The organism is Tenacibaculum gallaicum (assembly GCF_003387615.1).
Lineage (GTDB): Bacteria > Bacteroidota > Bacteroidia > Flavobacteriales > Flavobacteriaceae > Polaribacter > Polaribacter gallaicus.
Genome location: NZ_QUNS01000008.1, coordinates 58,094 through 115,764 on the forward strand (window position 1 = coordinate 58,094; position 57,671 = coordinate 115,764).

At 32.9% G+C, this 57,671-nt stretch carries 38 protein-coding genes and 1 tRNA gene (2 of these 39 running past the window's edge); 21 read left to right on the top strand and 18 right to left on the bottom strand.

The genetic code is table 11. The annotated features are described in order from the left end of the window. The 5 genes in view from C7448_RS13180 to C7448_RS13200 are tightly spaced (at most 45 nt apart) and all read left to right on the top strand, a layout consistent with a single transcriptional unit that may run on beyond the window. Positions 1-1,206: the 3' portion of a contractile injection system tape measure protein gene (locus tag C7448_RS13180; RefSeq protein ID WP_115901855.1), read on the top strand. The gene continues 660 nt to the left of window position 1, outside the view; 1,206 of the gene's 1,866 nt are visible here — the last part of the coding sequence; its start codon lies beyond the left edge, outside the window; it ends in the stop codon at positions 1,204-1,206. A 28-nt stretch (positions 1,207-1,234) separates the two neighbouring features. Beyond that, positions 1,235-2,329, top strand: a complete 1,095-nt coding sequence (locus tag C7448_RS13185; RefSeq protein WP_115901856.1) for an eCIS core domain-containing protein — start codon at positions 1,235-1,237, stop codon at positions 2,327-2,329. Positions 2,330-2,346: 17 nt separating this feature from the next. Then, entirely contained in the window at positions 2,347-6,678 is a 4,332-nt protein-coding gene (locus C7448_RS13190) for an eCIS core domain-containing protein (protein WP_115901857.1), read from the top strand. Between the two features lie 45 nt (positions 6,679-6,723). After that, positions 6,724-8,067 carry an ATP-binding protein gene (locus tag C7448_RS13195; RefSeq protein ID WP_115901858.1) on the top strand — a complete coding sequence of 448 codons (1,344 nt, stop codon included), beginning with the start codon at positions 6,724-6,726 and terminating at the stop codon, positions 8,065-8,067. A gap of 10 nt (positions 8,068-8,077) precedes the next feature. Further along, positions 8,078-8,899 (top strand): hypothetical protein, encoded by an 822-nt coding sequence (locus tag C7448_RS13200; protein WP_115901859.1) that lies wholly within the window; start codon positions 8,078-8,080, stop codon positions 8,897-8,899. A gap of 6 nt (positions 8,900-8,905) precedes the next feature. Here C7448_RS13200 and C7448_RS13205 read toward each other — a convergent pair whose 3' ends face one another. Further along, a complete protein-coding gene (locus C7448_RS13205) occupies positions 8,906-9,262 on the bottom strand; it encodes a hypothetical protein (protein WP_115901860.1) in 357 nt (118 codons plus the stop codon). Positions 9,263-9,266: 4 nt separating this feature from the next. After that, positions 9,267-13,640, bottom strand: a complete 4,374-nt coding sequence (gene dnaE / locus C7448_RS13210; RefSeq protein WP_115901861.1) for a DNA polymerase III subunit alpha — start codon at positions 13,638-13,640, stop codon at positions 9,267-9,269. Positions 13,641-13,876: 236 nt separating this feature from the next. On the opposite strand from dnaE, the gene C7448_RS13215 reads away from it, so the two are divergent. From C7448_RS13215 to rimM, 3 genes are all read left to right on the top strand, one after another. After that, positions 13,877-14,068: a cold-shock protein gene (locus C7448_RS13215; protein ID WP_028891302.1), complete on the top strand. Its 192-nt coding sequence runs from the start codon at positions 13,877-13,879 to the stop codon at positions 14,066-14,068. A gap of 171 nt (positions 14,069-14,239) precedes the next feature. After that, a complete protein-coding gene (locus C7448_RS13220; RefSeq protein ID WP_115901862.1) occupies positions 14,240-14,743 on the top strand; it encodes a 30S ribosomal protein S16 in 504 nt (167 codons plus the stop codon). A gap of 17 nt (positions 14,744-14,760) precedes the next feature. Continuing rightward, positions 14,761-15,288, top strand: a complete 528-nt coding sequence (rimM, locus tag C7448_RS13225; protein ID WP_115901927.1) for a ribosome maturation factor RimM — start codon at positions 14,761-14,763, stop codon at positions 15,286-15,288. Here rimM and C7448_RS13230 read toward each other — a convergent pair. After that, entirely contained in the window at positions 15,285-15,788 is a 504-nt protein-coding gene (locus C7448_RS13230) for a GNAT family N-acetyltransferase (RefSeq protein WP_115901863.1), read from the bottom strand. The genes rimM and C7448_RS13230 overlap by 4 nt on opposite strands. Positions 15,789-15,839: 51 nt before the next feature. Here C7448_RS13230 and C7448_RS13235 point away from each other — a divergent pair, with 51 nt between their 5' ends. Then, positions 15,840-16,430, top strand: coding sequence for a PhnA domain-containing protein (locus tag C7448_RS13235; RefSeq protein WP_115901864.1), 591 nt, complete (start codon positions 15,840-15,842; stop codon positions 16,428-16,430). A gap of 71 nt (positions 16,431-16,501) precedes the next feature. On the opposite strand, the gene C7448_RS13240 is transcribed toward C7448_RS13235, so the two are convergent. Both C7448_RS13240 and C7448_RS13245 read right to left on the bottom strand, forming a co-directional pair. Continuing rightward, positions 16,502-17,557, bottom strand: a complete 1,056-nt coding sequence (locus C7448_RS13240) for a nucleoid-associated protein (RefSeq protein ID WP_115901865.1) — start codon at positions 17,555-17,557, stop codon at positions 16,502-16,504. Between the two features lie 33 nt (positions 17,558-17,590). After that, positions 17,591-18,190, bottom strand: coding sequence for a ribonuclease HII (locus C7448_RS13245; RefSeq protein ID WP_115901866.1), 600 nt, complete (start codon positions 18,188-18,190; stop codon positions 17,591-17,593). 70 nt (positions 18,191-18,260) lie between these two features. Here C7448_RS13245 and C7448_RS13250 point away from each other — a divergent pair, with 70 nt between their 5' ends. After that, a complete protein-coding gene (locus tag C7448_RS13250) occupies positions 18,261-20,210 on the top strand; it encodes a putative porin (RefSeq protein ID WP_115901867.1) in 1,950 nt (649 codons plus the stop codon). 1 nt (position 20,211) lies between these two features. Next, positions 20,212-20,448 (top strand): hypothetical protein, encoded by a 237-nt coding sequence (locus C7448_RS13255; protein WP_115901868.1) that lies wholly within the window; start codon positions 20,212-20,214, stop codon positions 20,446-20,448. Here C7448_RS13255 and C7448_RS13260 read toward each other — a convergent pair. From C7448_RS13260 to C7448_RS13275, 4 genes are all read right to left on the bottom strand, one after another. Beyond that, the gene (locus C7448_RS13260) at positions 20,425-20,883 is read right to left on the bottom strand and encodes a GNAT family N-acetyltransferase (RefSeq protein ID WP_115901869.1); all 459 of its coding nucleotides are present in this window, start codon (positions 20,881-20,883) and stop codon (positions 20,425-20,427) included. The two genes, C7448_RS13255 and C7448_RS13260, sit on opposite strands and share 24 nt — an antisense overlap. Before the next feature lie 37 nt (positions 20,884-20,920). After that, complete coding sequence (gene nhaC, locus C7448_RS13265) at positions 20,921-22,408, bottom strand: Na+/H+ antiporter NhaC (RefSeq protein WP_115901870.1); 1,488 nt, start codon at positions 22,406-22,408, stop codon at positions 20,921-20,923. A 71-nt stretch (positions 22,409-22,479) separates the two neighbouring features. After that, the gene (locus tag C7448_RS13270) at positions 22,480-23,118 is read right to left on the bottom strand and encodes a MarC family protein (protein ID WP_115901871.1); all 639 of its coding nucleotides are present in this window, start codon (positions 23,116-23,118) and stop codon (positions 22,480-22,482) included. Positions 23,119-23,127: 9 nt separating this feature from the next. Then, the gene (locus C7448_RS13275) at positions 23,128-24,327 is read right to left on the bottom strand and encodes an aminotransferase class I/II-fold pyridoxal phosphate-dependent enzyme (protein WP_115901872.1); all 1,200 of its coding nucleotides are present in this window, start codon (positions 24,325-24,327) and stop codon (positions 23,128-23,130) included. Between the two features lie 163 nt (positions 24,328-24,490). On the opposite strand from C7448_RS13275, the gene C7448_RS13280 reads away from it, so the two are divergent. Further along, positions 24,491-24,949 carry an Lrp/AsnC family transcriptional regulator gene (locus C7448_RS13280; protein ID WP_115901873.1) on the top strand — a complete coding sequence of 153 codons (459 nt, stop codon included), beginning with the start codon at positions 24,491-24,493 and terminating at the stop codon, positions 24,947-24,949. On the opposite strand, the gene C7448_RS13285 is transcribed toward C7448_RS13280, so the two are convergent. The 5 genes from C7448_RS13285 to C7448_RS13305 form a co-directional block, all read right to left on the bottom strand. Continuing rightward, positions 24,944-26,044, bottom strand: a complete 1,101-nt coding sequence (locus tag C7448_RS13285; protein WP_115901874.1) for a DUF4407 domain-containing protein — start codon at positions 26,042-26,044, stop codon at positions 24,944-24,946. The genes C7448_RS13280 and C7448_RS13285 overlap by 6 nt on opposite strands. Before the next feature lie 83 nt (positions 26,045-26,127). Continuing rightward, the gene (locus C7448_RS13290) at positions 26,128-27,330 is read right to left on the bottom strand and encodes a hypothetical protein (protein WP_147300538.1); all 1,203 of its coding nucleotides are present in this window, start codon (positions 27,328-27,330) and stop codon (positions 26,128-26,130) included. A gap of 243 nt (positions 27,331-27,573) precedes the next feature. Then, positions 27,574-28,086 carry a hypothetical protein gene (locus C7448_RS13295; protein WP_147300539.1) on the bottom strand — a complete coding sequence of 171 codons (513 nt, stop codon included), beginning with the start codon at positions 28,084-28,086 and terminating at the stop codon, positions 27,574-27,576. Next, the gene (locus C7448_RS13300) at positions 28,086-28,454 is read right to left on the bottom strand and encodes a BlaI/MecI/CopY family transcriptional regulator (RefSeq protein ID WP_115901877.1); all 369 of its coding nucleotides are present in this window, start codon (positions 28,452-28,454) and stop codon (positions 28,086-28,088) included. The genes C7448_RS13295 and C7448_RS13300 overlap by 1 nt, the downstream gene beginning before the upstream one ends. Positions 28,455-28,562: 108 nt before the next feature. Then, the gene (locus C7448_RS13305) at positions 28,563-29,951 is read right to left on the bottom strand and encodes a dipeptidase (RefSeq protein WP_115901878.1); all 1,389 of its coding nucleotides are present in this window, start codon (positions 29,949-29,951) and stop codon (positions 28,563-28,565) included. A 101-nt stretch (positions 29,952-30,052) separates the two neighbouring features. On the opposite strand from C7448_RS13305, the gene C7448_RS13310 reads away from it, so the two are divergent. After that, positions 30,053-30,134, top strand: a tRNA-Leu gene (locus C7448_RS13310). Positions 30,135-30,244: 110 nt separating this feature from the next. Here C7448_RS13310 and C7448_RS13315 read toward each other — a convergent pair. Further along, positions 30,245-31,606, bottom strand: a complete 1,362-nt coding sequence (locus C7448_RS13315; RefSeq protein WP_115901879.1) for a TlpA family protein disulfide reductase — start codon at positions 31,604-31,606, stop codon at positions 30,245-30,247. Between the two features lie 128 nt (positions 31,607-31,734). Between C7448_RS13315 and cls the strand changes: the two genes are divergently transcribed. Next, positions 31,735-33,177 (top strand): cardiolipin synthase, encoded by a 1,443-nt coding sequence (cls, locus tag C7448_RS13320; protein ID WP_245939482.1) that lies wholly within the window; start codon positions 31,735-31,737, stop codon positions 33,175-33,177. 91 nt (positions 33,178-33,268) lie between these two features. Here cls and C7448_RS13325 read toward each other — a convergent pair whose 3' ends face one another. From C7448_RS13325 to C7448_RS13335, 3 genes are read right to left on the bottom strand one after another with little or no spacing between them, the layout of a single operon-like run. Beyond that, positions 33,269-35,221, bottom strand: coding sequence for an OmpA family protein (locus C7448_RS13325; RefSeq protein WP_115901880.1), 1,953 nt, complete (start codon positions 35,219-35,221; stop codon positions 33,269-33,271). A 12-nt stretch (positions 35,222-35,233) separates the two neighbouring features. Further along, positions 35,234-36,169, bottom strand: a complete 936-nt coding sequence (locus C7448_RS13330) for a PorP/SprF family type IX secretion system membrane protein (protein WP_115901881.1) — start codon at positions 36,167-36,169, stop codon at positions 35,234-35,236. Between the two features lie 15 nt (positions 36,170-36,184). Then, complete coding sequence (locus C7448_RS13335) at positions 36,185-43,522, bottom strand: DUF7507 domain-containing protein (RefSeq protein WP_170137043.1); 7,338 nt, start codon at positions 43,520-43,522, stop codon at positions 36,185-36,187. Between the two features lie 792 nt (positions 43,523-44,314). Here C7448_RS13335 and C7448_RS13340 point away from each other — a divergent pair. The 7 genes from C7448_RS13340 to C7448_RS13370 all read left to right on the top strand — a co-directional run. Continuing rightward, positions 44,315-44,809, top strand: a complete 495-nt coding sequence (locus C7448_RS13340; RefSeq protein ID WP_115901884.1) for a GbsR/MarR family transcriptional regulator — start codon at positions 44,315-44,317, stop codon at positions 44,807-44,809. Positions 44,810-44,825: 16 nt separating this feature from the next. After that, positions 44,826-45,950, top strand: a complete 1,125-nt coding sequence (locus tag C7448_RS13345; RefSeq protein WP_115901886.1) for an efflux RND transporter periplasmic adaptor subunit — start codon at positions 44,826-44,828, stop codon at positions 45,948-45,950. A gap of 11 nt (positions 45,951-45,961) precedes the next feature. Continuing rightward, complete coding sequence (locus C7448_RS13350; RefSeq protein WP_115901887.1) at positions 45,962-49,099, top strand: efflux RND transporter permease subunit; 3,138 nt, start codon at positions 45,962-45,964, stop codon at positions 49,097-49,099. A 2-nt stretch (positions 49,100-49,101) separates the two neighbouring features. Continuing rightward, complete coding sequence (locus C7448_RS13355; protein ID WP_115901888.1) at positions 49,102-50,502, top strand: efflux transporter outer membrane subunit; 1,401 nt, start codon at positions 49,102-49,104, stop codon at positions 50,500-50,502. A 10-nt stretch (positions 50,503-50,512) separates the two neighbouring features. Further along, complete coding sequence (locus C7448_RS13360) at positions 50,513-51,082, top strand: TetR/AcrR family transcriptional regulator (protein WP_115901890.1); 570 nt, start codon at positions 50,513-50,515, stop codon at positions 51,080-51,082. A gap of 127 nt (positions 51,083-51,209) precedes the next feature. After that, positions 51,210-52,772 (top strand): AraC family transcriptional regulator, encoded by a 1,563-nt coding sequence (locus C7448_RS13365; RefSeq protein ID WP_211321920.1) that lies wholly within the window; start codon positions 51,210-51,212, stop codon positions 52,770-52,772. 220 nt (positions 52,773-52,992) lie between these two features. Further along, on the top strand, positions 52,993-57,671 hold the 5' portion of the coding sequence (locus C7448_RS13370) for a BspA family leucine-rich repeat surface protein (RefSeq protein ID WP_115901894.1). 2,476 nt of this gene lie beyond the right edge of the window; only the first 4,679 of its 7,155 coding nucleotides appear in the window; its start codon is at positions 52,993-52,995; its stop codon lies beyond the right edge, outside the window.

Here is a 57,671-nt window from a genome sequence, read left to right on the forward strand (position 1 = left end):
AAAGCTATAATAAACAACGACTTTTCAAGAATAGTAGATGTAATTCAAGAAGAAATAATAATATTAAAAAGAACAACATTTCTAAAGAATTATACAGAAGAGTTAATATTTTTTTTAGAAGAATTGGTTTTGGAAAGCACAATATTTAAAAATCAAATTAATGTAGAAAAACTAAAAGAACTTGGAATTAAAATTGATAAAAAACAAGAAAAGGCAAAAGAAGAAAATATAGATATTATTGATGATTTTGGTAAAAATCATAAAAAGGATGAGGGTACAAATACAATTCGATCAAATAAAAAAAGGGTTAAAAAGACAAATAAAATAGACCTTGAAGTTAACAATACCCATGGTCAAAATATAATTAATAAACAGAATATTGAAAAGAATAAAGTTGTTGATGAAAAATTAACGTTTAAAAATAAAGAAATAGACAGTCTTAATTTACCCATTTCTTTTGAAGAAAGTGATAATCAAAACAAAAAAGAGGATTTAAAGAAACAGTTATCACCAAAAGAAAAAAAGAAAGAAGTAAAAGAAGAACTTAGCACAAAAATACAACAGAAAAGTAAGAACATCTATAAAGGTAAAGATGTAACCTTAAAAAATGAAAAAGCACTCAAAGATCAAAAAAGGGCTGAATATAAAAGACGACATAACGAGGCATTAAAGAATACATTTTTAAGTAAAAAAGAAATCGTAAGTGAATTTAAAACTCATATTGTAAAAAATGCAGGATTAATTTTATTACACCCTTTTTTAAAACAGTTCTTTAATTCATGTGGCTTTCTTGATAAAGAAAACAAGATTATAAAACCAACCGAAGCAGTTCATTTGTTACATTATGTAGCTACTAAAAAAGAACAGCAATTTGAAAACAGTTTAGTTTTCGAAAAGTTTTTGTGTAATATACCTATACAAAGTTCTATTGAGAGGAATATAGTATTGGGTGATGAACTAAAAGAGAAGTCGGAAGAATTACTAAAGGCAGTACTTCAAAATTGGGCAGTATTAAAAAACTCTTCAAACGACCTGCTACGTAATGAATACTTACAAAGAGAGGGAAAGTTAGACTTAACTAAAGATAATCCTACACTAACTGTAGAAAGAAAAACACAAGATATTTTAGTAGATACTAAACTTCCTTGGAATATAGGTATGAGTAAACTCCCGTGGATGAAAGAACTAATTATTACAAATTGGTAACATAAATAGAACCAAAACCTTAGAAGTCATGTTTAAAAGAGATAAAAAACCAGAAGGAAATCATTCTTTAGATAGAGATAAGCAAAACACACCATTTATTCAACCAAAACTAGCATTTGGTAATCAAGGAGATCAATATGAAGTGGAAGCAGATAAAATGGCTGATAAAGTTGTAGGAAATAATAGTGAACCTAATTCAATACAAAAAAAAGAGAAGGAAGAAGAAATACAACAAAAACCATTGGCTTCAGAAGTAACACCTCTCATACAAAAAATGGAAACTTCAGAGGAAGAACAACCTGTACAAAGTAAAGAAGAAGAGGAGTCAATTCAGAAGATGGAAGAGGAAGAAACAGTACAAGCTAAATGTGATGATTGTGAAAAAGAAGAAAAAGTACAAAAACAAGAAGAGGAGGAAGCGGTGCAGTCAAAATCAGAAAATAATGCTTCAACATCTAACCAACCTTCTTTTGAGAGTAAATTAAAAGGAGGAAACGGAGGCCAAAAAATGGATGGGCAAACCAGAAGTGAAATGGAATCAGGTTTTGGAGCTGATTTTAGTCATGTAAGTATTCATAACGATTCAGAAGCCGCTCAAATGAGTCAAGAAATAGGGGCACAAGCATTTACGCATGGAAACGATATTTATTTTAATGAAGGAAAATACAATCCAAATTCCAAAGAAGGAAAGCATCTGCTAGCACATGAATTAACACATACTATTCAACAAAAAGGAATGGTACAGAAGAAAGTTCAAAAGCAATCTGGAAGTAGTAGATGTGCTGCTTCTGATGTTCGAAATTATCGCTTAAGAAGTGGAATTGACTATGATTTTATGGTGCCAGAAGGATGTAGATCAGCAATAACTTTTGAAGCAAAATGGGAGTTTCATGATAGGGTTAGTTGTTGTACAGGGGAAACACCATATGAAGTATCAATAAATGGAGGAAGACGACAAAGAATGCCTGCTGGAGATACACATTGCGGAGATGCAGAACCATTTCCATATGAATCCAGAACTTTAAACACAGGTTCTGGTTTACAACGAGTTTCTATTAGAGTAAATCCATTGGATTGCCCAGGAATAAGACTTTATGTGAAAATAACTACAGTTATAAGATAATTATATAAAGAAACTTTATGTTTTCACCAAAAAACCAACATACCACAAAACCAACTTCTTCAAAACCAACTGGAGAAGGAAACTTTATTCAACCTAAATTAAATGTTGGGAAGCCTGGTGATAAATATGAGGTAGAGGCAGATAGAGCTGCGGATAAAATAGTAGCGAAAGGAAAAGAAACCCCAAGCACTTTTTTTGCACCCACAGTTCAAAAGAAAAATGAAGAAGAGATTCAAAAACAAGAATCAAATGAACAAGAAATTCAGCAAAAACCTTTGGTTGATTCTATAAGTCCAGTAGTTCAATTAGCCTCAGAAAATAATCTTCAAAAGGAAGAAGAAGTACAACATAAGGAAGAGGAGGAAGTTCAAAAATCGGAAGATGAAAATATTCAACAAGTAACAGAAGATAATCTACAAGCTAAAGAAGATAACACTACATCATTTAGTAATGAATTAATTCAACAAAAACCGGAAGAAGAAATCCAAGAAAAAGAAGATGAGGAGGTTCAAGAAAAAGAGGAAGAAGAAGTTCAGCAATTACAAATGGCTGGAGGAGACGATAATTCCTCGCTAGAAGGTGATTTGAGTAGCTCAAAGGGAGGGGGAAGTTCACTACCTTCAAATACTCAAAATGAAATGGAGTCAGGTTTTGGAGCTGATTTTAGCGGTGTACGAATTCATAATGATAGTAATGCCGTACAAATGAACCAAGAACTAGGTTCACAAGCATTTACCAATGGAAATGATATCTATTTTAACGAAGGAAAATACAATCCTTCATCAGAATCAGGAAAACATTTGTTAGCGCATGAGTTAACACATACCTTACAACAAGGAGCTTCGCCAGCAGTTAACAATGTTCAAAAATCGGAAGGAGAAACCGATACGGTAACTTTAGTTGCCCCCACACAAGCCATAGATATTACTAATGGATTACAGCTATCTGATGATTGGTTAGCTTATATTGAACAAGAATCAAGGACACGTAATTTTGATGTAAATGTTAAGATTGGTACACAATTCGAAGGAACTATTAAAATTCGAAAACTTGGAAGACCTGCAGAAGGACAACCTCAAAAGTTTGAGTTTTCAAGTAGTAGAAGAAATAATCATTTAGATGTCCGTGGAATGTCGTTTTTAAATCCGCTCAGAGATGCTGGCGTATTCCCTATACTTGTGTTAAGCAGATTTGGAGAAGAACAAAGTACCACAGGTTTTTTAAGTGTTAGAGCGGGAGAAGAAGTAGTTCCAAATGTTTTAGGAATTATTCAAAAAATTAATGAAAACCTTGAAGCAATGAGCTTCTTAGGGTTAAGCCCTATAGAAGTTGCAGAGGGATTAGAGAACAGGTTTGAAAACGGAGGATTAAACTTTAGAGCGAATAATTTATCAGCCAATATTGATGGATATATAGAAGCAACTGGTAGTTTAGGAATTACAGACTCTAATTTAAGCTTTGAACTCAATTCCACCGTAGATATTGCTGGTTTAGCATCTGGGGAATTTAATGTAGCAAGAGGCGCCGACGGAAAATTAAGTGGACAAGCAAGTATTGGTGCAGATATAGCAAATGTAAGCGCATCTTTAAATGTTGAGTATGATGATGGAGCAGTAACCATTCAAGGTACAGGTAGGATGAATTCAGATAAATTTTCTGGGGAAATTACGCTACTGGTTACCGATGCTACACGTTCTCGTCAAATGATGCATGCAGCTTTAGGAGTAGAATCTATGGATCAGGAAGCGGAAGCACCTGCTGATCAAGAGCAGGCTGCTGTACCAAAAACGAAAGACAATCAAGTGTTAGCAGGTTGGGGAGAAGTACAAGCAACTATAACACCTTGGTTGGAAGGAACTGCTAAAGTAGGAATCGATAGCGAAGGACATGTTACTATTGTAGGAGAAATTATGGTTCCAGATGAGATTGAGCTGATGGAACAACGTGGTAAGAAAGTAGATATTTTCCAAGTTGAAATACGAGCAGGATATGGAATTCCATTAGTGGGTCAAGTATTTTTATTTGCCAGTATAGGCATGTTTGCCAATGCAGGCTTTGGACCTTTAGTACTAAAAGATGTTGGTTTTACAGGAACCTATTCTACTGATCCATCCGTATTACAAGAATTTAATATCACAGGAACCTTAGGTATTAATGCTTTTGCAGTACTTGGATTAGAGGCTGAAGCAGGTGTGGGAGTTACCTTGATAGGTCACGATGTAAAAGCGGGAGTAAATGTTACTGCAGCAGCAGGATTAAGAGCGTATGCAGAAGCCATACCAACTTTTGAATATAAAGAAGAAGCTTCTCCAGAAGGAGGAAAAGTAGGAGAATCAAGATTAAAAGGACATTTTGAAGCAGCAGCCCAATTGTTCTTGCAATTATCAGGAGCTTTATTTTATGAATTAGATAGTCCATGGTGGTCACCAGCACCAGATGGGAGAGAAGAATATCCATTAGGAGAAGTGCAATATCCAATAGGAGATAGTTTAGGAATAGGAGCCGATGTAGATTGGTTAGTAGGAGGAGAAGAACCGCCAGAATTAACCATGTCTCCTGTTGAGTTTGATGCAGACAAGTTTACGGCTGATGTAATGGCTGATCCGCCTCCACGAAGTATGGGAGACAGTGAATCGAGTCCTGAAGGAGAATGGCAAGGAGAAAACGCAAATAGTAATCAAACAGAAAACCCTGAAATAACAGGAGAAGGAGAAGGATTACCACCGGGAAGAAGAGAAGAAGATTTGAGTAATCTTTCAGAAGAGCAAAAATATATGCGTGCTTTAGATGAGCTCTCTCAAATGGAAAACGCAAATCCGAAACCTACCATTGGAGCTGTAGAAGATAAAATCAATACGGTAAAACGTAGGTATGGTATTCGTAGAATTCAAGCTAGAAATGAAGAAGCTGAAAGTGTAGCTATTTATGTAGAACATGGAGAAGAAAACAACGGAAGACATTTATTACAAATACCATTAATGAGTGAAGCGGAAAAAAGACAATTAATAAATGAAGGATTACAAGCTTTACATAGAAAAGAGGGGGAGAAAGCAGAAGAAGGAAAAATTAGCAGGGCAGAGGCTGAAGATGTAGCTCGAGAAATAAATGCCGAGTTTGAGATTTTTACATCAGTAAGGATTACTGATGGTGAAGACAGTTGGGATTATATTTATACGGCTAGCCCTGCTGAAAAAGAAGAATCAGATTTAACTAAAGAGGAAAATGAAGAAGCAATAAGTTCCCCATTTTTGGAAAAATGGTTAAATAAAAAAGTAACTAAAAAAAATGGTGATTTCTTAAAGAGATTTTTAGACGATTTTGATAAAAACATTAATAAAGATGATGGAAATAAAGTATATATATTAAGAGAGGTAGGAGATGAGTTTTCCGTTGTAAGAGGAAGTGGTTTTGCAGAAAAATACCCAAGTGTATATGTGATAAAAAGAAACGGAGATGGAAGTAATGAGGCAGAAGTCGGTTTTTTAAAAGAAGGAAACGAAACGAGTACATATAAACCAACTCATAAAAACTTTATACCTCAAGAAATAAAAATAAAACAACAAAATGGAGTTTATACAGCAACCTATGAAACCAAGAGTTCAGATGGAACAGAAACAGCGAACTTCAATATACAAATTTCATTTGAAGAAGCTGTTGAAGGGGTGAGTAATAAAAAAGAGAAAAGAGTAGTAGAGGGGCATAATCTTTCAAACAAAGCACAAGGAGTTGGACGAGGTGCTTGGGATAGTGCCAGTGACGGATTTCATAATGCACATATTATTGGAGATCAATTTGGAGGTTCCGGAAAAAATGCAGCTTTAAACATACATCCATCTTCTCCTGAATACAACACAGGAGATATGGCGAGCGTAGAAAATACCATTGCCGCATTTTTTAGAGGAAATAGTCAAAATTATGATTTAAAAGTAACTGCTGAATTAACAGATGATAAAGAAACAGGAACTGATTTAAGAAGAATTTTAGATGAACAATTTGAAGGAGATAGTCAAACGGTAATTGAAGAATCTGGAGCGTCAGAAGAGTTAATAGTAACAGCGGAAAATAAATTAATACAAAGCTTGCAAAGGGCCATTACGGAAGATTTTAGAAAACTACCAGCTCAGTTTACAAAAGTTGATTACGAGTCAGAATCATTAACGTCAGATTTTGAAATGGATAATGCTGAAGCCACAGAAGAAAATACTTCAAGAACAGTAACCGAGCAGCAAACTAACCAAAAAAGGACAAAGAAAGTATCTTTGGGCGAAGACACTGGTTTTGATGCTCTAAAAGAGGCTTTTAAAAATGATGAGGTAAATACAGGAGAAACTTCTGAACCGGCAAACTAATGTGAGGCAAAATTTGTGTAAAACAAGAAATTAATAAGTATAAGTATGATTGATATTAATAGCAAAAAATCAGGTTTAGAAAAAGGTTTTCAATACCTTAAAGAGGTAATGATAGCAAGGTTGTCTTCTGATTTTCGTCAAGAAAACTTCGTTATACCAGTTATGAATGTTGAAGATGATAGTACACCTTTAACCTTTTTTATAAATCATAATAAACTAAATACGGTTGATACAATACTTTTATTATTAAGTTTAGTACCTAATATTATGCCTGGTTTTTTAAATGAAATCCTTACAGAATTTATGCCTAATGGTGGAGAGTTTCCAGAGTTTGGTGGTACAAAAGGGAAACATTATAGAGGAATTATTCCAACAGGAGAAACAGCTTTGTATATTTTAGGAGGAAAAAATATAGAAGAACGAAAAGAATTAACAAAGTTTATGCTTTATGAGAGTAAGTTGCTCAAAAGTAATATTGTAGAAATAGAGAAAGTACCTTACGGAGACCCTGTAATGAGTGGAAAGCTTATACTAACAGAAGAGTTTGTACACTTTTTCTTAACGAGAAAACAACTAAAACCACAACTAAGTCAAGATTTTCCTGCAAGCTTAATAACCACAGATTTAGAGTGGGACGATTTGGTATTGCAAGAAAAAACATTGAATGATGTTAAAGAAATAGAAAACTGGTTAGCCTATAAAGAAGTGTTGATGAATGATTGGGGCATGTCTTCAAAAATAAAACCAGGATATCGCGTGTTGTTTTGTGGACTCCCAGGAACTGGAAAAACATTAACAGCAGGTCTACTAGGAAAACATACTGGTAAAGATGTATACAGAGTAGATTTATCGATGGTTGTATCAAAATATATAGGAGAAACAGAAAAAAACTTATCTAAACTATTTGATAAATCCATTAATAAAGATTGGATTTTATTTTTTGACGAAGCTGATTCTATCTTCGGAAAAAGAACCAGTGTAAGAGACGCCCATGATAAATACGCCAATCAAGAAGTGTCGTATCTATTGCAAAGGATAGAAGTGCATCCAGGATTGATTATCCTAGCCTCTAACTTTAAAAATAATATCGATACAGCATTTACACGTCGCTTTAATAATATTATAGAGTTTGAAACACCAAACTATGAGGAGAGGTTAGTATTGTGGAAAAAGAATTTACCTAATAAAATAGAGCTTGAAGAGTCAATTGCAATAGAAGAATTAGCCAAAAAATTCAATATTACAGGAGCTAATATTGTAAACGTAATTCAATATGCATGTCTAAAAACCATCGCTAATAAAGAGAATAAAATATTAAGACAGTATATTTTAGAAGGAATAAAACGAGAATATACAAAAGAAGGAAAAACAACGAATATTTCAATTTAAAAAATAGGGTATGAAAACAATAAATCAAATACACGGAATTCCATTACATTATGCACGTTTAACAAATCATCCATACGGAACAAGAGGAGAACAACGTAATTTTTTAGTTGATGAAGACTTCTTAAGTATTCTAGAAAATGCATTTCAAGAGGTTTTCGAACACTGTCCTTTAGGAATTCCAGAAGTAATTACCACAGCAGGAATTTTTGTTGACAAACCCGGACAGCACGGACATGGGAAAGCATTCGACTTAGATGCTATTTTTTGGAGAGATGAAACGTTAGTTACGTCTAATTTTATACATCAAAAAGAATTGTATTTAGGAATAGAATCTTTTTTAAGAAAATACTTTGGTATTGTATTAAACTATTACTATCCAAACCATAAAGATCATTGGCATGTTGATACAAGTGTTCCTGTTGATTATAACGAAACATCAAAATCAGAAACTCTGTATTTACAATTAGCTTTAAAGCATATTTATAAAGAAGAAATTTTAGTTGATGGTGTATGGGGACGTCAAACTTCAGGAGTAGTAAAAGAGGTTTTTGAAAGATTAGGAATTAATACACCTATAACGACCAAAGTAAATTATGTAAAGTTCCTAGATATGACGGGCAAAATAGCATTTAAACTTTATGAAGAAAACACTTCTCCAAAACACTTATTAAGTAATTTAACGGAGGTTATTGAAGATTTACCACAACAAAATAGAATTGCTGTACGAGAAGCATTAAATAGTTTTTTAGATCATGAAGAAACAGCAACTTGGTTAAGTGATTTTGAAGAAACCCATAACATAGATACTATTATAGAAGAAGTAATAGCATAAAATTTTTTATTTGGAAAACTGATGCTTAAACCACACCTTTTTCCAGATTCTTTTTAAAATTAAGAACGTAACATTTTCTGTATATACATTCATATCGGTAGATTCAACAATTTGTGTGTCTTTTTCAGAAACATCAATGCGATATAAAAGATTGGTGTATGAGCTGAAATCGTGTAATATGAGTTCTTTTATTGACGTCTGCAACCCCTCTTTTAATTGTAAGGGAGTACTTTCTTCAGAAAAAGAAGTATCAATCCCTGCTAAACCAAAATCTTTGTTAAGTTGAATTATAAGTTCTTTATATAGCTTGGTATTGGTTACATTAGTTAATAAATCTATACTATTTTGATAATTTGGAAACATTTTCTTAATTCAGCTTGTAATTAATAAACTGCTCATCTAAGGCTTTTAAAAATTCGCTTGATACTTTAATCTTAGTCGTTCTACTAGGTAAACTCAATTCTATTTTTTCTTCAGCATCCCAAATAGTAAAATATAAACTATGTGAACCTTTATTAATAGCAAATAGGTGTTGTAATTCTTTTATAGTGTTTTCTTTTACTTCTTTTAAAGGAATTTTGATAGTAAGTTTTTTACACATTTTATCCATAATGTCATGTAATAGCAAAAACTCATTAAATCCAACTCTAGGATCACCTTTAACGCCTTCTTTATTAGTCCACCCAGGTTTGATAGTAGTTTTGATAAATAAAAATGAATTCGGAACCAAAAAATGTTTAAACTTTAAGTAATCTTCTCCAAAAATTCTAAATTCAAAACTTTCGTTGTAATCTTCTATGATAAATGAAGCCCAACCTTTTCCTGCTTTTGAAACACGGTGTTGTACATCCGTAACAATTCCTGCAAAAGAAAGCCCTAAACCTTCATACTGCGTAATATTTTTAAAATGAGCTAAGGAAGCGTTACAGAACTTTAGTTCATTTTTAAAATCATCTAACGGATGCGCAGAAATGTACATCCCAACAACTTCTTTTTCACGAGCCAATAATTCCATAGTTCCCCAAGTTTCACATTCAGGAATTAAAGGTTCAGGTAAATCAACTTCTGAAGCTTCTCCAAACAAAGAAACCTGAGATGAATTCTGATTTTCTTGAAACTTATTCCCAAAGCGAATAGCTTTTTCTAAAAAAGTTTGTCCTTTTTCATCTTTAACATAATACTGGGCTCTATGGGTTTCAGTAAAGGAATCAAAACCACCAGCTAATACTAAACCTTCAAAAGCTTTTTTGTTGGCGACACGTAAATCAACACGTTTAGCAACATCAAAAATAGAAGAATAATGCCCGTTTTCTTTACGTTCATCAATAATTGCTTTTACAGCAGAACCACCAACACCTTTAATTGCCGCCATACCAAAACGAACAGCACCATCCTTATTTACTGAAAATTTAGCATACGATTCGTTTACATCAGGTCCTAATACTTCTAATCCCATACGCTTACATTCTTCCATAAAAAACGAAACCGTTTTAATATCGTTCATGTTATTTGAAAGCACTGCAGCCATGTATTCAGCAGGGTAGTGAGCTTTTAAATAAGCGGTTTGATAAGCAATCCAAGCATAACAAGTAGAGTGCGATTTGTTAAAGGCATACGAAGCAAATGCTTCCCAGTCTTTCCAAATTTTCTCTAAGGCTTTTTCATCATGACCATTGGCTTTTGCTTGATTTACAAACTTAGGTTTCATTTTAGCTAATACCGCAGCTTGTTTTTTACCCATAGCCTTACGGAGTACATCGGCCTCACCTTTGGTAAAATCAGCTAACTTCTGTGAAAGCAACATTACTTGCTCCTGATATACGGTAATCCCATAGGTTTCCGCTAGATATTCTTCCATAGCAGGAAGATCGTACTGAATTTCTTCGTCTCCATGCTTTCTTCGGATAAAAGAAGGGATATATTCTAAAGGACCTGGACGATACAAGGCGTTCATTGCAATTAGATCTGCAAAAACCGTAGGCTTCAATTCACGCATGTATTTTTGCATTCCAGGAGATTCATATTGGAATATCCCTACAGTTTCTCCACGTTGGAACAGCGCATAAGTTTCTTCATCATCAATAGGGAAATTTTCAGGATCGAGTTCTACACCGTGACGTGCTTTTACAATTTTTACGGTATCTTTAATTAGGGTTAAGGTCTTTAATCCTAAAAAATCCATTTTTAGTAATCCTGCACTTTCTACTACCGAGTTGTCAAACTGAGTAACATACATATCAGAATCTTTCGCTAGAGATACAGGTACGAACTTGGTAATATCATCAGGAGTAATAATTACTCCACAGGCGTGAATTCCCGTATTACGAACTGAACCTTCTAAAATTCTGGCTTTGTTAATGGTTTCAGCTTCCAATCCATTACCATTGGCAATGGCTTTTAACTCGTTTACCATTTCAATTTCTTCAGAGCGAAGTTTTTCTTTTAACCCTTTCTCATCTAAAGAAAAGATTTTTTTCAACTTCATTCCTGGAATTAGTTTGGCAATTCTATCGGCTTCAAATAGCGGTAAATCTAGTACACGAGCAGTATCACGTACAGATGATTTAGCAGCCATAGTACCGTAGGTAATAATTTGTGCTACTTGGTTGGCTCCGTATTTTTCAATTACATAATCCATTACACGGCTACGACCTTCATCATCAAAATCAATATCGATATCGGGCATCGATACACGTTCAGGATTTAAGAAACGCTCAAAAAGTAAATCGTATTGAATAGGGTCTATATTGGTAATCCATAAACAGAAGGCAACTACTGAACCAGCAGCAGATCCACGTCCGGGACCTACTGATACATCCATATTACGGGCTTCTCGAATAAAGTCTTCTACAATTAAGAAATATCCAGGATACCCTGTTTTGGCTATTACATCGAGCTCAAAATCTAAACGTTCACGAATACTATCGGTAATTTCTCCGTAACGTTTTTTTGCTCCTTCATAAGTTAGGTGACGTAAAAAATTGTTTTCGCCTCGTTTTCCACCATCCTCAAGATCTTTTTCATCTCTAAACTCTTCAGGAATGTTGAAGGCAGGTAATAAAACATCACGAGCTAAACCAAAAGGCTCAACTTTATCTACAATTTCTTGAATATTGATGATAGCCTCTGGTAAATCAGCAAAGAGTTTTTTCATCTCTTCGGTAGATTTAAAGTAGTATTCCTCGTTAGGTAATCCATAACGATAACCTCTTCCTCTACCTTTAGGAGTTGCTTGTTTTTCACCGTCTTTTACACATAATAAAATATCATGTGCATTCGCATCTTCTTTACCTAAATAAAAAGTATTGTTAGTAGCAACAATTTTTACATCATGCTTTTTAGAAAAAGCAATAAGGGTTTCGTTTACGACTCTTTCATCTTCTTGTCCGTGACGCATTAATTCAATGTACAAATCATCACCGAATTGTTCTTTCCACCAAAGTAATGCTTCTTCAGCTTGGGTTTCACCGACATTTAATATTTTACTAGGAACTTCACCATATAAGTTTCCTGTTAATACAATTACGTCTTCTTTGTATTGTTCAATAACTTTTTTGTCAATTCTAGGAACATAATAGAATCCGTCAACAAACGCTATAGAAGACATTTTAGCCAAGTTGTGGTACCCTTTTTTATTTTTTGCTAGTAAAACAACTTGATATCCGTTGTCTTTTTGACTCTTATTAGTATGATCTTCACAAATATTAAATTCACAGCCTACTATAGGTTTTAAAATACTTTGTGTTGGTTCTTCTCCTTTTTCTAAAGCTTCTTTGTTAGCTGTTTCGGCAGCTTTATTATGTCCTATAACTGCTTGTACAAAGTGAAAAGCCGCCATCATATTACCAGTATCAGTCATGGCAACTGCAGACATATTATCGTTAGCAGCAGCATTTACAATGTTACCAATTTGAATGGTAGATTGTAAAACGGAGTATTGTGTATGGTTATGTAAATGAGCAAACTGAACTCCTTCAAGTTCTGCTAGTCCTTCAGCGGTAGAAATTGTATTCGCTTCTTCCGTTTCTGAAGATTTTCTTTTACGGATTTTTTCACTTTCCTTTTTTAGGTTTAAGTGTTTAAGTCCGATTACTTGTATTGGGGTTGGATTAGTTTCTGTATAATGTTGAAAATAATCTGAAGTAACATTTAATTGCTCTTCTGTATATTGACGTAAGCGAATTAATTCTAAAAAACATCGAGTCGTTGCTTCTACATCTGCAGTTGCATTATGTGCTTCTCCAAAACCAGTTCCGAATAAATGTTGGTGTAGTTCGGTAAGGGTAGGGAGTTTAAATTTTCCTCCACGACCACCAGGAATTTGACATAATTGTGCTGTGTGTTCAGTACAGGTATCTAAAACTGGTAGCTCTGTTAAATTATTTTCAACGCCTAAACGGTGAAATTCACAGCCCATAATATTGACATCAAAGCCAACATTTTGTCCAACAATAAAGGTTGTTTTTTGTAAAGCATTATTGAATAACTCTAACCCCTCACTTAATTGAATACCTTGTTCAATAGCCAAATCGGTAGATATTCCGTGTATACGTTCAGCATCATACGGAATATTAAATCCATCAGGTTGAATTAAAAAATCGTTATGCTCAATTAAGTTTCCTAACTCATCGTGTAATTGCCATGCAATTTGTACGGCTCTAGGCCAGTTACCGGTGTCGGTTATTGGAGCATTCCAGCTTTTAGGTAATCCAGTAGTTTCGGTATCAAAAATTAAATACATGGGCAATAATAGTTACTTGAAGTGTTTCTAAAAACAAAACGTAAAAATACGAAGAATTTAGATTGTTAAGTTGAGAAGTTATTAACTAGTTTTTTTGTTGAGTTAAAGGGCTGAATAGCTGATTGTAATCAAAATTCGATGTTAAGTGTAGGTTAACTTTAAAAGAATTTTAAAAAAAGTAGTTGATAATCAATTAATAAGATTTATATTTGCACTTTAATATAATATTTTTTACAATGAAAGAAGGAACAGTAAAGTTCTTCAATGAATCTAAAGGTTTTGGATTTATTACAGAGTCAGGATCAAACACAGAACATTTTGTACACGTATCAGGTTTAATCGATGAGATTAGAGAAGGTGATACTGTTGAGTTTGAACTTAAAGAAGGAAAAAAAGGATTAAACGCAGTTAGCGTTAGAGTATTATAATATATCTCAGAATTTATTTTTCTTAAGAGCCTGTTTAACAGGCTCTTTTTTATTTTAATAAAATTAGTTTTTTGCTTTTAAGTAAAAAAGATTTTATAAATTTGCGCCCACTTATCACGAGATGGTAAGATTTATTAATAACCAAGGTCGCGTACCTTAAAAATTAAAATTATGCCTGTAAAAATTAGATTACAAAGACACGGTAAAAAAGGAAAACCATTTTACTGGGTAGTAGCTGCTGATTCTAGAGCTAAAAGAGACGGTCGTTTCTTAGAAAAAATCGGAACGTACAACCCAAACACTAACCCTGCAACTATTGACTTAGATGTTGATGGAGCAGTAAAGTGGTTACAAAATGGTGCTCAACCAACTGATACTGCTAAAGCTATTTTATCATATAAAGGAGCTTTATTAAAAAATCACTTAGCTGGTGGAGTAAAAAAAGGAGCTTTAACTGAAGAGCAAGCAGAAGCTAAATTCAATGCTTGGGTAGAAGAAAAAACAAATAAAGTAGCTGGTAAAGTTGACGGTTTAGCAAAAGCAGAAGCAGATGCTAAAGCAAAAGCTTTAGAAGCTGAGAAAGCTGTAAACGAAGCACGTGTAGCTGCTGCAACTCCTGTTGCAGAAGATAGCGAGGAAGTTGCTGTTGAATCAGGTGCTGATAGCGAAGAATAAAAAACTGTACTACGATGATGCAAAAAGAAGATTGCTTTTATCTTGGCAAAATCGTTAAAAAACATAGTTTTAAGGGCGAGGTAATTATTAAGTTAGATACTGATGAACCCGATCTTTACGAAAATTTGGAATCAGTTTTTGTCGATTTAGGCAATAATCTGATTCCTTTTTTTATTGAAAAATCTGCCTTAAGTAAGGCAACAATGTTTCGAGTAAAGTTTGAAGATGTAGATACAGAGGCTGATGCCGAAGCAATTTTACGTGCAGGAATTTATTTGCCATTGGATTTGCTACCAAAACTTTCAGGAAACAAATTTTACTATCATGAAGTAATTGGTTTTACGATAATAGATGTATCTTTTGGAGAAGTAGGTGACATTGTAAGTATTAATGACTCTTCTGCCCAACCTTTATTTGAAATTGATAGAGAAGGTAAAGAGATTTTTATTCCTATGATTGATGACTTTATAAAAAAAGTAGATAGAGAGAATAAAACTATAGAAGTTGAAACTCCAGAAGGGTTAATTGATTTGTACTTGAGTTAAAAAACATACTCAAATACACAATCTTCTCCATTTTCAAAAACTTGTTGCATTCCAATAAATTCAAAACCTAAATTTTTTAATAGTTTTTGAGATTTTTCATTTTTAGGCATGGTTAAAGCTAGTACTTTTTCTTGTTTAAACTTAGTACGAACGTATTCTATAATTAATTTTGTGGACTCTGTAGCATATCCCTTACCTCTTCCTCCAGGTAAAAAAGCATAGCCAATATCAATAAAATCTAATTTGTCTCTTTGTAGCGCAGTTGAAGCTCCAATAGGTTTGTTAGTTTCTTTTAAGATTACGGTAAAAAAACCTAATCCACCTAATTTTGAATTTTTAAATAAAATATCTTTTAAATAAACACGAGTTTCTTCAATAGATTTTAAATTTTTATCACCTATAAACTGAATCCAGTCCGGATCGTTAAATAGTTGAAAGTAAAAAGGAGCATCACTCACTAGAGCCTCCTTAATAATTAATCGTTCGCTTTCTAATAACATAGCCTAAATATAAATTAAAAATGTACTTTTGCGAAGCAAAAAAAGAATAAAATGAGTTTATTACAAGAGTTACAAGATAGAAGTGGAAATCAATGCGAGTTATGCGGATCAAAAAGCGATTTGTCAATTTATGAAGTACCACCAATTTCAACGGGAGGAGTTGACGGTAGTTTGTTGGCTTGTAGTACTTGTACTGAGCAAATTGAAGATGCAGATAAGATAGATGCAAACCATTGGCGTTGTTTGAACGATAGTATGTGGAGTGAGTATAGAGCAGTAAAAGTTATGGCTTGGAGAATGTTACACCGTGTTAAAAAAGACGGATGGTCGCAAGATTTGTTAGATATGATGTATTTAGAAGATGAGGAATTGCGTTTTGCTGAAGCTACAGGAGAACATTTAGATGAAAGTGAAAAAATAATTCATAGAGATGTAAACGGTGCTATTTTACAGGCGGGCGATAGTGTAGTATTGATTAAAGATTTAAAAGTAAAAGGTTCTAGTATGGTAGCAAAACAAGGAACGGCTGTACGTAGAATTTCGTTAGATCCTGAAAATGCTAAATATATTGAAGGTAAAGTAGGAGCTACTCAAATCGTGATTATTACCGATTATGTAAAGAAAATGGCTGAAAAGGAATAGATTCAGTTTGAAAGAAGTTGAGTTTTTAAAGTTTCAAAGTTTAAGATTTTACTTTGAAACTTTGAAACTAATTATTTCTCTGTGTTATAAAATACTTTATAAAACTTCATTTTTTTGTCTTCATCATATCCTTGTTCTAAATATTCGGCAGAAGCATCAGGAGCATCAACATCAATTTTAATTTGGATATTGGTGTCTAGTTTAATTTCTGTTTTAAACTTACTTTTTTCCTTTTTTAAAACCACATCAGAGACTTCGAAGTTATTACGTATTAATACGTCATTTAACTTTTCAAAGTGTTGCTTGTAGTCTTCAAACATGTCTTTATGCTTGTCCTCTTCAAAAATTTCATCTTTAAACCCGTGGTAGTCTACACTTTCGTGCTCCTTAAAGTAATCAACAGTATTGGCTAAAAATGTACTTTGTTCTTGTTTACCTAATTCAGGTTTTAGAATTTCTTCAGAAAACTCCTTACACATTTCAAGGTAGTTTTGGGTATGCAAGTTACGATCATCAGCATACTTTACACTTAAAAAATTCTTTATCCAGTATTGAGCATCGTATTGGTTGTTGTCTACTGATAAAACAACAGTTCCCTCTGCATCAGTAGAGTTTAAAATTAAACAACCCTTATCCAATCTTTTGGTTGAAATTCCTTTTTGTACCACTACATCAAAACTATCATCATCTAAATAGGTTTGAAAGAAATCTACTTTACTTTCAATTTTAAAAACTCCAACAGCTTCAGTTAAAACATCTTTATACTCTATACCTTCAAAATAGGCAACAATAACATCACCAGTTTTAATATTGGCAGAGTTTGATTGCTCGTATAGGTGGTTTACAATGTTTTTAGAGTGTTCAATAAAAACCTCATTATTATCATCTTCAAAAATATCAGCAGCGTATTTATTTATTTCGTTTAGTCGAACATCTGCATGATGACTAAAACGGTAACTTTGCGTAACAGCCCCGAAAGGTTTTAATAAAAAAGGAAGTAATAATTCGTAGCTCTCTTCATCAAAACGAACTAAACTTTCTGAAAAAGCATTTTGTCCACTATTATACTTATTCCCTACTTTGTGAATAATACACTTATTAATTTCGGTACGAGTTCTTTTAATCATCTTCTAAAAAATTGGAAGACAAAAATAGAAAAATTAAAGTTCGAATTTTAATTGTTCAGGTAACAATTTAAATGATTTTCGATGATAAGGAGTCGCTCCAAACTGACGAATAGCTTCGCGGTGCTCTTTAGTTGGATATCCTTTGTTTTTTTCCCAGTTATATTGAGGGAATTCTTGATGAATTTTTTCCATATACTCATCACGATAAGTTTTTGCAAGTACAGACGCAGCTGCTATACTCATAAATTTAGCATCACCTTTTACAATAGTTTGATGAGGGATCTCTTTAAAAGGTTTGAATTTGTTTCCGTCAACAATAATAAACTCAGGTTGCATAGCTAATTGTTCTATTGAACGGTGCATTCCTGTAATTGACGCTTGTAATACATTTAGTTCGTCAACCTCTTCTTGATGGATAAATGAGACTCCGAAAGCAAGCGCGTGTTCTTCAATATAAGGTCGAAGTTTTTGTCGTTTTTTTTCAGAAATCTGTTTAGAGTCATTTAATAACTCGTGTTTAAAGTCGTCAGGTAAGATAACCGCTGCAGCTACAACTGGGCCTGATAAACAGCCTCTACCAGCTTCATCTGTTCCTGCTTCAAATTTATGTCCGCTATAATTTAATTGCAACATGCTACAAATTAACAGATTTCAAAGAAATTAATCGTGATTTTTGTCGTTAAATTATTTTACTTTTGTTGCTATGAAGAAAAATATCTTAGTATTTTTTTGTTTGATAAGTGTTCAGGTAATTTTTGCCCAAATAAGAACAGTTGATGGAGGTTTTGGGAAAATTCCAGGAAGAGATACAGATTCACTACCTGATAATGAAATAAATGTAAAGCTTAGTGGAAAAACCAAGTACACTGATTATAAAATTATATCACACAAAAATGATACTACGATTGTAGACACAACATTAACCATTCAAAAAGAGTATAAGTTCAATTTTTTAAGAAAAGATAATTTTGAATTGTTGGCTTTTCATAATCAAGGGCAAACGTTTAATAATTTAGGATACGATTATACAAATATTTCACAATTTCCAGATATAGGATTTAGAGCAAAAATGTTCAATTATTTTGATATTGAAGATGTGAATTATTACCATGTGCCTACACCTACAACGGAAATTATGTACCGAACTGGTTTGGAACAGGGGCAGGTATTAGATGCGCTTTTTACTACAAACTTTTCCAAGCGATTTAACTTAGCTATAGCCTATAAAGGACTTCGTTCACTGGGTACTTATAGACGTTCTTTGGCTAGTACAGGTAATTTTAGAGTAAGCTTTAGCTATGAGACTCCTAAGGGGCAATATGCTATAAGAGGACATGCTGTAAATCAAGATTTTTTTAACCAGGAAAATGGAGGGTTGACAGAGACATCATTAGAAGCGTTTATAGCTGATGACCCTAATTTTAGTGGGAATAGAGGTAGGATGGATGTGAACCTGAATACTGCTGAAAGTAATTTAGATGCCAAAAGATTATACTTTGAACATACTTTTAAGTTACTTTCTTCAAAAGATAGTGTAAGTCAAAAAGATTTTTCTAATTTAAAACTAGGACATTCATTTACGAGAGATTCAAAGTTTTATCGTTTTAATCAAGGTACAGCTTCAGATATGTTTGGTGATGCAAACATTTCAAGTAATATAAATAATAAAACTATTTACTTGCTGTATAACAACCAGTTTTTTGTAGATTTTAATTCAAAATATGTCTTGGGAAAATTCCGTGTAAAAACAGAATTATCAAACTACACGTATGGGTATGAAAACTTACAGAATAATACGGTTGGAATAACAAAAAATAAGTTGAAGGGAGATGCCATATCTTTTGGAGCTGATTGGAATGGAAGAATTGGGAATTTTCATGTCAATGCTTCAGGTAGCCTAACACCGGGAAGTGGGCGATTATCAGGGAATAACTTTTTTGGAGAAGCTTTTTATAAGAAAGACAGTGTACTGACTGTAAAAGGAAGAATGGGAATTAGTAATAAATCACCTGATTTTAATTTCTTATTGCATCAAAGTAGTTATGATGATTATAACTGGGAAAATAATTTTTCTCAAATAGGAACACGTTCTTTAGGAGGAGTTATTGATTCTAAATGGGGGAATGCTTCGTTAGATATTACCAACATTAGTAATTATACGTATTTTGATGAGAACGGACAACCGCAACAGTTTTCAGGAGATGTTAATTATTTAAAAGCAAAAGCATCTAAAGAATTTACCTTCGGAAAGTTTGCTTTAGATAATACCTTAATGTATCAAAAAGTAGCAAGTGGAAATAGTGTTTTTAGAGTTCCAGAATTTGTTACTCGTAATACACTTTATTATACTGATGAATGGTTTAAAGGGAAACCATTGTTAGTACAAATAGGAGCGACGTTTAAGTATTTTTCAGAATATAAAGCGAATTCATATAATCCATTGTTAGCTGAATTCACCTTACAAAATGATACAGAAATAGGATATCCAACGCTAGATTTGTTTTTTAACGCACGGGTTCGTAGAACTCGAATTTACTTTAAAGCAGACAACATAAGTTCTTTTGTGTTAAAAAAGAATTATTTTTCGGCTCCGAATTATCCATATAGAGATTTCGTAATTCGTTTTGGAGTAGTGTGGAACTGGTTTATATAAAATGAAAGAGAAATTACGACAAAACTGGAAGTTGTTTTTAATAGCAAGTTTAACTTTAGGTTTAGCGCCTTTTAGACCACCACATATTGTAGGGAAGTTACAATGGATAGCAGGAGGGAATGCTTTTTCAGGAGAACACGCTATGCAGTTTATGGATTGGTTTGATGTATTTTTACATGGAACTCCTTGGGTACTTTTAATTGTATCAATTATTTTACATGTTTTCAGGAAAATATAATTCCATTTCAGGTAAAAAACGCCCTTTAATACTGCTTTTACGTTTATCAATTACCTTAAAACCATGTTTTAAATAAAATGATTCTGAGTTAGGATCTGATAAAACATTCAATACGGCACAAGATTCTCTTCTGCAGTAGTCTTTAGCATGTTCTAAAAGTTTAGAACCAATACCTTGATTTATGAAATTAGGAGAAATAAATAAAAAATCTAAAAAGCTTGTTCTAATATTAGCTCTGTGTAAAACATAAAATCCGGCTGTAATATCGTTAACTTGAAATTTATAAATATTACAATCATTAAACATTTTAGAGGTAACGGTTAACTCATTCTTCCACTTCTCTATTTGATCTTTAGAGTATCCCCAGTGTGCTTTAGAGCTTAAAGCAATTTCAGTTAATAAATCAGTATCTTGTATTTGAGCTTTTACAATCATAAAAAAAGAACCTCACGAAAGGTGAGGTTTATAAATGTTATTCTTTAGAAGCTAGTTCTTTAATTTTAATTCTAAATGCAGCAAATAACAATGTAGTAAACGGGCTTAACCAATTAAACATGGCGTAAAAAGCATAATCTATTACAGGAACACCTAAAACACCAGAGTGATAAGCTCCACAAGTATTCCAAGGAATTAAAACAGAAGTAACAGTACCTGAATCTTCTAAAGTTCTACTTAAGTTTTCAGGGGCTAAACCTTTGTCTCTATAGGCTTGCGCGTACATTTTTCCTGGTACTACAATTGCCAAATATTGGTCAGAAGCTGTAAAGTTTAAACCAATACAAGTGGCAACGGTACTGGCAAACAATCCAAATACTGAATCAAATAAACTTAACATAAAACTACTGATTTTAGCTAAGGCTCCGATAGCATCCATAACCCCACCAAAAACCATTGCTAATAAAATTAACCATACGGTTCCTAACATCTTTTTCATTCCCCCAGCAGTAAATAAATCCTTTAATACTTCATTATCAGTAGCTACAGAAGTTTCTACGGTTATAGCTTGCATTATTCCTTTATAAGCAGATTCAAAATCTAACTTTTCAACTCCAGAAATTTGAGCAACTACATGAGGTTGGAAAATCAAAGCGAAAGCACCGCCGAATATAGTTCCAGCTAAAAGAGCTATTAAAGGAGGTGTTTTTTTTATGATAAGGATGATTACAAGTATAGGAACTATAAATAACCATGGAGTAATATTAAAGGCTTTGTCAATATCGTTTAGCATTAGCTGTGTGTTAGCTTCACCAGTGGTTGTTTGTGTAAAGCCAAGGATAATAAAAAAGATAATGGTTACAATAAATGTAGGTACTGTAGTGTAGGCCATGTATCTTATATGTGTAAATAAATCTGTACCAGCCATAGCAGGAGCTAGATTAGTAGTGTCAGACATAGGTGACATTTTATCTCCAAAATATGCACCAGATAAAACAGCGCCAGCTGTCATTCCTAAAGAAATACCTAACGCTTCACCAATTCCTATTAAGGCGATACCAACAGTCGCAGCTGTTGTCCAAGAGCTACCTGTAGCAATAGAGATTACAGCACAAATAATTAAACATGCTACTAAAAATATGGTAGGGTTTAAAATTTGTAAGCCATAATAAATCATTGAAGGTATAATTCCACTTATTAACCAAGTTCCAGCTAAAGAACCTACCATTAAAAGTATTAAAATAGCACCTGCGGTAGATTTTATGTTTTCAGCAACCTCTTCAATCATTCTTTCGTAGGAAACTTTGTTCCTAAAACCTACAATAGCTGCGACTGCACCACCCAATAATAAAATAAACTGATTACTACCACTTAAAGCATCGTCTCCAAATACATACACATTGTACGCTAGCATTACAATCAGAGCAAAAACAGGAATCAAAGCTTCCCAAATACTCAACTCTTTATTTTGAATTATTTTTTGATCTTCTATTTCAATTTCAGATAGGTTTTTGTCGTCTTGCATGTGTGATATTTTTTTAGGCTTGTAATGTTACGACTTTGTAAAGAATTACACAAATGTAATCAGTTGAGAATCTAGTTACTATTTAACATATCAAGTATAATAGGCTTTAACCCACTAAAGAAGAATTCAACCGCAATTACCATAACTATAAGCCCCATTAACCTCATCATAACATTTATACCAGTTTGCCCCAGTATTTTAATGATTTTTGAGGAGCTATATAAAATTAGGTATGTTGCTACAATTACTAAAAAAGCAGCAATGATTAATGCCAGTTTCATTTCAAAAGATTTAGCATATTCCATCATCACAATAGCATTGGTTAAGGCACCTGGACCACAAATCATTGGTATTGCTAATGGAGTAACAGAAATGTCGTTAACATATGTTTTAACTTCAGAGCTACTTAGTTTTACTTTCCCTAATCTTGCTTGAAGCATATCCATACCCATTAAAAAGAAAATTACTCCACCAACAACTCTAAAGCTGTTTACAGAGATTCCAAAAAAGTTAAATAACAGTTGACCAGAGAAAGCAAAAATTAAGATAGTTATAAAACTAACTATGGAAGCTTTTTTTGCAGTTTGATTTCTGCTTTCCTTGTCTAAATCAGCTGTCATGGTCATGAAAATTGGCATAGTACCCAACGGGTTAATCAGGGTAAAAAATGAGGTAAAAGATAAAACGCCAAAAGTGATTATTTCGTTCATAGTTCTAGGTTAAAGTATGTCAATTTCTTTCATACAGGCATTTATCATTTGATAAGTGCGTTCTATATCGTTATCTAACCCGATAGAAAAACGAATCAATCCATCAGTAAGTCCCATTTTTTTCTGCTCACCTAAAGGGATTTCTGATGAGGTTGAAGTACCAGGAGCAGAGAATAAGGTTTTATAAAAACCTAAACTTACGGCCAAGTAACCTAAGTTACGTTCTTGCATTAATTCCATTAAAGCATTTGCTTTATCTAAAGAGCCAACATCAATGGTTAATATTCCTCCAAAACCATATTCTTCATTCATCATTGATTTGAAAGTTTTGTGTGAAGGGTGTGACTCTAATCCAGGGTATACAGTTTTTAATCCGTCAGCTTCAAATTTTTCAGCTAAATAACTGGCATTTTTGCTGTGCTGTTTTATGCGAATATGTAAAGTTCTCATGTTTTTTAAGATAGATGCAGCTCGCATTGAATCCATCGAAGCACCCAGTAACATACTAGCCCCATCAATCACACTTTTTTGAGAATTGATAAAATCTGTAGTTCCACAAATAACTCCTCCCATAGTATCTGAAGAACCGTTGATGAATTTTGTTAAGCTGTGAATAACAATATCAGCTCCCAACTGAGCTGGAGAAATTGATAGCGGAGAAAATGTATTGTCTACAACTAACTGTAAATTATATTTTTTAGCTAAGGTTGATAGCGCTTTTATATCGGCAACCTCTAATAATGGGTTGCTTACTGTTTCACAGTATATCATTTTAGTTTTTTTTGTGATCGCTGCTTCAATTACATCTAGTTTTGTAATATCAACAAAGGAAGTTTGGATACCCATTCGAGGTGTAAAGTTTTTCAAAAAAGCATAAGTTCCCCCATAAATAGTTCTGCTTGAAACAATATGGTCTCCAGTTTCACAGATTTGTAAGATGGTAGGAGTAATGGCTCCCATACCTGTTGCAGAAACATTAGCTGTCTCAGTTCCTTCCATAGCTGCTAAAGCTTCGGATAGGTATAAGTTTGAAGGAGATGAGTGACGAGAGTATAAATAACAACCATCCGTATTTCCTTCAAAAGTATCAAACATAGTTTTTGCTGATAAAAAAGTGTAAGTAGAAGAATCAGATATAGATGGGTTTACACCACCAAATTCTCCAAAATATTGTAGGTCTTGTATGTTGTTTGCAGGTTTAAATTTCATATCTATTAAGGTTAATTATTAGTGACAACTAAAGTTAGTTTTAATTGTTTAAAAATCAATATAAAGTATAGTATCTAGATTTTTACACTAATTTTGTGTTTTTAATTAGTTTTTTATTAGGTGTTAAGTAGGAAATATATAATAAATACAGATTTTTTTTCAGATGAAATTAGATAATATAGACAAGAAGCTATTAGGATTGCTTCAAGCAGATAGCAAACAAACTACAAAACAGCTTTCGCTACAATTGGGATTGTCTGTAACAGCTGTTTACGAGCGAATTAAGAAGTTAGAAAAAGAAAAAGTTATTAAGCAGTACGTTGCTTTAGTTAACAAGAACAAAATTGAAAAATCGTTTTTAGTTTTTTGTCATGTTCAGCTAGAGAAACATAATAAAGATTATATAACTGTTTTTGAAAAAGAAGTTAATAGACTAGAAGAAGTAACTGAATGCTTCCACGTAAGTGGAGATTATGATTATATTTTAAAGGTTTATGTAAAGGATATGGATGCTTACAGAGACTTTATAGTAAATAAACTCACAGCGTTAAAACATGTAGGCAATACCCGAAGTGTTTTTACAATTGGTGAGGTGAAAAATTCAATAGCTATTGCGTTATAAAATATCCTGTTGATTTTTATAAAAAGTATCAGCTTGTAGTTTTAGTAAGTTACGAGCCATTTTTTGTTTGTAATTATATAGTTCTTCTTCAGTTTTTAAATCGGAATATACTTTATTGTTGAGGTTTTTATCGGTTTGTAGAATAGCTTCTCGCTGGTGTACTTGTTGTTGAATCCAAGTTTTTACTAATGACTCTTGATTTTCTAACTTATAATCGTACTCACTTTTTGAACTTATAAGTTTGGCGAAAATAGGAGCAGTTTCTATTGCTAAAAATAATAGGAAGATAAAGAAAGAAGGTAGCCATGGCAATTTGTTTAAAGCATTCACACGAGCCATTAATCCATCAAAGTTAGAAATAATAGGCTGTGTTTTATTTTCAATTTCTTTTTGTAGCTGAGTTAAATTATTAATAGCATCTTCTTTAGTTTTAATTTTTTCATTGTTTAAAGCTTTTAATTGATCCAACTCAGCTAAGGCTGTATCATGTTTTTCACGTTTTTCTTTATAAACAGGACCTTTTCCTAGTAGTTTTGTTCCTTTTCTTCCTTCAGCCTCGGCAATATAAGTTTCGTATAAAGTATTTACTTCGTTTTCTTTAGTGGTAATTTCGTCTTTTAAAGCGGTGATTTCTGAATTATTTTTTTCTATTTCAGGAGTAAACTGTTGTGCAATCTGAGTTTTGTTATCAAGTGTCATCTGATTCTTTTCGGTCAATAGCACTTGATTGATTTCTTTTTCGAAAATCTTTAGTTCTAAAGGTTTAGAAATTACTACTGCTATAATCATAGCTAACAGTAACCTTGGTAGAACTTGTATAATTTCTTTCCGTTTCGAATTTCTTTTTTTGATGGTTGAAACAATGAATCTATCTAAGTTAAAGATAAGTAATCCCCAAATAATCCCGAAAAAAATAGCAGTATACATATTGTCAAAAACAGTATACAAAGCGTAAGCAGAGGCAATAGTCGCCATAAGTGCAGTGAAGAAAACTGTAGCACCAATACCCCCATATTTATTTTGCTCTCCATTAGCACATTTTTCGAGCAAATCTAAATCAGCTCCAGAACAAAGAAGGAAAAATCGTTTTAACATACAAAAAGCTTATAGTTTAATAACGAGTGATTTAAGTATTTGTTACAAAAAAAGCCTCATTTAAGAGGCTTTTAACAAAGGAGTTAATTGTTTTTACTAGCTATATAAATAGCTCCTAATCCATCATTTTTTTTTACAACTTTAACTTTTTCGATGTTTTTTGGATTAATTTTATTCAATTCTACCTTACTTATAGGTTTGTTGTCTAAATAATATTTTATATTTTTTGATGTGTGTCTAGATAGTTTGTTTATAGTTGTTTGTTTCTGGTTATTCTTTTTTTGTATATACTTTTTAGTGTTTAACTGATATTGATATTCTTGTGGGAAACGTTTATTTCTTGCATTTTTATGAACAAAACTTCCAGAATAATTGAAAAAATCAGTGTTTTTATAATTATTTAAAACATTATTGTTAACTGCTTTTCCATCAATCCAAATAGAATATTTCTTAGTGTTTTTAAAATCTTGAAATAGTTTATTGGATAAAGCTTTCTGTTTTAATTTAATTTGAGGTGGAGGTGGAATCATTTTCTTTTCTTCCTTAGTTAATTCTGATAATTTTTTAGAAATAATATTACCGTTATTTGTAGTGTAGGTAAATGTTCCTTTTTTATGATTAACAATTCTTTTCAGTTTTGGTATTGAATCACTTTTTACTGATGTATGCTTTCTTTTATTATTACTTAGTGGAGTAGGTGGTGGTGGAAGTAACTTTTTATCTTCTTTAGTTAATTCATTTTTTAACTTATAATAAGCCTTACCATTTTTCTTAAATCTAATGTAAGGACTATGTGGGTGTATAGGTCTCTTTACTCTTATTTTATCATTTTTTGATAAGTTAAAATATAAAGATCCTAACTTAGAAAACAGGTCTTTTAACTGCTTCTGTCTTTCGATATTACTTTTAATATAATGAGGCTTTTGATCTCTTAGTTCTTCGTAAATTTTGTTGAGTTTATTATAATTAGCAACTCTACTTTCCCAAACTTTAATTTTTTCACCGTTAGGTATGTTTATATTAAACGTGTCTTTTTTTTCAATGAAACTCTTTTTTAGAGAATTTACATCATTTAGTTTTTCTTTTATGTCTTCCAAAATGTATGTGTCGTTAGACTTTTGTTCTTTTGGGAGTTCATTTTGAATAATTTCAGAGTCTAATAACTCATTACTATTTTCATAGGCTTCTACTCTTTCAGCAAAAAGTAATGTAAACCCTGTTAATACTGGTATTACCGCCAGCTTCTTTAATAAGATTTTGGTGCGAGAACTTCGTTTTGTCATCATTAATAATCTTTTTTTAGTTAATAAATAATTCAAATTACTGGCCAAGTAATAGTTGTTATTCCAAGCAGTTCTATTTAATAGTAAATATTGATACTTGGTAGTGTTTTTATGAGTTGTAATTACCTTGTTATCTGCTAAAAATTCGTGATTTAGTTTAATAGCTTTTTTAAGGAATATAAACGTCGGGTTTATCCAAAAAATAACTTGTAAAAGTTCAATTAATAAAATATCAAATGTGTGCTTTTACAATGCATGTGTTAATTCGTGTGTATAGAGTTCGGTTTCAATTTTGTTTGAATTGTATTCCTCTTTATTAATAAAAATGTAGTTCCAAAATGTATGAGGGCTAATAGCATCATCAACCAACACAAGCGTAGCTTTTTCTTTTTTAATTTTTTGATGGTGTTTAATTTTGAGATAAATGCTCATCAGATTTTTTATAAAGCGAATCAAAAGAATCAAAGCAATTATTGTATAAGCAAAGGCTAGATATTGCATATAATCTATTTCTTGTACTTGAGAAGTAACAATCTCTGTCGCCGTGTTACTGTCAATAACCAAGGGAACAAATAGTTCGGAAGCTTGCGAGGTAACTTCAATATATATTTTATAAAGAGGTGCCAAAAATGAAAACACAACACTTCCCAATAGATAAAATCGATTGAATTGATGCATTTTTTCTCGCTCCAATATCAAATAATAAAAAGTAAGAAGCAATGCTAAACAAAGTCCTGATTTTATTAAATAAGTTATCATTATTGTTGCTTTTTAATTTGATTATCAATTATCTTTTTTAACTCTTCTAATTCTGAAACTGTTAAATCTGTTTTTTCAGTGAAAAACGAAGCAAATTGACTTGCAGAATTATTAAAAAAGTTTTTAATCAATCCGTTTACGTGCTTTGAGAAATAATCTGATTTCTTCACTATAGGAAAATACTCTCTCGATTTTCCATATAGTTTGTAATCCACAAAACCTTTGTCTTTCATTCTTTTTAATAAGGTAGCAACGGTGGTTGTTGCAGGTTTCGGTTCGGGAAATTCAGCTAATAGATCTTTCATAAAAGCTTTTTTTAGCTTCCATAAATATTGCATGACTTGTTCTTCGGTTTTAGATAATTGCATCTCTACATAATTAGAATTAACTCTACAAATGTAGAGGGTGGGAAATAATATAAAAAAATAGCCTTGTGTAGAAAACAAGGCTATTTTATTGATGTTGTTAAGTGTAAATTATTTTGATAATTCAGTGAAATATTGATAGAAATACGGAATGGTTTCTATTCCTTTTAAGTAATTCCATACACCAAAATGTTCGTTTGGAGAGTGAATTGCATCAGAATTTAATCCGAATCCCATTAAAATAGTTTTACTCTTTAATTCTTGTTCAAATAAAGCAACGATAGGAATACTTCCACCACTACGTTGTGGAATAGGAGTAACGCCAAACGTTTCTTGGTAGGCTTTGCTTGCAGCTTGATACCCAATATTATCAATCGGAGTTACATATCCTTGCCCTCCATGATGTGGTTTTACTTCTACTTTTACCGATTTTGGAGCAATGCTTTCAAAATGCTTTTTGAACAATTCCGTAATTTCTTTCCACTCTTGTCCTGGTACTAAACGCATTGATATTTTTGCATAAGCTTTAGAAGCAATTACCGTTTTGGCTCCTTCACCAGTATATCCGCCCCAAATTCCGTTAACATCTAAAGTAGGACGGATAGAGTTACGTTCGTTAGTAGTATAACTAGCTTCTCCGTGAACATCATCAATATCTAAAGCAGCTTTATAGTCGTCTAATGAGAATGGAGCTTTCGCCATTTCATCACGCTCTTCACGAGATAACTCTTCTACTTTATCATAAAATCCTGGAATGGTAATATGATTGTTTTCATCGTGTAATGAAGCAATCATTTGTGTTAAAATATTGATTGGATTCGCCACAGCACCACCATATAAACCGGAATGTAAATCTCTGTTAGGTCCTGTTACTTCTACTTCAACATAACTCAATCCACGTAAACCAGTGGTGATTGATGGAATGTCATTAGCAATCATTCCTGTATCAGAAATTAAAATAACATCGTTGGCTAGCTTTTCTCTATTTCTAGGTACAAACCATGCTAAACTTTCAGAACCTACTTCTTCTTCACCTTCAATCATAAATTTCACATTACAAGGTAAGTTTCCTGTATGTGTCATGTATTCTAATGCTTTTACATGCATATACATTTGTCCTTTGTCATCACAAGCACCACGAGCAAAAATAGCTCCTTCAGGGTGTATGTCTGTTTTTTTAATAACTGGCTCAAAAGGAGGAGAAGTCCATAAATCGATAGGGTCAGCAGGTTGTACATCGTAATGACCATAAACTAATACAGTAGGTAAGTTTGGATCTACTATTTTTTCTCCATATACGATAGGATATCCAGGAGTTTCGCAAATCTCTACTTTATCACACCCTGCTTTTTCTAAACTATCTTTAATGGTATCAGCAGTATTTAATACATCTTGATTATAGGCAGGGTCAGCGCTTACTGATGGAATTTTTAATAAATCGATAAGCTCATTAATAAAACGATCTTTATGTTGAGCTATGTAATCTTTTACGTTTTGCATGTGTTGTATATTAATTAGCATCAAAAATAAGAAAAATAGTATACTTCTTCTTTGTAGTTTACAAGTATTGTTTATATTTGCATCCACAAATTCAGAAGTACGCGGGCGTGGTGGAATTGGTAGACACGCTAGACTTAGGATCTAGTGCCGTGAGGTGTGAGAGTTCGAGTCTCTCCGCCCGTACTTATTTAAAAATAAAAACCTTAATTCGTATAGAGTTAAGGTTTTTTCGTATAGAGTTAAGGTTTTTTTGATTTTGAAATTTTGTTTTTCAATTGTTTGTTGTTTGAAAATTATATTTTTAATTCATCAAATAATTCGATTAATTTTTTATCAGAGGGTCTAGGAGCGTAAGAGCTCACAATTTTACCAGAAGGATCGATAAGAATAAAATGAGGAATTCCTTGTACTCCATATTCAGTAATAAACTTTGAGTTCCAGTTACTGTCTGCCATTAATTGAATTCCTGTTAACTGTTTGTCTTTAACCATTTGTTTCCATGCATCATGATCTTTTTCTGCATCAATGGAGATACTTACAAACTCAATATTCTTATCATGATATTTTTTTTCTACTTCCTTTAAAAAAGGGATTTCGGCCTTACATGGTTGGCACCAAGTAGCCCATATGTCAATATATACATATTTTCCTTTTAAGTCAGTTAAGGAGAGAGCTCCACCTGCATTATTTTCATAATCTATAAATATTGGAGATGCCTTTCCTTTTGTTAATTTCTGAACTTTATTAAACTGTTTTGTTAATTGTTCTCTTAAAGTTTCATCTGTAGAAAGTTCTAAGATGCCATTGTACAGTTCTTCTGCGTTAGGGTTGCGTACCGATACTTGACGAGATAAATCAGCAAGTAAATTATTACTAATAACTTTGCTTTTTGACTCTTTAATTAGTTGTAAAGCTGCAGTTTCAAATGAAATATTTTCTTTTTCAGCTTTTTCTCTAGCTGAAGTGGAAAAGTTATAACCTACGATGCCTTTGTAGGTGTTGAATAGTTTATAATGCTCTTCATTATTAAGGTCTAAACCTTTTAGAACATTAGGAAAAGATTTTGAAACTTTAAAATCTTTGTTTTTTGTAAAATAACCATGAGCAGGTTGATACTTCATTACATGATCAATATATTCGTATTTTATATTTGCTTTTTCTTGCTCAACAAAATCAGAAGGTAAGTTTGCTAAAGATTTTTCTAAAGCATTTTTTTGCTCGTCCATTTTAGATAAATAAGCTACTTCATCTAAAGAGTAAAGTTCTGGAGTTGTTCCTATTCTTTCTTTAATTAAAAACTTTTGAGCTAGAAAGTTATTGACATCACTACCTTTACCACTATAAGTCATACTTTCGTCAAATTCTTTGGCATTCATATTTAAATGAAGGTTATAACCGTCTTTTAAAAACAAAGAAGAAGATTCCTTTCCGTCGCTAAATTTATAATACCCATTAGTATTAAAAATAGTATCGGAGAAAGCACCAGTCTCAGCAACTTTAATTTCTCGAACAATTTCATTGGAACTGTTTTTAATTGTTAAATTTTCACTATTAGCGTTTTTAATAGTCCCTGTAAACAATGTGTAGTTAATAGGCTTTGAATTATTACATGAAACAATTGTAAAAACTAGAATACCTAAAAGTAATTTTTTCATGGATGGATAATTTTTATATATTTCTTATTAACGTTTTTTTACGAGGAAAATTATAGAGTAGAGATTGATTCTTAAGTTAACTTGTATTAATATTTTAAATATCTTTAGCAGAAAAAGATATTTTTATTTTGATAACAACACTACTTATAATTCTATACATAGCCATTGTTGCTACAGTTGCGGTTATTATAATTAATACATCAACACCATCTAAGGCAATAGCTTATTTGTTTTTACTCATCTTATTTCCAATTGGAGGGGTTATTATTTACTTAATGGTTGGGATAAATCATAGAACCTATAAGTTGTACAATAAAAAGCTAGAAGTAGATAAAAACATTTTTTTTGAACTTAAAGAACAGCTAAAAAACTATACCGAAAAAACACTGTCAACTTCTAAAAATCATTTAGGGCATTTTTACAATTTAACCAAGTTCATACATAAAGAAAATGTATTAACGAATAACAATAAGGTTAGTTTATTTTTAAACGGAGAACGTAAATTTCCAGAAGTTATCAAGGCTTTAAAAGCTGCTAAAAACCATATACATATTGAGTATTATATTTATAAAAACGATGCCATTGGGCAAGAAATAGGAGAGGTTTTAAAAGAAAAGGCTAAACAAGGAGTTAAAGTGCGTTTTATTTACGATGATTTTGGAAGTAAAGATATCCGTAAATCGTTTGTGAAATCTTTAATTGATAGTGGAGTCGAAGCATATCCTTTTTATAAAATTAAGTGGTTGTTATTAGCCAATAGAATTAATTATCGAAATCATAGAAAGATTATTGTAATTGATGGGGAGATTGGCTTTGTGGGAGGAGTTAATGTTTCAGAGAGGTATATTAACCCAAACAAGTTTAATTGTTATTGGAGAGATACACATATTAAAATAGAAGGGCTTGCTGTTTTGAATTTACAGCGTGTTTTTTTAGCAGATTGGAATTTTTGTGCGGATCAAAATGTTATTGTAGAAGAAGAACTTTTTCCTGTAGGCAACCAAGAAACGACTAGTGAGCATAAGCAATTAGTTCAGGTGATTTCAAGCGGACCAGATTCTGACCATCCAGATATTATGTATGCGCTTATTCAAGCAATACTGTTGTCAAAAAAAGAAATATTAATTACTACACCATATTTTGTGCCAAGAGCTTCTTTTTTAGATGCTCTTAAAATAGCTAGTTTGAGTGGGGTTTCTATAAAGTTATTGGTTCCAAGTGTTTCAGATTCAAAATTAGTAAACGGAGTATCGAATTCTTTTTATAAAGAAGTTTTAGAAATAGGGGTAGAGGTGTATAGATATAAAAAGGGATTTGTACATGCAAAAACAATGGTGTTTGACGAATTAGTTTGTTCTGTGGGGACAGCAAATTTAGATGAACGTAGCTTTGATCTAAATTTTGAAATTAATGCGTTGATATATGATAAAGGTTTTGCTAGTCAGCTGAAAAATGCTTTCTTAGAAGATTTAAAGCACAGTGAGAAAATAGAGATGAAACAATGGAATAGTAGACCTGTTTTAATACGTTTTACAGAAAGAGTTGCTCGGTTGTTAGCGCCTATTTTATAGCTAAGTTAAATAAAAAAAGTAACGGTAAAATTTTCTTGTTCTTAAGAGATTTTACCGTTATATATACTACAAAAAAAAGAGCTTTCTTAAGTTAATCTTTAATTATAAACATAGATCTACGATTGAGTTGATGCTCATCTTCAGCACACGCCGTTTTGTTAGTACATTTGTTAATGAGCTCTGATTCTCCGTATCCTTGAGCAGTTAACCTTGTTATATCTATTCCTTTTTTCAGTAGCCAATTTAATGTAGCTTGTGCTCTGTCTTCAGATAGCTTTAAATTATAAGAATCATTACCTCTTGAATCTGTATGTGATTCAATACTAATTTTCAAAGTAGGGTACTCATTTAAAGCGGCTAAAATTTTAGCCAATTCAATTTCTGCATCTGGACGAATATTAGATTTGTCATAATCAAAGTAAATAGGTTGTAATGTTAACCTACATCCCAAATCGTTTGGAGGACAAGGGTCAGACAGCTCCAAAGCCAAAGGCATGTTTAGCTTAATAGGCATTTTAATAGTTTTTGGGTTGCTGGGGGTTTCTATAACTTTTTCTTTCGGAAAGTATTCCTTTTTCTTTGCCCTTAGAGTATATTGCTCTTGGCAATCTAATAAAAAGGTAAAAGTAGCATCATTACCTACAGTCATTGTTTTTACTTTTTTGTTGTTACTATCTATTAAAGTAACTTCCGCATTTGGAATTAGTTCACCAGTTTTTTTATCAATTACAGGTCCTTGAATGGTGATTTCACAACGTTCCCAAATTTGATAAATATCATCACTTTTACTGCCTTCTTTACCATCACGATTAGATGTGAAATAACCTATTCTATCCTCTTTTATAATGAACCCAAAATCGTCTTTTGAACTATTTATAGGTTCTCCAAAAGTAGATATTTCACCATGAGAGTCTTCTATTAGTTTTGTTACAAAAATATCTAAACCTCCCATGCCTGATGAATGCCCGTCACTAGAAAAATACAAATCGTTATCGTCACTTACAAACGGGAAAGTTTCTCTTTCAACAGTGTTTATCTTGTTACCAAGGTTAATAGGATTTGTATAAATACCTTCTCCTAAAATTTTCACATACCAAATATCGGACATTCCTAAACTACCAGGCATGTCTGAGGAAAAGTAAAGTCTGTTTTCTTCGGGGTTAAGGGTTGGATGCCCAACGGAGTAATTGTCGTTATTAAAAGGGAGTTCTTGTATACTCCCCCAAGTATTTCCATTTCTGGTGGCTTTATATATTTTGAGTCTAACAACATGATCTTTGTCTCTTTTCTTTTTACCATTTAAATAATTGTTTCTGGTGAAATACATGGTGTTTCCATCTTTTGTAAAAATAGCGGTAGATTCATGGTAAGGTGAATTAATACTTCTGTCAAAAGCTTTTACTTGCCCAAAATTCATGTCTTTATCTAAAGGAACTTGATATAAGTTAAGGAAAGGTTGATTATCCCATCCAGCAAGTTTAGTAGATTGTTCTTTTGATAAAGTTGGGTTTTTTCTACTTGAGGCAAAAACAATATTGTTACCATAAAAGGCTGGACCAAAATCTGAATATTCTGTATTTACAGGAACTTTTTCTATTTCAAAAAGTTTATCCTGCACACCTTTTTTGAATAAAGTGTCAGCAACATTTTTATAGGATTTTAAGGAGGTAACTTTTCCTCCTTTAAATCTGTAAACTTCCATGAGTTTTTCAGCTTCTTCAGGTTGATTAATGCTTTTTAAACATTGAGCTGCTCTAAAATAATCAACTGTAAGGGCTTCATTTGGAAACCGATCTATTAAATTGTAATACCATTTTGCAGCGCTTGAATAATTGCTGTTAAAATAGTATGTATTTCCCAATCTTCTATAAATTTCGGCTGATCCATAGTTCCCTTCAACGACTTTTAAATAGATTTTTTGTGCATCTATAAAATCATACGTATTGTACTTGGTATTTGCCTTTTCAACTAGTGCAATTTGAGTGAAAGCAGAAGTACTTGTTAAGGCAACAAAAAAATAAAATATTAAATAATGCTTTTTCATGATATTAAGAGTTTAGAAGAATCTTGGTGTTAGTATACGTTCGGGATTATTGAAGATGTCAAACCTTAAAAAGAACTCGTAAGTACCATTACTATGGTCTTCGATGTCTGTAGTTTGAAAATCATATCCCATTCCTAAGAATAACTGATTAGTTATTTGAAATCCTGCCATGGCGCTAATTGCAGCGTCCCATCGATATGAGGCTCCGAGGGTGAATTTATTATTGAATAGAAAATTTGCAGATAAATCGGCTTGTAAAGGAGAGCCATTAACCCACTTAAACATTGTTGTAGGTTTAAACTTAAGGTTTTCACTAATATCAAAAACATAACCAGCTATTAAGAAGTAATGTAAACGTTCTATAGCTATAGCGTCTTCGTCACTGTTATTGGTGCTATCTGAATTATAGTGTTTTGAATTGAAAAAATTAGGTACTGATAATCCAAGATAGAGCCTGTCGTTGTTATAGTAAATACCTGCACCTATTTGAGGTTGCACTTTTTTATCAATATTTTCTGCAAACTGCCAATCATTATCATCATATATGTTTAGTTTAGAATAATCTACATCAAGTATGCTTAGACCACCTTTAATTCCAAAGGATATTCTTGAATTTCCTGATAACAATAAAGAGTATGCATAATCTATAGTAATACCTGTTTCGTTTGAAGGACCTATTTTATCATTAATAATAGAAAGCCCTATTGCATTTCGTTTGAGTGTACCTAAAGGAGTATTAAAGGTGAAAGTACCAGTGTTTGGAGCTCCTTCAAATCCTGCCCATTGCGTTCTATATAGCAACCCTAAACCAAGAGTGGTTTTAGAACCAATATAACCTGGGTTTATGACTTGAGTATTATACATGTATTGTGTATACTGTGGGTCTTGTTGAGAAAAACACACATTTGAACTAATAAATAGTAGTAGTAATAAATAATAATGTTTCATTAGGTTTTGTGTTTTTTAATTTCTTTTTAGGTATAGATACCCTTTGTTAGTCATAGCTTCTTGGTTAGCGTTCCACCGTGTTAGTATATAGAAATAAGTACCTGTAGGTAACTTTTGATCTTTACTGACTGTTGCTCGTCCTTCAGAAATTCCCTTAAATAAGTTTCCATTAGTTCCATAGGCATCAGTTTGGTAAACTAAAACGCCCCATCTATTAAAAACCTTAAGGTTGTTGTTAGGGTAATTTTCTATACCGTTAATGCGGAAGAAATCATTAGCGCCATCTCCATCAGGGGAAACAGCATTAAAAACTTCAAAAGGAACTTCTTCTATGGGTAAAACTGTCATTGTTGGGTCATCTGGGTCACCGTCATTGTCAACATCAATATCATCTAAGTTATTAGGGTCGTCAGAAGTGTCAGTTATTGAGTTTCCAGAGGAGTCTTCAGCGGTGACTATAGCTTGATTAGTGACGGATTCGTTAATTAAGTCTTGTTCAGTTATACTGTAAGTAGCAGTAAAAGTTGTACTATCTACTTCACCTGGTAAGAGTTGAGAAATAGTGTTACCGTTTATAATAATACCAGGTAGGTTATCTTGCAAAGTAATATTATATAGTGTTGATGTTCCAGTATTGTAAATGACAAAACTATACGTTATTGTTTCTCCAATATTTGCATATCCATCTCCATTAGCATCATTAAAAGTACTTGTTTTTTCAAGAGAAATACCATTGAGTTGACAAAGAGTAGTTTGTGTTTGATCATCTTCAAGTACACTATCGTTGTCTGATAGATCGCTTACATCATTACCATTGATACTTGTACCCGTAACAGTTGCTTGATTGGTTACGGAGCCATTATCAATATTGGCTTGAGTGATTGTGTAACTGGCGGTATAACTCCAAGTTTCATTTGCATCAAGTTGATTGTCGTTATCGGCATCACCTGAAGCTAGTGCAATTGTACCACCCAACATTGAGTCGGTAAGTACTACATTAGTAATGCTGGTATTTCCTGTGTTTGTAAGAGTAAAACTGTAGGTAATAGTTTCTCCTACATCGCTACATCCATCTGTGTTTTCGTCATTAAAAGTAGCCGTTTTAATAAGTGCTATACCATCAGATTGACAAAGAGTAGTTTGTGTTTGGTCATCTTCAAGTACACTATCATTGTCTGATAGATCGCTTATATTATTACCACTGATACTTGTACCTGTAACAGTTGCTTGATTGGTTACCGAACCATTGTCAATATTAGCTTGTGTTATGACATGACTAGCAGTATAACCCCAAGTTTCATTAACATCAAGTTGATTATCACTATCAGTATCGCCTGAAGCTAGTGCAATTGTACCGCCCAACATTGAGTCGGTAAGAACTACATTGGTAATACTGGTATTTCCTGTGTTTGTAAGAGTAAAGTTATAGGTAATAGTTTCTCCTACATCGCTACATCCATCTGTGTTTTCGTCATTGAAAGTAGCCGTTTTAATAAGTGCTATACCATCAGATTGACAAAGAGTAGTTTGTGTTTGGTCATCTTCTAGGGTACTGTCATTGTCAGATAAATCATTCACGTCATTACCGCTGATACTTGTACCAGTAACAGTTGCTTGATTGGTTACCGAACCATTATCAATATTGGTTTGAGTAATTGTGTAATTAGCAGAATAACTCCAAGTTTCATTAATGTCAAGTTGGTTGTCACCATCAGTATCACCTGAAGCTAGTGCAATTGTACCGCCTAGCATTAAATCGGTAAGAACTACATTAGTAATGGTAGTATTTCCTGTGTTTGTAAGGGTGAAATTATATGTAATAGTTTCTCCTACGTTACTACATCCGTCAGTATTTTCATCATTGAAAGTAGTCGTTTTAATAAGCGCTATACCATCGGATTGACAAAGAGTAGTTTGTGTTTGGTCATCTTCTAGGGTACTGTCATTGTCAGATAAATCATTCACGTCATTACCACTGATACTTGTACCTGTAACAGTTGCTTGATTGGTTACCGAACCATTGTCAATATTAGCTTGTGTTATGACATGACTAGCAGTATAACCCCAAGTTTCATTAACATCAAGTTGATTATCACTATCAGTATCGCCTGAAGCTAGTGCAATTGTACCGCCCAACATTGAGTCGGTAAGAACTACATTGGTAATACTGGTATTTCCTGTGTTTGTAAGAGTAAAACTGTAGGTAATAGTTTCTCCTACATCGCTACATCCATCTGTGTTTTCGTCATTGAAAGTAGCCGTTTTAATAAGTGCTATACCATCAGATTGACAAAGAGTAGTTTGTGTTTGGTCATCTTCTAGGGTACTGTCATTGTCAGATAAATCATTCACGTCATTACCACTGATACTAGTCCCCGTAACAGTTGCTTGATTGGTTACTAGACCATTATCAATATTAGCTTGTGTAATCGTGTAGTTAGCAGTATAACTCCAAGTTTCATTAACATCAAGTTGATTATCGCTATCAGTATCACCTGAAGCTAGTGCAATTGTGCCACCCAACATTGAGTCGGTAAGAACTACATTAGTAATGGTAGTGTTTCCTGTGTTTGTAAGAGTAAAGTTATAGGTAATAGTTTCTCCTACATCGCTACATCCATCTGTGTTTTCGTCATTGAAAGTAGCCGTTTTAATAAGTGCAATATTATCGGATTGACATAAGGTGGTTTGAGTTTGATCATCTTCAAGAATGCTATTGTCATCAGATAAATCTGTAACAACAACTCCAAGAGATGATTCACCACTTGCTGTAGCTTGATTTGTAACTGAACCAGTATCAATATTGTTTTGAGTTAAAACGTAATTAGCAGTATAAATCCATGCCTCACCTACGTCAAGGGTATTGTTGGTGTTTATATCTCCTGAGTCTAGTGCAACCAGTCCACCTAGTAGAGGATCGTTTACAGTAACATTTATCAAGCCAGTGTTTCCTTGGTTTGTAACTGTTATTGTATACGTTAATGTTTCTCCAGCATCGCTACATCCGTCAGAATCTTCGTCATTAAAGGTTGCTGTTTTAACAACGGCTATGTCTGGTGCTTGACATAAATCAACAGATGTTACGTCATCCTCTAAAGCACTGTTGTCGTCTGATAAATCATTCACTGTACCTCCTGAAACAGTACTGGCTTGAACTGTGGCTTGATTTTGAACAAATGTATTAGTAATATCAACTGGAGTAATACTGTAAGAACCTGTATATACCCAAACTTCGTTAACATCTAGTTCATTATCTGAATCGGTATCTCCTGAAGTATAAGAAACTGTTATTAAAGGGTCGGTTACTACTATTGAGTTTAAAGTTGTATTTCCGGTATTTATTACAGAAAGGATAAAGGTTATTGTTTCTCCATTGTCGCTACAACCATCACCGTTTTCATCATTAATGGTTCCTTGTTTAATAAGTGCAATATCTTCAGTTTGACATAAACTGATTACTGTTGGGTCGTCTTCTAAAGTGCTGTTGTCATCAGATAAATCATTTACGTTGGTTCCTCCTGTACTAACTCCAGTTACAGTAGCTTGACCAGTAACTGAGCCATTGTCAATGTCATCTTGAGTGATAATATAGTCTAATGAATATATCCATGTTTCGTCAACATCTAGTTCATTATCACCATCAGTATCACCAGAACTTAATGTTAAAGGAGATGGAGAAATAGGGTCGGTTAACTCAACATTGGTAATACTAACATTACCTGTATTTGTTACGGTATATGTGTAAGTAATTGTTTCGTTAGGGTTTGCACATCCGTCATTATCCACATCGTTAAAAATACCTTGCTTTAATAAGGCAATGTCTGCTTGCTGACAAAAAGATGTGTTAGTCGCATCAATATATCCACCATAAACTTCAATTGAATTTACTGCGGCAACTAATGAGGTTATAGTTAATTGAATTTCGTCAAAACCTGTGCTAGTATCAAAAGCTACAACGTAAAAGCTATCTGTACTAGTAGGAGTAATATTAACTAATCCAAGTGCTTCAAGAGCTAACAAATTATTTGCTGTTTGCTGTTCTTGTTGAACGCCGTTAAGATAAGTTGTAATTGTGAGTGTATTCAATAAATCTGCTTGAAGTAAGTCGTTTGTGTCTCTGATGACAAACCCTGCTTGTGTACCAGCAGGGTAATCAACAAGTACATCTTGAACTGAAATTGAAGCACTTCCAGCTACACCAGCCACAATGTTTATAAGTGCATAATCAGAATTGTCTTCAGATATAACATTTACAGCATTATCAACCTCACAAGCTACACAAGCAATACCATCAGTTCCTGTATTATCATTGTTAATAATCACTGAGTTGCTTGGGTTTGATATTACATAAGGTTCGTCACAATTGATTGTTCCTGGACAGAAAGATTGAAGTACCATTCCGTAAACTCTGGTACTACCCAGATTTAATGAAAGGGTTTGTGTCATAGAAAGTTGTACTTCATCAAAAGGAGCGGTAGTAATAAACCCTAATCTTACAGATTCACTTCCTGTTAATAACAAACCAGAATATACTGGAAGCAATTCAGTTGCGCCCGTTTTAGATTCAACAAGTGTTCCGTCTAAATAAGTTGAAATGGTTATAGCGTCAAACAATTGAGTGTTTAAAAGCGTAGTATTTTCAATGTCAAAACCTGCAAAAGTATTAGCGGTGTAATCTGTAATTTCATTTTTGTATGCTATTGATGCTGTACCTGCAACCCCAGCTAATAAATTTATAGAAGCGTAGTTCGAGTTGTCAGAGTCAATAGCATTATTAATATTGTTAACGGTACCTAGTGTTAAAAGACCACCATTACCTGTATGCTCCTCTACTGCTCTAACTGGAAAGTTTGGCTTAGTAAGTTGTGTGGCGGTGTTACATGCTAATTCAGGCCCTTCACAAAACCTATTTGTTACAGCAGCGTAAACGTTTGTTGTTGATGCGACTCCAGCTAAACTAGCAATAGAAATTTCTACAGCATCATAATTCATTGAAGTATAAAAACCAACATAGAACTGATCAGCATCTAAGATAGGACTGTCTAAAGCAAGTAAAGAAGTACTAGTATTCGTTTCTTGCTGTGCTCCATCAAGATAGGTTGTTATAGTAATGGCATTTAAAAGGTCGGCTTGAAGAACAGACGTATTCTCTATCAGGAAGCCAGCATAACCACCTGACTCATTAAATTCACCAGCAGTGTTGTCTGTAATAGTTAAAGTATGTGTTACTCCCAAACCGATAAGTGTTGATACAGAAGCAAAGCTAGAAGGATCTGTATCTATGATGTTACTAGCGTCAGAAATACCGCAACCTACCACACAGAGCCCAGAAGTATTTTCGTCTACTGTTAAATCAGTAAAGTTATCATTTGTTATTGCTACAGGATTTTCTGTATTACATGGAATAGGATATTGTACACCATCAGTAAAAATAATATATTCTGCTGTAGATTGACATCCATTAGAGTCTGTTACAGTCACAGTGTAGTTTCCTTGGGTTAACCCTGAAATAGAAGAAGAGGTTTCACCTCCTGGGCTCCATAAATAAGTGTAGGGAGGTGTTCCTCCTAATACAGATAAAGATATGCTTCCGTCTGAAGCTCCTATAGATGTTTCTTTTATTTTACTTCCAGATATTATTATTGAGTTGTCTACATAACTGCCATATACCTCAATACTATTAACAGCAGCAGCAAGTGAGCTAACCGTAAGCTGAATTTCATCATATTCAAGTGTGGTAGGGAATCCTACTAAATAAAAACCATTAGTTGCAGATGGAGTTATATTTATTAACCCTAATGCTTCAAGAGCTAGTAAATTATTTCCAGATTGTGTTTCTTGTACTGACCCGTCTAAATATGTTGTTACAGTTAAAGAGTTTAATAGGTCTAGTTCTAAGAGGTCATTTGTATCTCTAATAACAAATCCAGCAGTACTTCCAGAAGGAAAATTACTTAAAACGTTTTCAACAGAAATAGAAGCTGTGCTAGCAACACCAGCTGTTACATTTATCATAGCAAAGTCAGATTCACTTTCACTAATAACATTTGTTGCATTATCTACTTCACAGGCTACACAAGCCACCCCATTTACACCAGTATTTGTGTTGTTAATTATAACAGGTTGAGAAGGGTTGTTTAGTAACGTAGCAGTATCACAGTTTAAATCACCTTCACTAAAAGCTTCTAATATGAGACCATAAACTCGAGTGCTTCCTAAGTCTAGAGAAAGAGTCTGTTGAATGGATAATTGAACTTCATCAAAAGGTAATGAAGTTACAAAACCTACTTGAGATCGTTCAGTCCCCGTAAACAATAAACCACTGTCTATAGATAATAATTCAGAACTACCTGTTTTAACTTCTTGTTGAACTCCGTCTAAATATGTAGTTATTGTAACCCCATCAAGTAATTCAAGATTCAGAACAGAAGCATTTTCAATATCAAAACCTACATAAGTTTGTGCTGGATAATTTGTTAATTCGTCTTTTATAGAAATACTTCCAGTAGCTATAACTCCTAAAGTAAAATCAATACTAGCATATGTATTACTGTTTGAGTCTACTGCAGCATTGGTGTTTGTGACAGTACCAACATTTAAAAGACCTCCCATTCCTGTGTGTTCATCAACAATACGAGCAGGAAAATCAGGTTTATTTATTAAAGTAGGGGTATTAGGCTCTAAATTAGGACCAACGCAAAAACTATTAGTAACAGGATAATAAATATTGGTGCTAGAAGCAATACCAGCTAAACTAGCTGCCGAAATTTCAATACTATCATAGTCTAATGTGGTATAAAACCCCACATAAAATTGGTCATTATTTAGTAGAGAGCCATCAAGTGTTACTAACGAAGCTCCTGAATTTGTTTCTTGTTGAACACCATTTAGGTAGGTTCTTATAGTAATAGCTCCCAGTAAGTCTATTTGGGCAACAGAGCCATTTTCTACTAAAAAGCCAGCATAACTTCCCGCTTCAAAATATTCATCTATAGTGTCATCGGTTACTGTTATTGTGTGGGTTACACCTAGTCCTAGTAGTGTAGAAACTGTAGTGTAGTTCGTAAGGTCAGTATCTGTTAGGTTGTTGAGATTTGAAATACCACACCCCAATAAACAAAGTCCACTAGTATCTTCAGTTACAGTCAAATCAGTGAAACTAGTTGAAGTGATAGCAACAGGAGAATCGGTGTTACAAGGAACGGTTATAGGTGGAGAATAATTAATATTGTCATTTAAGTTTCTATTTTCAGAAAATGAAGAAAGAATCAAAAACAAGAAAAATAAAGAAGTGAGTTTAAATTGTATGCAAATTTTTTGCAACGTTAAGTACGTATGGGTAATTCTTTTCATAATAGTTGATTGGTTAGACATTGTAAAGTATTGTCAAGCCCAAATAGTGGTTTATGGGCAGAAACAACATTACATTAATTAAAATGTTGACAAATAGCTTTTAAATACTTGGGGTGTAATAGCTAATTTTTTAACAAAGCAAGGAGTCAGATTTCATTTTTCGGGGGTATAGTTGGTTATGAGTATTGGTATAGTTATAAGACTTCCAAATATTGGTAGTCTAAAAAACAACTGTGTAGTTATTGGAATAACAGTAGGTTAGCTCTTGAAAGTTTGGTTAAAAATAATAGTGTTTAATTATAGCTAACCTTTTTGATGAGGTAAGAGAAAGATAATCATAATGTGAGAGACTTAAATTTAAAAAACTTAAATGTGTTCCAGTAAAACCAAAAAAAGGAATTACCTAGTTTCCAACAGTCAATAACTAGCTATTGACAGTAAATAGTATTTTAACTTTAAGGGGGTGTAAGAGGAGAGAAATCATAATTTTTAACGTTATTTAATTAGGATTAAAACTCTTAATACTTTGTGAATATAATAAAAAAACATCATAAATACAATGGATAAAATTTTATTTTTTTGATTTTAATTGTTGTTTCTCAGTTTTTTAAAAGTCTTTTTTTGAGTAAGAAGGTAGTTTTTCACGATAACTATTTAATGAAATAAGTTATGTAGCTAAGAGAAAGAAAAAGACTTCAGATCCTATTTGTTAAGAATGTATTAACATTTTTTTAACTTCGTTTAGTTCGGTTTGTTCCGAACTAAACTTATTTTTGCATCGTAAATTTTTTAATGAAGATGAATCAAGTAGAAAAGAAGAAATGTGAATTGGTTGAGAAGCTAGGGATTTTTTTAGAAAAAAAAGAACAGTTAGCTCCAGTGGCGGCAAGAATATTTTCACATATTATTTTAACAGGAAAACAAGGAACAACCTTTGAAGATTTGGTGTCTGGTCTTTGTGCTAGTAAAAGTACAATTTCAACACATCTTAATCACTTACAAGGACTAAAACAAGTAAGTTACTTTACAAAAACAGGTGATAGAAAAAAATACTTCATTCTTAATAGCGATACAATGCTAAAAGGAATAAGTAATATGGTAGAAGAATGGGAAGGAGAAAAAGAATTACATATAGAAGTTAAAGAGTACAAAGAAGATATTAATAAAACATTGAAAGAAGAAGATAAATTTGATCTTGGTTTTCATGACAGTTTTATTGAATTTTTAGATGGAGCAATAACTTCTGTAACCAAGCTAAAAGAAAAAATCATAAACCACAAACACTAATTATTATATACATAAAATGAAATATCAACACATATACGGTATTGCTATTCTTAGCATTGTTGCATTATTTTTTACAAGCTGTGAAAAAAAACAACAACAAAACCAACAGCAGATGCCCGCGCTACCTTTTCCGGTAGTTAAGGTTACTAAAAAAACAATAACTAATTATCAAAGCTACCCGGTAACTATTGAAGGAGAAGTAAATAGTGAAATAAGACCTAAGGTTTCTGGGTATGTAAAAAACGTTTTAGTAAAAGAAGGACAAAAGGTTAAACAAGGACAATTGTTGTTTAAGTTAGAAACACAATCATTAAGTCAAGATGCTGAAGCAGCAAAAGCAGTTGTAAACACGGCAAAGGTAGAAGTTAATAAGCTAAAACCATTAGTAGAAAAAAATATTATTAGTCCAGTACAATTAGAAACAGCCAAAGCCAATTTGGCACAAGCTAAAAGTACATATAATAGTGTTATAGCTAATATTAACTACGCAAATATAAAAAGTCCTGTAAACGGATTTGTGGGTTCAATTAACTATAGAAAAGGAGCATTAGTAAGTGCACAGAGTGCAATGCCGCTTACAAAAATTGCTTCTATAAAAAATGTGTATGCTTATTTTTCAATGAATGAAAAAGAGTTTTTAAACTTCATTGCCTCAGCAGAAGGAGCTACGATGGATGAGAAAATTAAAAAACTACCTCAAGTAAAATTATTACTAGCAAACGGAAAAGAATACGAACAAACAGGAACTATTGAAACCATTGCTGGTGATATTAACCAACAAACAGGAACTATTAGTTTTAGAGCGAAGTTCGATAATAAAGCCAGCTTATTACGTAACGGGAGTAGTGGTACAATCTTAATACCTAAAGTACATAACGATGCATTAGTTATACCTTCAGAATCTACATTTGAACGCCAAGGTAAAGTATACGTTTATACAGTGAACAATGATTCTTTGGCTGAAAAAACTATTGAAGTTGAAGCGCAAATAGGAAAACTTTATGTAGTTGCATCTGGATTGTCAAAAGAGCAAACCATTTTAGGTAAAGGGTTAAATAAAGTACGCTCTGGAGCAAAAATTAAACCTGTTCCAACACCTTTAGATAGCATAGTTAACTCATTCGATACGGTATTTAAATAATAAAGAAAATCATGTTACAAAAATTTATAGAGCGTCCGGTACTCTCTACAGTAATCTCTATTATCATAGTAATATTGGGGGTACTGTCATTAACACAACTACCGGTAACGCAATATCCTGATATAGCACCACCAACGGTGCAGGTTACTGCTTCTTATCCAGGAGCGAGTGCCGAAACAATTTTAGAAAGTGTTATTGTTCCTATAGAAGAACAAATAAACGGGGTAGAAGGAATGACTTATATGACTTCTACTGCAAGTAATACAGGTACAGCAAGTATTCAAGTTTTCTTTGAGCAAGGGTACGATCCAGATATTGCAGCGGTAAACGTACAAAATAGAGTTGCTAGAGCCAATGCATTATTGCCTTCAGAAGTTACAAGAGCAGGAGTTATTACTGCAAAGCAGCAAAACTCAGCACTTTTATATGCAGCTATATTTTCAACAAACCCAGAATATGATGATGTTTTTATTCAAAATTACTTGAATATAAACGTAAAACCAGAACTACAACGTGTTTCTGGAGTGGGAGCTGTAAATGTTTTTGGAGCAAAAGACTATTCGATGCGAGTATGGTTAGATCCAGCAAAAATGGCATCTTATAAGTTAGAACCTAGAGAAGTAATTGCAGCAATTAATGAACAAAGTTTAGAAGCAGCAGCTGGATCTTTAGGACAAAATTCAGGAGAATCTTTTGAGTATGTAATTAAATATAAAGGACGATACAAAACAGCAAAAGAATACGAAAATGTTGTTGTAAAGGCTTTAGGAAATGGACAATTTTTACGTGTTAAAGATGTAGCGAAAGTAGAATTAGATGCGTTTTCTTATTCATCATTATCACGTACAAATGGAAGCCCTGCACTTAACTTCGGAGTTTTTCAAACACCGGGGTCTAATGCACAAGAAATTATTGAAAATATTTATGTGAAATTAGAAGACCTAAAGAAAGATTTTCCAGAAGGACTAGATTATATTATTAATTACGATACCAATAAATTCTTAACAGCATCAGTAAACAAAGTAAAAAGCACCTTAATAGAAGCCTTTTTATTAGTATTTATTGTAGTGTTTATTTTCTTACAAGATTTTAAGTCTACCTTAATACCAGCAATAGCGGTTCCAGTATCAATTATTGGTACGTTCTTTTTCTTAAATCTATTTGGATATTCTATCAACCTATTAACCCTATTCGCTTTAATTTTAGCAATTGGAATTGTGGTAGACGATGCCATTGTGGTAGTAGAGGCGGTACATGCTAAACTGGAGGATGGAGCAGAAAGTGCTAAAAAAGCATCTATTTCTGCCATGAGTGAAATTAGTGGAGCGATTGTTTCTATTACATTGGTAATGATGGCGGTATTTGTGCCAATTACTTTTATACAAGGTCCATCAGGAGTGTTTTATGAGCAATTTGGGGTAACGCTAATGGTTGCTATCTTAATTTCTGCAGTAAACGCCTTAACATTAACACCAGCTTTAAGTGCATTGTTATTAAAACCACATAACGAAAATCATAAGAAAAAAGGCTTGTTACAACGTTTTTACGATGCCTTCAACGCAGGATTTAATGCAGTAACCAATAAATACACGCAGTCTCTAGGGTTTTTAGTAAAGCATAAATGGGTAACAGTAGGTATTTTAGGAGTAAGTGTTTTGGCAATTGTCTGGGCAAGTAATACGATACCTACAGGTTTTGTACCGTCAGAAGATAGAGGGGTAGTTTTTATGAATGCTGAATTACCAGCAGGTTCTTCATTAGATAGATCGTATGAAGTAACAGAAAAGCTATACGAGAGTATCAAAGGAATTGAAGGAATAAAAGGAGCATCATTTATTAGTGGAAGAAACTTTTTCTCAGGAGAAGGAAGTTCGTACGCAATGGGCTTTATTATTCTAGAAGACTGGAGTGAAAGAGAGAGTGATGCAGAGTCAGTGAAAAGTATAGTTGGTCAATTATTTGGTAAAGCAGCAACGATACCAGACGCGAATATCATTTTCTTTACACCACCAAGTGTTCCAGGTTTTGGTAGTGCTGATGGTTTTGAAATGCGATTATTAGATCGTGCTGCAAAACCGCTAACAGAAATGGATGCAACAGCAAAACAATTTGTTGGTTTGTTAAATCAACAGCCAGAAATAGCATTTGCTTCTAACTCTTTTGATACTGGATTCCCTCAGTTAGAATTAGATATCAATGTAGAAAGAGCTAAAGAAGCAGGAGTATCTACGAGTGCTATACTTTCAGCTTTACAAGGATATATTGGAGGTAATTACGCAGCAGATTTTAGTAGATTTGGAAAGCAATTTAGAGTTTTTGTACAGTCGTTACCTGAAGATAGAATAAATGAAGAAAGTTTAAACAGCATGTTTATAAAAACACCAAGTGGGGAAATGACACCAATTTCTCAATTTGTAAGCTTAGAACGTGTATATGGTCCGCAAACGGTAAATAGATTTAACTTATTTAACTCAGTTACTGTAAACGGAGGGGTAACTCCAGGGTATAGTTCAGGAGATGCAATTACCAAAATAAACACATTAGCAGAAAATAATTTACCAGAAGGGTATAGTGTTGCTTACTCAGGAATTACTAGGGAAGAAATAGCATCATCAGGACAATCTACCATTATTTTTATGATTAGTATTTTGTTTGTATATTTCTTATTAGCAGCTCAATATGAGAGTTACCTATTACCATTATCAGTAATTTTCTCGTTACCAATTGGGGTAGCAGGAGCATATTATACCACTTATTTAGCAGGATTAGAGAACAACATCTATTTCCAAATTGCCTTGATTATGTTATTAGGGCTGCTAGCTAAGAATGCGATTCTTATTGTAGAGTTCGCAATACAACGTCGTAAGCAAGGAAAAAGCTTATACGACTCTGCTATTGAGGGAGCAAAAGTACGTTTAAGACCTATTTTAATGACCTCGTTCGCCTTTATTCTTGGGTTATTGCCATTAGTATTAGCAAAAGGAGTAGGTGCTGAAGGAAATAACTCTATTGGAACTGGTGCTGCGGGAGGATTATTAATTGGTACTTTAATAGGGGTATTTGTTATTCCTGTACTATTTGTAGTATTCCAATGGTTGCAAGAAAAAGTATCAAGCAAACCAGCTGTTGTTGAAATTAAAGAAGATTAATTATGAAATTTATTTTAAATAAAACTTTGGTTGTAGTCGTAATGGCTACAACCTTACAAAGTTGTTTTGTTGCTAAGGATTATGCTCGTCCTGAGTTAAAAGAAACAGAACATTTGTATAGAACAGATAATTTGCCACAAGATAGTCTTTCAATGGCAGATGTGTCTTGGAAAGACATGTTTACTGATGCTCATTTAAAAAAATATATTGATGAAGGGCTTCAAAATAACCTAGATATTCGTGTAGCACTACAACAAATGGCAGCTGCTGAAGCTTATATGAAACAAGGTAAAGCAGGATATTTACCAAGTATAGGTATTGGGGCAAAAGCTACACACCAAGAACTTGCAAAAAACAGTCAATTCGGGTCTTTTTTTAATGGTAGTATAGATCAGTACGAAATTACAGGAAACCTGTCATGGGAAGCTGATATTTGGGGTAAGATACGTAGTAATAAACGAGCAGGAAAAGCAGGTTATTTACAAAGCGTAGCGGCGCATCAAGCTGTAAAAACACAATTAGTTTCTGCGATAACTTCAACATATTATCAGTTATTGGCTTTAGATGCTCAATTAGAAGTCACTGAACAAACCATTGAAACGAGAGAAAGTAGTGTAACCACTATTAAAGCTCTTAAAGATGCTGGACAAGTAAATCAGGTTGCTGTTGATCAGAATATTGCGCAGTATAATAATGCAAAAGCACTAAAAGTAGATTTAGAAGCAGCTATTTTTAAAACAGAGAATACACTAAATTTATTATTAGGAAGAACATCAGTAGTTGTTGAAAGAAGCAAACTTTCAGAACAACAGTTGGATGAGGTAGTTAAAATAGGAGTTCCAGCAAAATTACTAAGAAACAGACCAGATATTATGGCTGCTGAGTATGGTTTAATTAATGCTTTTGAGATGACGAATGTTGCTAAAAGTAATTTTTATCCGTCTTTAACAGTAACCGCAACAGGTGGGTTTCAAAGTTTAGAACTTGATGAATTATTAAGTGCAAACTCTTTGTTTGCAAACATAATTGGAGGTTTAACACAACCTATTTTCAATCAAAGAAAAATTAAAACACAACATGAGGTGGCTAAAGCACAGCAAGAACAAGCATTATTAAGTTTTAAAAAGACCTTGCTAACCGCTGGAAATGAAGTTTCAAATGCACTTTTTGATTATAATGCGGAAACCGAAAAATTTGAATACAGACAAAATGAGGTTGAAGCTTTACGAAGAGCAGAAATGAACTCAGAAGAGTTGTTAAAAAATGGATATGCCAACTATTTAGACTTATTAACAGCAAGAGAAAGAGCTTTAAATGCTGAGTTAAATGTTATTAACAACAAATTAAATCAGTTGTTAAGTGTTGTAAACTTATATGAAGCATTAGGAGGCGGCTGGAAGTAAGAAGGTTATTATGAGTAATAGGGCAAAACTTATTAAAGTAGCCAAAGAAAAGTTTATAGCCTTTGGCAGTAAGCATACTACAATGGATGAAATAGCTGAGCTACTCGGAATTTCAAAAAAAACCATTTATGCTTGCTTCTCTTCAAAAGAAGAATTAATAATTGAAAGTATTAGGGAGCTAATAAATGAATTTAAGATTGATATAGAACCTATTCTCAAGTCTGAGAAACCAGCATTAAACAAAGTAATAGAAATATATGAAGTAGTTTTTAAGTATGTAGTAAAATTTAAACCTTCATTTATTTTTGGATTGAAAAAGTACTACCCTAATGCTTATAATGCCTACAAAGAAATTACAAAAGATGTTGTTTCCACAGATGTAATGAACCTATTAAAAGAAGCTAAAGAACAAGGAGAGATAAGGTCTAATGTAGATATTGAATTATTTAGTAAATTATATTTAAGTGGGTTAGAGAGCCGTTTGTTTGACTCTGATAATTTGTTTAGCAATTATTCAAAAGAAGTGTTGTTAGAATATATGATTGTTAATAATTTAAACTCTCTAAAACCGACTAAGTAAATACACAAGTTTTTGTGGTTTTTGATAAGAAGTGTCATGTAGTATGTTATCATCTCTACAAGGCACTTTTTGTTTTGAAAAAACGATTTATAGTTGGAAAAAGAAACAATATTTTTGACGTACTTTTGTGAAAAAGAAACAGAAATTGTTTAAAAATATAACTACATATTTATTGCTTAGCATTGTAACCCAGTTTTATAGTCAAGATAAAACAGGTTCACAACTTTTAAATACCCAAAAAAAAGCAGAAAGTTATTTAGAAAAATTACAAGAAAACTATACAGAAGGAAATTACAAGCTTCATAAAATCTATAGTGATTCTTTATACAATATTTCTAAAAAGAACAATCTAAAAGCTTTACAAGTAAAAGCAATGGTTAATCAAGCAATAAGCTTAAATATGCAAACAAAATATGTAGAAGGTATAGTACTGTATAAAAAAGCATTAATTATTGCTAAAACAGTACCAGAAAGCAGGCAGGTTGAAACTGTTGTATTAGTTAATTTAGGAAATATATACAATAATGTAGAGCTTTATGAAAAGAGTATAGAAACCATGAAGATGGTATTAAAGCAAGCGGCTTATACTAAGAAACCAAAGTTAATAAAAATGGCTGCATTGAATGGATTATCGATAAGTTATTCAGCTTTAAATAAAGAAGAAAAATCATTGCTATATGCTGAACAAGTAAGAGAAATAGGAGAAGAAACAGGCAATGAAAATATTATTTTAACATCATTAAACCATATTAGCAGTTCGTATTATAAATTAGGAGCATATCAAAAATCTATTGAAACAGCTAATAAAGCTAAAAAGTACAAGGCTTTTGAAAAAAACACTAGAGTAAAAGCATGGCTTCTAGTCAATTTAGGGGTTGCAAATTTAAAACTAGAGTTTTACAGTAAAGCAGAAAAATGCTTAAAACAAGCACTAAATATAGCTTCTGAAAAGAATATAGAAGAAATAGAAATGATATGTTATAAAAATCTTACCACAATATATCAAAAGCTAAACAAAACAACAGCTCATTTAAGTACAGAAAAGAAGTATAACAAGAGCCGAATAAGCTTTCTTAAGAATCAAAAAAAAGCTATAACAGAAGAACTAAAGGCAGAAATTAAAGCAAAAGAAGAAACTATTTCAGCACAAGAAGATACAGAAGCTTTACTCTCAGAGCAGCAAAAAACAACCTTGTGGTTTAGTGTGTTTTGCATGATTGGTTTAGGAGGGTTGTTTTGGATTTACATAAAAAAGAATGAGGAGAAAAATGCTGTTAAAGAAACAAAAGAGCAAGCAGAAAAAGTAATACAAGAAAAGTATAAAAACTCCTCATTATCAAAAGAAAATAGAAGCTCTTACAAACAAAAAATATTAAAGGAAATTGAAGAAGAAAAAATATACTTAAACCATAACTTAACACAAGCAAATTTTGCCGAAAAGTTATCATTAAGTAGTCATCATTTATCTGAAGTATTTTCGTTTGAATTTGATAAGAATTTTTATCAACTCATCAACTCATATCGAATTAAAGAAGCCAAGGAAATATTACAATTATCTACAAGCAAAGATTACAAAATACTTGCTGTTGCTTACGATTCTGGTTTCAAAAGCAAAACTACTTTTAACCGTGTGTTTAAAGAACAAACGGGTTATACTCCATCAGAGTACCGAAAAAAACTAATAAATTAGGTTCCACTCTTTAGAATGATACCTCTATAACATCAAACGGTTATATCTTGCGCCCTATTACTTAATATAAACGATATTATTAAGTAGTACTTAGCTATTATTTTTTATACATGAAGATTCAGTTTGAGTTGGTAATATTATCAAACAAACAAAAACATATTAAACCATTATGTAATTGTTGGGTAGTTTTTACTTCATGTGATATATAAAAAAAAGATGCTTGATTAAAATAGAAGGGTTAAAAATTATATTAAAAAGAATGAAGGAATTTATGTGTAAACTTTTAAGAAGTAGTTTAGTAGTACTTTTTTTTATTTTAAGCAGTCAGTTGTTTTCGCAGTCGTTCACATCTTTGTGGAACACGGCAAATATTAGTACAGGATCTTCTGGAGCTAATGAGATAAGAATACCAACTAATCCAGCTTATACTTATTCATACACCGTTGATTGGGGTGATGGAAATATTGACTCAAACGTAACAGGAGACATTACCCATACCTATGCCACACAAGGAACTTATACAATCAAGATAGATGGTACGTTTCCTGCAATCTATTTTAACAATGCTGGAGACGTTGACAAAATTATCGAGATCTTGTCTTGGGGTACTATTCAATGGCAAAGTATGGAAAATGCATTCTACGGATGTGAAAACCTAAATTTTGATGCCATAACTCCACCAGATTTAAGTCAAGTTACTAGTTTACGAAACACTTTTAAAGATTGTTCATTATTTAATGGTATTATGAATGGCTGGGATATGAGTACTATAACAGATATATCAGGGTTGTTTATGAATTGCGAAATTTTTAATAGGCCTTTAGATCAGTGGGACACTTCTAATGTAGTGGATATGTCTTACACTTTTTATGATGCAAGCAATTTCAATGAACCGTTAGATAACTGGAATACATCAGCGGTAACTACTTTAGAAAATTTTTTATACAGTGCACGTAAATTCAATCAAAATATTAATAACTGGAATGTGGCCAATGTTGTTAATATGGAAAGAGCCTTTTATTATACGAGTGCATATAATCAACCAATGAATAATTGGAACGTTAGTAACGTTACTAATATGATTGATACATTTAAAAGATCTAGTTTCAATAGGCCAATAGATAGTTGGAATGTTAGTAAGGTTACAACGATGAAAGGTATGTTTAGTCGATCTAACTTCAATCAGTCTTTAAGTACTTGGGATGTAAGTAGTGTTGTTAATATGTCTCAGATGTTTTTAAGTAATCGAACTTTTAACCAACCTATAGATAGTTGGAATGTTAGTAATGTTACTAATATGTCAGGTATGTTTGACGGATGGCTTGGAAGAACTGTTTTTAATCAACCTATAGGTAATTGGAATGTTAGTAATGTTACTGATATGAGTTATATGTTTAGAGATAATTCAGGCTTCAATCAAGGTATAGGTACTTGGAATGTTAGTAATGTTACTAATATAAGAGGAATGTTTGAAGGAGCTATTGTTTTTAATCAGGATATTAGCTTGTGGGATATTAGTAAAGTAACTAGTATGGAAAGTGTTTTTGAAAGAACGGAAGCTTTTAATCAACCTTTAAATACTTGGAATGTAGGTAATATTACTAGTATGCGTAGCACTTTTCAGAGAGCAGAAGCTTTTAATCAATCTTTAAGCAATTGGGATGTAAGTAATGTTACCAATTTTCAATATATGTTTGATAGAGCTACATCCTTTGGCCAAGATATAAGCGGTTGGCAAACAATAAATGCTAGAAACATGTCTTATATGTTCAATCAGGCTACCTCATTTAACCAAAACATAGGAGTCTGGGATATATCTAAGGTTACAAACATGACAAATATGTTGTCAAATAGTGGAACCTCTCAAGAAAACTATGACAATATTCTTATAGCTTGGAGTGCCCAAGCAGTTCAAACCAACGTTAACTTAGGGGCCACCAACCTTAATTATTGTGACGCTTTAAACCAAAGGCAAAATTTAATAGACAACAATGGGTGGGTTATAACAGGAGATATTGTTAACTGTTCTTATGTATTATGTACCCAAATAACAATGCCGCAAGCAGGAGATACACAAGTACCTGCAAACAGTGATATTCGTTGGAATTTAGTTCCTAATGCTACAGGGTATAGAATTAGTGTAAGAAGAGAAAATGGAGGAAGTACCCAGGTTATATATAATAATGAAGATGTAGGGAATGTAGTTGGTGTAGACTTTACGAATGAATTTGTAGCAGGAGATACCGTATATGTAACAGTTGTTCCTTATAACGATGAGGGGCCAGCTACAGGTTGCCAAGAAATTAGTTTTACGGTAATAGAAAGTTGGGTAAATAGTCCTGAAGCGTTCAAACTTACCTATGACACAAGTATACAATCGTCATTTACGACACCAACTAATCAATTAAAAATAGAAACAAATTCAGGTTATCCAGATTACCTTACTTACAATTATTCTATTGATTGGGGTGACGGACAGTATGATAACAATGTTACAGGAGATATTACCCATACATACCTTATCCCAGGTATTTATACAGTAAGCATTATTGGTGTTTTTCCTTCCCCAAAGCATGAAACTATTGGAGATTCTGACAAGTTATTATCTATAGATCAATGGGGTACTCAAGTTTGGGAAAGTATGCACGAAGCTTTTGAAAGTTGTGCAAATATGGAGTACAGTGCTACAGATATTCCTATTCTTAGTAATGTAACGGATATGGAGAGAATGTTTAGTTCATGTAGGAAATTTAATGGAAACATAAATAATTGGGATGTAAGTAATGTAACCAATATGCGTGGTATGTATAGTGGAACTTCAATTTATAATCAACCACTTAATAATTGGGATGTAAGTAATGTTACTAATATGAACTATATGTTTGGTAGTGCATCAGAATTTAATCAAGACATTGGAAATTGGAATACAGGAAATGTTACCAATATGGGAGGTATGTTTCAGAATGCAGAAGTATTTAATCAGAACCTTAATAATTGGAATGTTAGTAATGTTACCACTATGAGTAGCATGTTTGAAAGAGCAGAAGCTTTTAATCAACCTTTGAATAATTGGGATGTTACTAGTGTTACTGATATGTCTGAAATGTTTAATGGTTTTATTTCAAACATGGCTTTTAACCAAAATATAGATAATTGGGATGTAAGTAGTGTTACCGATATGTCTGAAATGTTTCAGAGGTGTGTTGATTTTGATCAGCCATTAAACTCTTGGAATGTAGGTTCTGTAATGAACATGACTTCTATGTTTGAAAGTGCAAATGTCTTTAATCAACCACTAGATAATTGGAATGTATCTAAGGTTACTAGTATGGAAAGTATGTTTCAGAGTGCTAGAGCTTTTAATCAAAATATAAACTCTTGGAATGTAACAAACGTAACGAACATGAGTTACATGTTTTACAATGCTCAAATGTTTAACAAGCCGTTAAATTCTTGGGATGTAAACTCAGTAGTTAACATGTCAGGTATGTTTCGAAGAGCTGAGGGATTTAATCAACCCTTAAATAACTGGGATGTAAGTGCTGTTGCTAATATGAGTCAAATGTTTCAAGACGCTATAGCTTTTAGTCAGCCATTAGATAGTTGGAATGTAAGTTCAGTTACGTTAATGCCTTCTATGTTTGAGAGTGCTACAGCTTTTAACCAAACTTTAGATAATTGGAATGCTTCTGTGGTAACAAACTTTGAAGCAATGTTTAAAAATGCAGAAATATTTAACCAACCTTTAGGAAACTGGAATACAGGCGAAGCACAAACAATGGCTGAAATGTTTTATGGAGCGTCTGCATTTAACCAAGATGTTAGTAATTGGAATGTTTCTTTTGTAACCACCATGCAAGAAATGTTTCGAGGAGCAACATCTTTTAATCAGTCATTAAACTCTTGGAATGTAGCATCTGTAACTAATATGGAAGGAATGTTTCAAAATGCAAATGCTTTTGATGGAACTATGGCAAGTTGGAATATTAGGAGAGTAACTACCATGAAAGATATGTTTAATGGAGCGACTAGCTTTAATCAACCTATTAATAATTGGAGGCCAACAGCAGTAACGAACATGGATAGAATGTTTCAAGGAGCAAGTTTGTTTAATCAGCCTTTAAATCAATGGTTGTTGAATACTGTATCAATGAATGGCATGTTTAATAATGCTATAGCCTTTAATCAAGATTTAGGTGATTGGAATATTAGCGGTGTAACAAATATGCAAAACATGTTAGATAATACTGCTCTTACTAGAGTAAATTACGATAATACGCTTATTGCATGGTCTGAACAAACGCTAACACCTGGAATAAATTTAGGAGCAAATACACTCCCATATTGTGATGCTGTAGAAGAAAGACAATCAATGATAGATAATTTTGGATGGTCTTTTACTGGTGATGTGTTAGACTGTCCTATTCCAGAGTGTACACAATTAACAGCTCCTTTACATGGAGAAACTGATGTTCCTGTAAACACAAATCTTATTTGGGAACCTGTTTTATACGCACGCGAATATGCTTTAACAATTAGAATTGAACCTTCTGGAACCGTAATAAGTGAAACTGTTGTAAACGCTACTACTTATGAGTTTACATCAGATTTTACAGGAGGAGAAACAGTTTATGTTACTATTGTGCCTTCAAACGAAAATGGAGATGCAGTAGGACCTTGTGTAGAAGAAAGCTTTACGGTGTCCACAACTCCATCAACAGTACCAAGTTGTAGCACTTTGACCTTGCCACTTGCTGGTAGTACAGATGTATCTGTTAGTACAGATTTAGAATGGGATGTTATAAGCAATGCAGATGGATACAGACTTACGGTAGGAACTACTTCAGGAGGAACAGATATTCTTAATAATATTGATGTAGGAAATAATACAGTATACAA

Coding starts and splice junctions, on each gene's coding strand:
- C7448_RS13250 (WP_115901867.1), top strand. CDS start 18,261: ATGAAGAAAAATATCTTAGTATTTTTTTGTTTGATAAGTGTTCAGGTA.
- C7448_RS13325 (WP_115901880.1), bottom strand. CDS start 35,221: ATGAAAAAGCATTATTTAATATTTTATTTTTTTGTTGCCTTAACAAGT.
- dnaE (WP_115901861.1), bottom strand. CDS start 13,640: ATGTATTTAATTTTTGATACCGAAACTACTGGATTACCTAAAAGCTGG.
- C7448_RS13315 (WP_115901879.1), bottom strand. CDS start 31,606: ATGAAAAAATTACTTTTAGGTATTCTAGTTTTTACAATTGTTTCATGT.
- C7448_RS13330 (WP_115901881.1), bottom strand. CDS start 36,169: ATGAAACATTATTATTTATTACTACTACTATTTATTAGTTCAAATGTG.
- C7448_RS13260 (WP_115901869.1), bottom strand. CDS start 20,883: ATGATTGTAAAAGCTCAAATACAAGATACTGATTTATTAACTGAAATT.
- C7448_RS13355 (WP_115901888.1), top strand. CDS start 49,102: ATGAAATTTATTTTAAATAAAACTTTGGTTGTAGTCGTAATGGCTACA.
- C7448_RS13270 (WP_115901871.1), bottom strand. CDS start 23,118: ATGAACGAAATAATCACTTTTGGCGTTTTATCTTTTACCTCATTTTTT.
- C7448_RS13285 (WP_115901874.1), bottom strand. CDS start 26,044: ATGTTAAAACGATTTTTCCTTCTTTGTTCTGGAGCTGATTTAGATTTG.
- C7448_RS13200 (WP_115901859.1), top strand. CDS start 8,078: ATGAAAACAATAAATCAAATACACGGAATTCCATTACATTATGCACGT.
- C7448_RS13345 (WP_115901886.1), top strand. CDS start 44,826: ATGAAATATCAACACATATACGGTATTGCTATTCTTAGCATTGTTGCA.
- C7448_RS13295 (WP_147300539.1), bottom strand. CDS start 28,086: ATGATAACTTATTTAATAAAATCAGGACTTTGTTTAGCATTGCTTCTT.
- C7448_RS13305 (WP_115901878.1), bottom strand. CDS start 29,951: ATGCAAAACGTAAAAGATTACATAGCTCAACATAAAGATCGTTTTATT.
- C7448_RS13275 (WP_115901872.1), bottom strand. CDS start 24,327: ATGAAATTTAAACCTGCAAACAACATACAAGACCTACAATATTTTGGA.
- C7448_RS13280 (WP_115901873.1), top strand. CDS start 24,491: ATGAAATTAGATAATATAGACAAGAAGCTATTAGGATTGCTTCAAGCA.
- C7448_RS13340 (WP_115901884.1), top strand. CDS start 44,315: ATGAAGATGAATCAAGTAGAAAAGAAGAAATGTGAATTGGTTGAGAAG.
- nhaC (WP_115901870.1), bottom strand. CDS start 22,408: ATGCAAGACGACAAAAACCTATCTGAAATTGAAATAGAAGATCAAAAA.
- C7448_RS13215 (WP_028891302.1), top strand. CDS start 13,877: ATGAAAGAAGGAACAGTAAAGTTCTTCAATGAATCTAAAGGTTTTGGA.
- C7448_RS13335 (WP_170137043.1), bottom strand. CDS start 43,522: ATGAAAAGAATTACCCATACGTACTTAACGTTGCAAAAAATTTGCATA.
- C7448_RS13190 (WP_115901857.1), top strand. CDS start 2,347: ATGTTTTCACCAAAAAACCAACATACCACAAAACCAACTTCTTCAAAA.
- rimM (WP_115901927.1), top strand. CDS start 14,761: ATGCAAAAAGAAGATTGCTTTTATCTTGGCAAAATCGTTAAAAAACAT.
- C7448_RS13185 (WP_115901856.1), top strand. CDS start 1,235: ATGTTTAAAAGAGATAAAAAACCAGAAGGAAATCATTCTTTAGATAGA.
- C7448_RS13245 (WP_115901866.1), bottom strand. CDS start 18,190: ATGTTGCAATTAAATTATAGCGGACATAAATTTGAAGCAGGAACAGAT.
- C7448_RS13255 (WP_115901868.1), top strand. CDS start 20,212: ATGAAAGAGAAATTACGACAAAACTGGAAGTTGTTTTTAATAGCAAGT.
- C7448_RS13240 (WP_115901865.1), bottom strand. CDS start 17,557: ATGATTAAAAGAACTCGTACCGAAATTAATAAGTGTATTATTCACAAA.
- C7448_RS13350 (WP_115901887.1), top strand. CDS start 45,962: ATGTTACAAAAATTTATAGAGCGTCCGGTACTCTCTACAGTAATCTCT.
- C7448_RS13220 (WP_115901862.1), top strand. CDS start 14,240: ATGCCTGTAAAAATTAGATTACAAAGACACGGTAAAAAAGGAAAACCA.
- C7448_RS13290 (WP_147300538.1), bottom strand. CDS start 27,330: ATGATGACAAAACGAAGTTCTCGCACCAAAATCTTATTAAAGAAGCTG.
- C7448_RS13205 (WP_115901860.1), bottom strand. CDS start 9,262: ATGTTTCCAAATTATCAAAATAGTATAGATTTATTAACTAATGTAACC.
- C7448_RS13235 (WP_115901864.1), top strand. CDS start 15,840: ATGAGTTTATTACAAGAGTTACAAGATAGAAGTGGAAATCAATGCGAG.
- C7448_RS13195 (WP_115901858.1), top strand. CDS start 6,724: ATGATTGATATTAATAGCAAAAAATCAGGTTTAGAAAAAGGTTTTCAA.
- C7448_RS13230 (WP_115901863.1), bottom strand. CDS start 15,788: ATGTTATTAGAAAGCGAACGATTAATTATTAAGGAGGCTCTAGTGAGT.
- C7448_RS13360 (WP_115901890.1), top strand. CDS start 50,513: ATGAGTAATAGGGCAAAACTTATTAAAGTAGCCAAAGAAAAGTTTATA.
- C7448_RS13300 (WP_115901877.1), bottom strand. CDS start 28,454: ATGCAATTATCTAAAACCGAAGAACAAGTCATGCAATATTTATGGAAG.